The organism is Rhizomicrobium sp., from assembly GCA_037200045.1.
In the GTDB taxonomy this organism is placed as follows: domain Bacteria; phylum Pseudomonadota; class Alphaproteobacteria; order Micropepsales; family Micropepsaceae; genus Rhizomicrobium.
In genome coordinates, this window is sequence record JBBCHM010000001.1 from 2,147,831 (window position 1) to 2,203,570 (window position 55,740).

Sequence of the window (55,740 nt, forward strand, 5' to 3'; positions counted from 1 at the left end):
CGTGTACTGGAAGCGCAGCTTCTCGTTCGGCTTGACGATGTGGAACGCGGCCTGCGCCATCAGCGCCGCCTCGTGGAAGCCAGACAGGATCAGCTTGAGCTTGCCCGGGTAGGTGTTGATGTCGCCGATGGCGAAGATGCCGGGCGTCGAGCTTTCGAACTTCGCGGTGTCCACCGGAATGAGGTTCTCGTGCAGGTTCAGGCCGAATTCCGCGATCGGGCCGAGCTTGATGGTGAGGCCGAAGAACGGCAGGAACGCGTCGACGTCGTGCAGCCACTCCTTCTTGTCGGCGCCGGCGAGCGTCACGCCGGCGAGCCTGCCGTCGTCGCCGTGCAGCGACTTCACGCTGGCGACGTGGAATTTGACCTTGCCTTCCTTCTCCAGCGCCCGCATCTGGTTGACGCTGTGCTGCGCCGCGCGGAAGCCGTCGCGGTGATGCACCAGCGTCAGGCTCTTGGCGATCGGCGCCAGGTTGATCGTCCAGTCGAGCGCGCTGTCGCCGCCGCCGGCGATCAGGATGTTCTTGTCCTTGAACGTGTCCATCTTGCGCACGGCATAGTGCACGCCGACGCCGTCGCCCTTGTTCTCGAACGCCTCGATACCCGGAACCGGCGGGCGCTTGGGCACGAAGCTGCCGCCGCCGGCCGCGATCACCACGACGGGCGCGACGATCTCGGTGCCGGCATCGGTCGAGAGCTTCCACCGGCCGTCGGGCAGCTTCTCAAGCGCCGACGCCATCTCGCCGAAATGGAACTGCGCGCCGAACGGCTTGATCTGGTCGAGCAGCCGGTTGGTCAGGTCCTGCCCGGTGACGATCGGCAGGCCGGGAATGTCGTAGATCGGCTTCTCGGGATAGAGCTCCGTGCACTGACCGCCGGGCCGGTCGAGGATGTCGATCAGATGCGTCTTGAGGTCGAGCAGCCCAAGTTCGAACACCGCGAACAGGCCGATCGGGCCGGCTCCGACAATGGCGACATCGGTCTCGATAGGCGTGCTCATGGGCTATTTCACAGGCTCTCTATGTATGAACGGGAAAACTAGCGGCCCTAATATGTAAAAACGTGCCCGCCGACAACCCATTCCAAAAGGGCCGCGACTGTGCCGCAGCGCGCTCGCGGCGCCAAGGGCGTGACGGCGCCGCACTCCAAGTGTCTGCCGGAAATGAACAATCCCGTCCAGGCGGCGCGCCGTCGCGCGTTCAGGCGGCGAGATAATCCCGGATGAAGGCCTGCACCGCGTCGGCCCGCGCCTTGAGCGCCGCGATGGCGTCCGTCGCGCCTTGGCGGTCGGAGAGATCGAGCGGCTCGCAGCGCGCCGCTGCATCGCCCATCGCGAAGGCGCCGATGCCCCGCGCCGCGCCCTTCAGCGTGTGGGTGACTTCTTTCCACGATTTGGCGTCGCGCGCGTCGAGGATGCTTTGCAGCCGGGCGACCAGTTCGTTCGCCTGGCCGTCGAACAGCCGCATCACCTCGGCGTTGATCGCGCGATCGCCGCCCGTGTAGCGTGCCAGGTGCTCCAGATCGACGGCCTGGTTGCCAGCCATGCGCTCAACTCTCTTCAAGAGATCGACAAGCGATCATGGCAGAGACCGCTCAATGCTCCGTTAACGGATGGGCGGACGCGCCCCCCCGGGGCGCCGAACGGCAAAATTCTCCGGCGACCCTCGCGTAATCGGGCGTTCGATGGTTAAAGTGCGGCGCTACCTAGCGTATTCATCGAGGGACGAATGGCCACCAACGCATCGGGCAGCCAGCCCGTACTGCTCCAGACGGCCGAGCCCATCGGAGACGCCGAGGCGCGCGCCGTCCGCCGGCCCGAGCCGAAATTCGGCATGGCCGCCCTGACCTTCTCCTTCGTGCTCTCCGCCTTCTGGGCTGGCGCGGCCGCCGCTTATCTGTGGGGCTATTTCGGCCCCAGGGGCCTTGCGGGGCTCGATGTCCAGGAACTGGCGCTGTTCGTCGCCGCCACCTTCATCCCGCCGCTCCTCTTCGTCGCCGCCGCCTGGGCAATGGCGCGGGCGCAGCAGATGGCCGTCGCCTCGCAGACGCTCGCCGAGGCGACCGACCGGCTCTTCGCCGCCGACGAGACCGCGTCGCGCACCGCCGCCCGCCTCGGCCGCGCGGTGCGGCGCGAGCTCGATGCGCTGAACGCGGGCCTCGACGGCGCCTTCACCCGGCTGCGCGCCCTCGAGGCCGTGCTGGAGAACCAGATCGCCGCGCTCGATGAAGCCGGCGCGCGCGCCGAAGTGCGCGGCGAGGCCGTCGCCTCGCGCCTGACCGCCGAGCGCGAGCGCATCGAATCCGTCGCCGGGTCGTTGAGCGAATCCGCCTCGCGCGCCGCCGAGACGGTCGCCGGGCGCACCGCACAGCTCAAAGCCTCGATCGAATCCGCCGAGAGCGCGCTCAAGACCGCCGGCACGACGCTGGACGCGCAAGCCGCCAGCTTCCGCGCCGCCGCCGGCGCCGCCGCCGATGCGCCGCATGCCGCCGCCGTCGAACTTGATCGCCAGGCCAAGCGGATCGAATCCGTCGCCGACGCGGCGATGGCGCGCGCCGAATTCGTGCTCGGCCGCCAGGAGCGCCACCGCACCGGCATGAACGATCTGATGCAGCGGCTGAAAGAGGAAAGCGCGTCTTTCGAGCAGGCGCTGTCCAAGGAACGCGCCTCGATGGAGCAGGCGATCCAGGCGCTGGGCGGCGAGGCGCAGAAATTCGAGACCGTCACCGGCGATGCCGAACGCCACCTCGAGATCATCATGGCGAACGCCTCGGCGCGCGCCGCGCAGCTCACCTCCAATTTCATGCGCGAGGCCGAGAAACTGAAAGAGGCGAGCGACAGCGCGAACATGACGCTGCACAACATGATCAACGCGCTGCAGCAGGCCAATGCCGGCGCCCAGACCCTGATCGGCGAGACCGCGAACGAGGCCAAGACCAACGCCCGCGCTTTGGTCGGCGAGGCGATGGCGGAATGCGAGCGCCTGCTGCGCACCTCCGGCGAGCTCTCGGCCGAGGCCGCGGAAATCCGCACGACGCTGGCCAAGACGGTCGAGGACGTGCAGCACCACCTGCTCACCCTTCCCGGCATCGCGCAGCAGGAAGCGCGCCGCGTGCGCGACATGGTGCGCAGCGAAACCGAGGAGATTCTCGATCTTTCGGCCCGCACGCTCTCCACCATCCATGCCCGCACCGTGCCGCGCAATCTGGTGCGCAAGCCAGTCGAACCGGCGGCACAGGAGCAACCCGAAAGCGAGGGCCTGCTCGGCATGGCCAAGCGCCTGACGCAGCGCCCGCGCAAACCCAGGCCCGATGCGCCGGCCACGCCAAGCGAGCCCGGCAAGGGCTGGGAAATGCGCACCTTGCTCGCGGCGGTCGAGAAGGACGAGCAGCGCGATCTGAAGCCGGCCGGCGCCGCGGCGCTCGGCGCGTTGGAGGCGGCGCTGGCCGACATGGCGGTCGATCTCGACGGCATCACGGCCGAGGCCGCGCCCGGCGAGGACGAATGGCGCCGCTATCTGGCGGGCGACCGCTCGGTGTTCGTGCGCAAGCTTGCGGCGGCGATCGACGACGACACGGTCAACCGCATCGCCACGCTTTATCGCGAGGAGCCGCGCTTCCGCGAGGCGGCCAACGCCTATATCGGCGAATTCGAGTCGCTGCTGGCGCGCGCCAAGGAAGGCGATGGCGGCGGGCTTCTGACCTCGACCATGCTCAGCGCCGATACGGGGAAGATCTATCTCGCGGTCGCTTACGCGCTGGGAAGGCTATAGCCCCGCTGGGATTCAATCGATGCGCCGCAGACGCGCCGCGTAGAAGCCATCCATCCCGTGACAGGGCAGTGTGCGCAAATCGCCTTCGGGGCTGATCAACTCCGCGCGTCCAAACACATCGGATGGATTCACCGGCACCCGCGCGAAACGCGCGTCGCGTTCGAGAAAGTGCTGCACCTGCTCGACACCCTCTTCCGGCTCCAGCGAGCATACCGCGAAGACCAGCAATCCGCCGGGCGCGACCATCTGTGCCGCCGCATCCAGCAATTCCGTCGCGCCCTGTTCGCACAGCGAGATGTCCGAGGCGCTCTTGATCCAGGGCAGTTCGGGATGGCGCCGGATCGTGCCGGTCGCGGTGCAGGGCGCATCCAGCAGGACGAAAGGCGCCGGCGCGTCGGGACGGAAGTCGCGGACATCGGCCTGGACAAGCGTCGCGTCGAGCCTGGTCCGCGCCAGGTTCTCGCGGATGCGTTCCAGCCGCGCCGCCTCGCGCTCGACGGCGATGACGTGCGCGCCCGCCGCCGCCAATTGCATCGTCTTGCCGCCGGGCGCGGCGCAAAGATCGATCACCGTTTGGCCGCGCACATCGCCGAACAGCCGCGCGGGCAAGGTCGCCGCGGCATCCTGCACCCACCAGTTTCCGTCCGCGAAACCGGGCAGCGACTCGACCCGCCCGCTCTCCGTGAGCCGGCGGACATTGTCGAACACGGGGTCGCCGCCGGGTGCCGCGACGTCGGCGGACTTCAAGACGATATCGATCGGCGCCCGCGACAGATGCGCGTCGGCGATGGCCCGCGCCGTCGCCTCGCCATAGGCATCGCACCAGCGCTGCCACAGCCAGTCGGGCGTGTTCAACCGCGCCGCGTCCTGCGCCACAACGAGCGCCTTGCCCTCGCGCGACACGCGCCGCAACACGGCGTTGATCAGCGACTTGAAATGCACCGCCTTGGCGTCGGCCTGCGCCAGGCGGTTCGCGGCATCGACCGCGGCATGCGCCGGCACGTCGAGAAAGAGGAGTTCGCAGGCGCCGGCATACAGGATCTCGAGCGTCGGACCCGCCTTGTGCGGCTGCGGCGCCTTCGGCACGAAATGCCGGATGACGGTTTCGATCTGTCCGAGCCGCCGCAGCGTCTCGCTGGCGATGACGCGGGCAAAGCCGGCATCGCGCGATTCCATCTCCGGCAGAGATTCGAGCGCGCCGTCGAGCGGCCTTCGCTTGCGCAGGACTTCGGACAGCAGAGCCAGGGCCGCGGCGCGCGCCGGGAGCCCGTCGCTCACGCCCAGGGACCGGGTTGCGTCGCGGGCCGGCCCGCCATGGCGCGCAGCCGCGCGACACGCTCTTCGGTCGAAGGATGGCTGGAGAACAGGCCCGACAAGCCGCCGCCATGCAGCGGATTGATGATGAACATATGCGCCGTCGCCGGATGCGCCTCGGCCTCTTCGTTCGGGACCCGTTCGGCGACGCGCGCGATCTTCTGCAGCGCGGAAGCCAGCCAGAGCGGCCGGCCGGAGATTTCCGCGCCTTCGCGGTCGGCGTCGAATTCGCGGCTGCGGCTGATCGCCATCTGCACCAGCATGGCGGCGAACGGGGCGACGATCGCGACCAGCAGCACGCCGACGAAGCCGAGCCCGCCGCGCCGGTCGTTGCCGCTGCCGAAGAAGAACGCGAAATTGGCCAGCATCGAGACCGCGCCGGCGATGGTCGCGGTGATCGTCATGATCAGCGTGTCGCGATGCTTCACATGGCTGAGTTCATGCGCCAGCACGCCCGCAAGCTCTTCCTGGTCGACATTCCGCAACAGCCCGGTCGTCACGCATACCGCCGCGTGCTCGGGATTGCGCCCGGTCGCGAAGGCGTTGGGCTGGTCGTTCTCGACGATATAGACCTTGGGCATCGGCAGGCCGGCCTGCCCCGCCAATTGCTGCACCAGATGAACGAGATCGGGCGCGCTCGCCGCATCGACCGGGCGGGCGCCGTACATCGACAGCAGGACCTTGTCCGAATTCCAATAGGCGAACAGGTTGGTGCCGGCCGCGAACAGGAAGGCGATGCCCATGCCCGCCTGGCCCCCGATCAGGAAGCCGACAAGAAGGAACAGGGCGGTCAATGCCGCCATCAAAAGGCCGGTGCGCAGGACGTTCATGGCCGGACTGATGTAAGCTGACGCCGTGCAGCGTCAAGCGGAGGCGACAATGCCGTCCAAACCCAGCAAGGCGGAGATTGCCCGGCGCATCCGGGAGGCGGGCGAACGCGCCAATGCGGAGGCGGAAGCTCGCCGCAGGGTGCAAAAGCCCACGGAGCAACCGGCGGAACTGGGCGGCCGGGCCGGGCCGGAACCGACCCGCTATGGCGATTGGGAGCGGAAGGGAATCATCTCGGATTTTTAGGGTTATTGCGGCGCATCTTGATCGCGCATCCCGCAGGGTCCACATAGGCGACACGGAGCCAGACCCATGTTCATCCAGACCGAATCCACGCCGAACCCCGTCACGCTGAAATTCCTGCCCGGCCGCGAGGTCATGGGCGAGGGCCAGGTCGCCGACTTTCCGGCGGCGGAAGCGGGCGCGCGCTCGCCGCTGGCGGCCGCCCTGTTCGCCATTCCCGATGTCAGCCGGGTGTTCTTCGGCGCCGATTTCATCTCGGTCACCAAGCGCGACGGCGACTGGAAGCACCTGAAGCCCGCCATCCTCGGCGCCATCATGGAGCATTTCACCCGCGGCCTGCCGCTGATGACCGGTACGGCGGAAGAAGCCGAGACCGTCTCCTTCGGCGAGGAGGGCGATCCGGAGGTCGTGGCCCAGATCAAGGAACTGATCGACACCCGCGTCCGCCCGGCGGTGGCACAGGATGGCGGCGACATCATCTATAAGGGCTTCGACGGCGGCGCGGGCATCGTGTTCCTGCACCTGCAGGGCTCCTGCGCCGGCTGCCCGTCCTCGACCATGACGCTGAAGAATGGCATCGAGAACATGCTGCGCCACTACGTGCCGGAAGTGAACGCCGTCGAAGCGGTGTAAGCTCGCCCCGATTCCTTTGAGCACGGGCGCCATGGACCATCACGCCATCAACGACGAAGCGCTGGACACGATCTTCCGGTCGGCGCGCAGCCAGAACAAATGGACCGACAAGCCGGTCAGCACCGCGCTGCTGATGGCGGTCTACGATCTGGCGCGGCTGGGGCCGACAAGCGCCAATTGCTCGCCGGCGCGCTTCGTCTTCGTGACCACGCCCGAGGCGAAAGAGCGGCTCGCCCAATATGCCTCGCACGCCAACCAGCCGAAGATCCGCTCCGCGCCGGCGACCGCGATCATCGGCTACGATCTGGATTTCGCGCAGAAGCTGCCGCAGCTCTTTCCGCACGATCCCACGGCGAAAACCTGGTTCGCCGATCCCGCCGTCGAGCAGGCGACGGCGTTCCGCAATGCGACGCTGCAAGGCGCCTATTTCATCATCGCGGCCCGCGCCCTGGGACTCGATTGCGGGCCGATGTCGGGCTTCAACAACGCCAAGGTGGACGAGGAATTCTTCGCCGGCACGCGGATAAAATCGAACTTCATCTGCGGCGTCGGCCATGGCGATCCGTCGGGCGTCTTCCCGCGCAATCCGCGGCTGGAATTCGACGAAGCCTGCACGATCCTGTGAAGCTGCTGGCCGTCGACACCGCGCTCGGCGCCTGTTCCGTGGCCATCCTGGACGGCGACGACGTGCTGGCGCATGTTTTCGCGCCGATGGAACGCGGCCATGCCGAGGCGCTGGCGCCGATGGTCGAGGATGCGATGCGCGACGCGGCGCTCGGCTTCGCGGCGCTCGACCGGCTCGCGGTGACCACGGGACCGGGCACCTTCACCGGCCAGCGGGTCGGGCTTGCCTTCATGCGCGGCCTGCGCGTCGCGCTGCACAAGCCGTTGCTCGGCGTGACCACGCTGGCGGCGATGGGCCGGCAGGCGGAAGCCGAGACCGGCCTTGCCGCCTATGCCGCCCTGCACGACGCCCGGCGCGACGAGGTCTATCTCCAGACGACCGGCATGGACGATCCCGTGCTGCTGGGCTTCGAGGACGCGCTTCAGGCGATCCTGCGCCTCGACGGCCGCTTCGCGCTGGCCGGGACGGCCGCGCCGATGGCCGCGACCCGTCTGCCGAACGGCGTTCTCTCCACCGTCCGCCAGCCCGACGCCTTATGGGTCGCGCGCCTGGCGCGGGCGATGCCGGACAGCGATGTCCCGCCGCGCCCGCTTTATCTGCGGGCGCCTGACGCGAAGCTTCCGGCGCCACGATGAGCGTCGCGCTGCTTCCCGCCGGCGCCGACCTCGGACCGCTGGCCGCGATCCATGCGGAATGCTTCCCGGATGCGTGGAACGCGCGGGCGATGGCGGACCTGCTGGCGACGCCCGGCACCTTCGTCATCGCCGGAGCCGGCGGCTTCGTGATGGCGCGCGCCGCCGGTGGGGAGGCCGAAATCCTCACTTTGGCTGTGGCGATCGGGGCGCGGCGCCATGGCGCCGGCCTGGCGCTGGTCCAGGCCGCGGCCGAGCATGCCTTCGGCCTGGGCGCCGATGCCCTGTTTCTCGAAGTGGCGGCGAGCAATGGGGCCGCCCGCGCGCTGTATGACCGGCTCGGCTTTGCCGAAACGGGACGCCGCAAGGGCTATTACACCGCCGGCCGCGACCGGCCGGAGGATGCTCTCGTTTTGCGTCGCAATCTCCCGCTTTCGCCCCTTGGGAAAAGCCCGTCCACTGGGTAAACTGCGGCCGAAGCTCCGCAACCGGGTTAGTGCGTGACGCGCATCGAAAAACTCTGCGCCGAGAAGGGTCTTCGCATGACCGAGCAGCGCCGCATCATCGCGCGCGTGCTGTCGGAGGCGGCCGACCACCCCGATGCCGAGGAAATGTACCGCCGCGCCTCGGCGCTCGATCCGCATATCTCCATCGCCACGGTCTATCGCACCGTGAAGCTGTTCGAGGATGCCGGCATCCTGGAGCGCCACGATTTCCGCGACGGCCGCTCGCGCTATGAGGAGGCGCCGGAATCGCATCACGACCACCTGATCGACGTGCAGACCGGCAGCGTCATCGAATTCCGCAACGAGGACATCGAGAAGCTCCAGCGCCGCGTCGCCGAGGAACTCGGCTTCGAACTGGTCGACCACCGGCTCGAACTCTATGGCGTGCCGAAGGGCGCCAAGAAGCCGCGCTGATGTCGACGCTGCGCGCCTATGTCATCGTCACCGTCTTCCTGACCGTGACCCTGCTCCTGATCCCGTATCAGAGCTTCAATCTGCGCTTCGGCCGCAAGGCGGCGAAGACGTTTCCCTGGCGCTATCACCGCTTCATGGCGAAGCTGTTCGGCATCCGCATCCACACCATCGGCAAATCGGTGCTGGACGAGGGCGTGCTGGTGGTCGCCAACCACACCTCCTGGCTCGACATCATCATCTTCTCCGCCCTCGGGAAGGTGTCGTTCATCGCCAAATCGGAGGTCGCGACCTGGCCGCTGTTCTCGACCCTGGCCAGGCTGCAGCGCACCGTGTTCGTGGAGCGGGCGCGGCGCCAGGCGACAGGCGCGGCGCGAGACGAAATCCGCGACCGCCTCCTGGCCGGGGACACGCTGATCCTGTTCCCCGAAGGCACCTCCGCCGACGGCAACCAGGTCCTGCCCTTCAAGAGCGCCCTGATGGGCGCGGTCGAGGCGCGGGTCTCGGACGGCAAGGGCGGCAGCCGCGCCGCCCGGGTCCAGCCGATTTCCACCGCCTATGTCGGGCTGCACGGCATCCCGATGGGCCGCGAAAACCGCCCGCTTTTCGCCTGGTATGGCGACATGGAGCTCGTGCCGCACCTCTGGGAAGCCCTGGTGACCGGGCCGATCGACGTCATCGTCGAGTTCCATCCGCCCATCGATGTCGACGAGGCCGGCGGGCGCAAGGCCTTGGCGGCAAAGACCGAAGCGATCGTGCGGCGCGGCCAGACGCGCGCCCTGGCCGGGCTGAGCGGGCAGACGCCGGCGGAGGCGGCGCCCGTGCCGGCCGCCGCGCCCGTGCTGGCGCCGGCCGTGGCGTGACCGTATAACCGCAGCCCTCATGAAGAAGCTTTTCGTCAAGACTTATGGCTGCCAGATGAACGTCTACGACTCCGCCAGGATGGCGGCGTTGCTGGCGCCGATCGGCTATGGCCCGGCGGAGTCGGCGGAGGACGCCGACATGGTGATCCTCAACACCTGCCACATCCGCGAGAAGGCGGCGGAGAAGGTCTATTCCGAGCTCGGGCGCCTGAAGAAGATCAAGGACGAGCGCGGCCTGACCATCGCGGTCGCCGGCTGCGTCGCCCAGGCGGAAGGCGCGGAGATCGTGGCGCGGGCGCCGCAGGTCGACATCGTGGTCGGCCCGCAGGCCTATCACCGCCTGCCCGAGATGATCGCCAGGATCACGCGCGCCGGCGGCCACGCGCTGGAAACCGATTTTCCCGCCCTCGAAAAATTCGATGCGCTGTCGGCGGACGCGGCGGCGCCGGGCGTCACGGCCTTCCTCACCGTGCAGGAAGGTTGCGACAAGTTCTGCACCTTCTGCGTCGTGCCCTATACGCGCGGGTCAGAATATTCGCGGCCGGTGGCGCAAATAGTCGAAGAAGCGCGCGGGCTTGCCGCGCGGGGCGTGCGCGAGATCACGCTGCTCGGCCAGAACGTCAACGCCTTTTGCGGCGAGGGACCGGACGGCAAGGCGTGGTCGCTGGCGCGGCTGCTCGACCGGCTGTCGCGCGTCGAAGGCCTCGCGCGCCTGCGCTACACCACGAGCCATCCGCGCGACATGGGCGGGGACCTCATCGCCGCGCATGGCGACATCGAAGCCTTGATGCCTTATCTGCACCTGCCGGTGCAGTCGGGCTCCGATGCGATCCTGGCCGCGATGAACCGCCAGCACACCGCCGACGACTATCGCCGCCTGGCGGAGCGCATCCGCCACGCGCGGCCCGATATCGCGCTGTCGTCGGACTTCATCGTCGGCTTCCCGGGCGAAAGCGACAAGGATTTCGAAGCGACGCTCGATCTGGTGCGCGACGTGGGTTATGCGAGCGCCTTCTCCTTCAAATACAGCCCGCGTCCCGGCACGCCGGCCGCCGCCGCGCGCAAGCACATTCCCGACGATATCAAGGACGCGCGCCTGCAAACGCTGAATACGCTTTTGCTGGAGCAGCAGGATGCGTTCAAGCGATCCTGCCAGGGCCGCATGATGGACGTGCTGTTCGAGAAGCCCGGCCGCCAGACCGGCCAGGCGATCGGGCGCAGTCCCTATCTGCAGGCGGTGCATGTCGAGGGCGCCGCCGATCTGATCGGCGCGATCCGCCTGGTGCGCATCGATGCCGTCTATCCCAACAGCCTGAAGGGAAGCCTCTCGCGCGAAAAGGTGGCGGCGCATTGAGTGCGGCGAAGACCAAGCGCGCGGCGAAGGAGCAGGTGACGCTCGAATTTTCCGACAACGGCCTGCTCGCGGCGCTGGCCGGCGGGCATGAGCGCAATTTCGTGCGCCTGGAGCAGAAGCTCGGCGTGCGCATCGCGACGCGCGGAAATCTCGTGGCGATCGAGGGCGACGCCGACATGCGCGAGCGCGCCGCCACCGTACTGCGCGGACTCTATGCCCGCATCGAGGCGGGCGACGGCTGCACCGCCGCCGATGTCGATGCCGAGATCCGCTTCGCGGCGGAAAAGTCGGCGGGGCTCGTCGGCAATTCCTTCGGCGCGCAGGCGATCCGCACCGCCTCGGGCAAGGTCACGCGGGCGCGCACGCCGGCCCAGGCGGCCTATCTCGACCTGATGCGCACGCACCCGCTGGTGTTCGGCGTTGGACCGGCCGGCACCGGCAAGACCTATCTCGCCGCCGCCTTCGGCGCGCATCTGCTGCACGAGCGCCAGGTCGAGCGCCTGATCCTGTCGCGCCCCGCACTGGAGGCCGGCGAACGGCTCGGCTTCCTCCCCGGCGACCTCAAGGAGAAGATCGATCCTTATCTGCGCCCGCTTTACGACGCGCTGTTCGACGTGCTCGGCGAGCGCACCCAGAAGCTGATGGAGATGGGCACGATCGAAGTGGCGCCGCTCGCTTTCATGCGCGGACGCACGCTGACGCGCGCCTTCGTCATCCTGGACGAGGCGCAGAACGTGACCTCGGCCCAAATGAAGATGTTCCTGACCCGCCTCGGCGAGGATTCGCGCATGGTGGTGACCGGCGATCCGTCGCAGAGCGACCTTCCGGGCGGCCGCGCCGACGGGCTGAACGAGGCGCTGCGCATCCTGAGCGGCGTGGAAGGCGCGGCGGTGGCGCATTTCGCGGAAAAGGACGTGGTCCGCCACGCCCTCGTCACGCGGATCGTCGCCGCCTATAATCGCGCCGACGCCCAGAAGACCGGTCCGTGACGTTTTCCGTCCATCTGCAGTTCGGCGATACCCGCTGGCGCAAGGTCCGCGGCCTGTCGGCGCGGCTCGAGACCGCGGCGCTGCGCGCGCTGCGGCGGGGCGATGCGCCGCGTAAAGCCGCGCTGACGGTGCTGCTCAGCGACGACGCGCGGCTCAAGACGCTCAACCGCGATTTCCGCGGCAAGGACAAGCCGACCAACGTGCTGTCCTTCCCCGCGCCGGCCAACGCCGAAGGCTATATCGGCGATGTCGCGCTCGCCTATGAGACGACAAGAGAAGAGGCACGCGCCGCGGGCAAGCGCCTCGCCGATCACGCGACGCATCTCGTCGTCCATGGCGTGCTGCATCTTCTGGGCTTCGATCACGTCACCGAGCGCCAGGCCAAGGAAATGGAGCCGCTGGAGACCCGCATCCTGGCCGAGCTCGGCATCGCCGATCCCTATCGGACGGAGGCCGCGTGATGAGCGAGGCCGCCCATGACGGCGACGGAAGGTCGCCCTCGCTCCTGCGCCGGATCGGTGCCTTCCTGCGCGGCGACGATTCCACCACGCAGATGCGCGAGAGCATCGAGGAGGCCATCGAGGAAAGCGACCGCCACAGCACCCAGCTTTCCGCGCCCGAGCGGCGGATGCTTGCCAACCTGCTCAAATTCGGCGAATTGCGCGTCAGCGACGTGATGATCCCGCGCGCCGACATCGTCGCGATTTCCGAGGACACCTCGCTCACCGACATCGTCGCGCTGTTCCGCGACGTGCAGCATTCGCGCCTGCCGGTCTATCACGAGACGCTCGACGACCCGATCGGCCTCGTCCACATCAAGGATATTCTAGCCTTTCTCGAAGCCCAGCCCGATGGCAGCTTCCAGTGGAAGAGCGGTTCGATCGCGCAGTTCAAGCGCGATATCCTGTTCGTGCCGCCGTCGATGCCGCTGGTCGATCTTCTGCTCAAGATGCAGACGGCGCATTCCCACCTCGCCTTGGTGATCGACGAATATGGCGGCACCGACGGCCTCGTCACGATCGAGGACATCATCGAGGAAATCGTCGGCGACATCGCCGACGAGCACGATGAAGACGACTCGCAGGTGCGCAAGATCGAGGACGGCCTCTACGTCGCGGACGCGCGCGTCGATCTGGAGGATTTCCGCACCCAGACCGGCATCGCGCTGGCGCCGGAAGACGCGGACCAGGAGATCGATACGCTGGGCGGCCTCGTGGTCTCGCTGCTGGGGCGCGTGCCGCAGCGCGGCGAGATCGTGGCGCATCCCTCGGGCTATGAATTCGAGGTGCTGGAGGCCGATCCCAGGCGCGTGAAGCGCCTGCGCATCCGCGCGCCGGCGCCGCCGCCCGCCGGGCCGGCGGATGGAAAGCCTTTGTGATCGCGGCCCTGTCGCGCATCGGAAATTTCTTCCGCGCGCTGACCGGCTGGCGCGCGCTTCTCGCATCGATCGTCGCCGGCGGATTCTATGCACTCGGTTTCGCGCCGCTCGGGATCTTTCCAGCGATGCTGCTGGGTTTGGCCGCGCTTGTGCTGTTGCTGGACGGCGCTGCGCCGCGCAGGCGTCCGGTGTGGGGGGCCGCGGCGATCGGCTGGGGTTTCGGCTTCGGCCAGTTCCTCGTCGGCATGCACTGGATCTTCTATCCCTTCCTCGTCGATCCGATCGAACATGCCTGGCAGATTCCGTTCGTCGCGATCCTGTTTCCCGGTGGCCTCGCTTTGTTCGCGGCGGCGGCCTGCGCGGCGGCGATGGCGGCGTGGCGGCCGGGCCGGCCCAGAATTTTTATTCTCACCGTCTGTTACGCGGCGGCGGAATGGCTGCGCGGCCATGTGCTGACGGGGCTGCCCTGGAACCTGCCGGCCTATGGCTGGGGCGCGTCGCTCGCGATTCTGCAGAGCACGGCGTTTTTCGGCGCCTATGGTTTGTCGCTGTTGACGGTGTTTTTCGGCGCGTCGCTGGCGGAATTGTTCGAAGCGCCGCGTCCGCGTCTGGGTCTTCCCGTCGCCGCGGTCGCGCTGTTCGCCGCGCTGTGGCTCGGCGGCACGGCGCGGCTCTGGACCACGCCGACGAGCTTCGTCGCGAACGTCCATCTGCGGCTGGTGCAGCCCAACATTCCGCAGGACGAAAAATACGTACGCCACCTCGTCGCGCGCAACTGGCAGCGGCTGATGGAGTTGAGTACGCGGCCCGGTGGTGCAACACCCGGCGTCATTATTTGGCCGGAGGCGGCGCCGCCGGTTCTACTGCAGCGCAGTCCCGACGCGCTCGCGCAAATTGCCGAACTTACCGGTGGCAACCGCGTCCTGGTGACGGGCAATCAGCGCGAAGACGCCGACGCGAACGGCGAGCGCCGGTTCTTCAACAGCCTCTTTGTCTTCGGCGCCGGCGGCGCGCGCATCGCGACCTACGACAAATTCCATCTGGTGCCGTTCGGAGAATATCTGCCGCTCGAATCCTGGTTGCGCTATCTGGGGATCACCAAACTGGTCGGCTTTCCGGGAAGTTTTTCGGCCGGAGATGGTCCGCACACACTCGATATTCCCGGCGCGCCGCCGGCGAGTCCGTTGATCTGTTACGAGATTTTGTTTCCATCGGCCGTGGTGGCCGCGCCGCGGCCAATGTGGATTTTAAACGTGACCGACGATTCGTGGTTCGGTCCCTGGGCCGGTCCGGCGCAGCATCTTCTGGCGGCGCGCGTGCGCGCCATCGAGGAGGGACTGCCGCTGGCACGCGCCGCCAACACTGGAATCTCCGCCGTCGTCGATGCCCAAGGCCGGATCATCGCGCGGCTGGGACTCGACCGGACGGGTATCGTCGACGCGCTTCTACCCAAGGCTGACGGGCCGACGCCCTATGCACGCTTCGCCGATCTGGTATTTTTTCTCCTGCTGATCCTCTGCGCCGCCCTTCCCATGGCGCTTTCCCGCCGTTAGGGTTTCGAACATAAGTGTTTGAATCAATTCTTTAACCTGCCGGTGCCACCTCGGGCCGGATTGAAACGGAGCGTTGTGTAATTACCGTGCCAAAGAAACAAGCAAACCCGATAGACGGGCAGGTGGGAAATCGCGTCCGCTTGCGACGCATGCTGATCGGCATGAGTCAGGAACGGCTGGGCGAGTTGCTCGGTCTCACTTTTCAGCAAGTCCAGAAATACGAGAAAGGCGTGAACCGCATCGGCGCGGGCCGCCTGTTCGAAGTCTCGCGCATACTCGGCGTGCCGATCGACTATTTCTACGAGGGCGTGATCGGCCAGCAGGCGGGCGGCGGCTTCGCGGAAGGCGAGACATCGCCGCCGGTGATGGAGTTCGTCTCCAGCGGCGAAGGGCTTCAGCTCAGCCTTGCGTTCATGAAGATCAAGGATCCGAAGCTGCGCAAGCGCGTGCTCGATCTCGTCAAGCAGATGGCCGAGGAACCGCACGACTGACGTTCAGGGCTTCGTCGCGCGCGCGGCCTTTTCGGCGAGGCCCGATGTGCCTTCGCGCGCGGCCAGCGCGGCATACACGTCGTCCGGCGTGATGCCGCTCGCGGCCCACAGCACGAGCAGGTGATAGAGCACATCGGCCGATTCCGACGTGAGGGCCTTTTTATCCTTCGTCGCGGCCGCGATCACCGCTTCGACCGCTTCCTCGCCGAATTTCTTGGCGCATTTTGCAACGCCCTCGGTGAGAAGAGCCGCCGTATAGGACGTCGCCGGATCGCCGCCCTTGCGCGAAGCGATGGTCGCGAACAGCTTGTCGATCGGATGGCTCGCCACTAATTCGTCCTGTCTTCCAGAAGCCGCCGCGCGATGACATTGGCCTGGATCTCGGCCGCGCCCTCGAAGATGTTGAGGATGCGCGCGTCGCACAACACGCGGCTGATCGGATATTCCAGCGCGAAGCCGTTGCCGCCATGGATCTGCAACGCATTGTCGGCGCAGGCCCAGGCGACCCGCGCGCCGAGCAGCTTGGCCATGCCGGCTTCCAGATCGCAGCGCCGCCCCTCGTCCTTCTCGCGCGCGGCGTAATAGCTGAGCTGGCGCGTGATGGTGATCTCGACCGCCATCATGGCGAGCTTGTCGCGCACGCGCGGGAATTCCATGAGCGACTGGCCGAATTGCTGGCGCTCCAGCGCATAGCGCACGCCGAGGTCCATCGCGCACAGCGCCACGCCGACCGCGCGCGCCGCGGTCTGGATGCGCGCCGCCTCGAAGGTCTGCATCAATTGCTTGAAGCCCTGGCCTTCCTCGCGGCCGAGCAGATCCTTCGCCGGCACTTCGAAGCCGTCGAAGCCGATCTCGTATTCCTTCATCCCGCGATAGCCGAGCACACCGATCTCGCCACCGCTCATGCCGGGCGCGGGGAAGGTTTCCCTCTCCGTGCCGCGCGGCTTCTCGGCCAGGAACATGGAGAGGCCGCGATAGCCCGGCTTCTCGGGATTGGTCCGTACCAGGAGAGTCATCATGTCGGCGCGCGCCGCATGGGTGATCCAGGTCTTGTTGCCGTAGATCTTGTAGACCTCGCCGTCCTTCACCGCGCGCGTCTTCAACGCCGCGACATCGGAGCCGCCCGACGGTTCGGTGAACACCGCGGTCGGCAGCTTCGCGCCGCTGGCAATCAGCGGCAGCCAGTGCTTGCGCTGGTCCTTGGTGCCGCCGGTCAGGATCAGCTCGGCGGCGATCTCCGACCGGGTCGCAAGCGAGCCGACGCCGATATAGCCGCGGCTGAGCTCCTCCGACACCACGCACATCGCGGTCTTGGAAAGGCCGGCGCCGCCGAATTCCTCCGGGATCGTCAGGCCGAAGACGCCCAGATCGCTGAGCTCGGTGATCACCGAGAGCGGGATCAACTCGTCCTTCAGGTGCCATTGATGCGCGAAGGGCGCGACCTTGTCCTGCGCGAAGCGGAAGAACTGCTCGCGGATCAGGCCCATCGTGTCGTCGAGGCCCGGATCGCCGATGAACATCGCGCCGGCATGTTTCGCCATGTGCTCCGCGATGGCACCGCGGATCTCGGGCCGGCCGCCGAGCGTGGCAAGCTCGCGCACCGTCGGCGTCCAGAACTCGGCCGCGTTGGTATCGTCGAGACCGAGATCGAAGGGCCGCGCGATTTCGTTCTGGCTCATCTGGATGCCGCCGGCGATCTGGGAAAGATATTCCGCGAAACCGGCGAGCAGCAGGAGCTGTTCGATCTCGCCGAATTTCTTGTCGTGCTCGAGATGACGGCCCCAGCGCGCCATCTGGCGCAGCGCCTCGACATAGGTTGCGAGCCACGCAAGGCCGTGCGTCGCGCGCTGTTCGCGGTCGAGCGCCTCGGCCGAGATCTTCCCGTCGACCGTCACGAGCCGGCCGACCGAATCCTTGGCGGCGGCCAGCAGGCCCTCGGCGGAAAATGCCGCCTCTTCGCATTTGGCCAACAGATGGGGAACGCTGAGCGGGAACATGCAAATCGTCTTCCGAATTTCGATCGGTTGAGCTTATCGGACTCCCCGATGCGATGCATCATGGGACGCCCGATTGCGATACGTGGCAACAAATCCGGGCCGGCGCTCAGTCCTTCTGCGCGTCCAGCACGTCCTCGAAGGTGCGCAGGCCCGTGCGCTGGGCGTTCACCAGCACCGCCATGTTGCCCGGCAGGTGCTCGTTCTTCCACATCTTGGTGTGGGCGCGCGGGATATCGGCCCAGGAGAACACCTCGGACATGCACGGATCGATGCGACGCTCGACGACAAGACGGTTCGCCTGCGAGGCCTGGAGCAGGTTGGCAAAATGCGAGCCCTGGATGCGCTTCTGCCGCATCCACACATAGCGCGCGTCGAAGGTGATGTTGTAGCCGGTGGTGCCGGCGCAGAACACGACCATGCCGCCGCGCTTTACCACGAGGCACGACACCGGGAAGGTCGATTCGCCCGGATGCTCGAACACCATGTCGACATCGTTGCCCTTGCCTGTGATGTCCCAGATCGCCTTGCCGAATTTGCGCGCCTCCTTCGTCCAGGAATCGTATTCGGGCGTGTTGACCTTGGGCATCGCGCCCCAGCAGTTGAAATCCTTGCGGTTGATGACACCCTTGGCACCGAGCGACAGGACGAATTCGCGCTTGGTCTCGTCGCTGATCACGCCGATGGCGTTGGCGCCGCTGACGGCGCAGAGCTGGATGGCGAAGGAGCCCAAGCCGCCGCTGGCGCCCCACACCAGCACATTGTGGCCGGGGCGCAGGATGTGCGGACGATGGCCGAAGAACATCCGATAGGTCGTGGCGAGCGTCAGCGTGTAGCAGGCCGATTCTTCCCAGGTCAGGTGCTTGGGCCGCTCCATCAATTGGCGGTCCTGCACGCGGGCGAATTGCGCGAAGGAACCGTCCGGCGTCTCATAGCCCCAGATGCGCTGGCTGGGCGAGAACATCGGATCGCCGCCATTGCATTCCTCGTCGTCGCCGTCGTCCTGATTGCAATGCACGACGATCTCGTCGCCGACCTTCCAGCGCTTCACCTTGGAGCCGACCGCCCACACGATGCCGGACGCGTCGGAGCCGGCGATGTGATAGGGGTTCTTGTGGCCGTCGATCGGCGAGATCGGCGTGCCGAGGCCCGCCCAGACGCCGTTGTAGTTCACCCCCGCCGCCATCACGAGGATCAGCACGTCGTGGCTGTCGAGCGGCCAGGTGGGCACGACCTCGATCTGGAAGGATTTCTCGGGCTCGCCATGGCGCTCCTTGCGGATCGTCCAGGCGTACATCTTCGCCGGCACATGGCCGAGCGGCGGAATCTCGCCGATCTCGTAAAGGTCCTTGTAGACTTCAAGCTGCGGCACGGAGTGCTGCGACATGTGTTGATCCTCTTCCCCTCGGCCGTCTTGTTGCGGCTGCACAATTGGCGGGGATTAGGCCCCAATTCTCTGCTGCATTGCAACAGGGGTTGTCATAAATGCACCGTCGTTGTGGCAATTCGGCAATAAAGTTACCGAGCACCGCGCCTTAGCGCCGCGACCAGCCCTTCTTGCCCGCGGCCTTTCCCGCGATTTCCTTGAGCTTTAACGCCTGGCGCAGCGAAAGCGACGTGCCGGGGCCGCCCTTTTCCGGGTCGCGGAAGGCCCGGCCGTATTTCTCGACCCGGGTCTCGACCGATCCCAGGAACTCGCCCTCCCAGTCAGACAGTTTCACGCCCGCCGTCTCGGCCGCCTTGCGCGCCTTCTTGAGCGCCCGCAGCGCGGCGCGCTTGGCGGCAGCCCTGCGATCTTCGTGGGTGGGAGGCTTGGATTTCATCGCTTGTGCAAGGCGGGCCGGCGGTCTGGACTGGGACGAAGGCTGAAGGAACCGGGCATGGAGATCAACGGCGTCGCGCACACCGTCATCACTGCCGGCGATTTCGCCCGGGCGCGGGCGTTCTATGGTGAGCTCCTGCCGTTCCTGGGATTGGCGCCGGTTATCGACATCAACGGGTTCTTCTACTGCGTCGGCGGGCGCACCGGTTTTGGGATCCGCGCCCCGGCGCCGGAGCACGAGGGCCAGCGCTTCCAGCAGGGCAGCGTCGGATTGCATCATCATTGCTGGCGCGCCCGCGAACGCGCCGATGTCGATGAAGCGCATGGGTTTCTCGTCAAGCTCGGCGCGAGGATCGTGCACCCGCCGCGACAGGACGATTTCGCGCCGGGCTATTACTCCGTGCTGTTCGAGGACCCCGACGGCATAAGGCTGGAGATCAATCACGTCCCGGGCCGCGGCCTGTTCGAGCCCGGCACGAAGGCGCCGCGGAACATCTAGCGCTTCGGATCGGTCAGCGCGTCGTAGAGCAGGCCTTGCGATACCGTCGCCAGGGACACGTTGCCGGCGGCGCCGGTGCCGAAGCGCTGGATCATGCCGAGGAAGAACAGATCGTTCTTCGGGTCGATCCAGAACCAGGTGCCGGCCGCGCCGCCCCACCAGATCGAACCCGCGCCCAGCTTGCTGTCGATCTTCGCCGGGTCCCTGGTGATTGCGAAATCCAGGCCGAAACCGATCGCCTCCCCGCCGATGGAGCGGCCGGCGGTCGCGTCCGACGGCTGCACGCCGGGCTCGATCTGGTCGGTCTCCATCAGTGTGACCGTCTCGGGCTTCAGGATACGCACGCCATTCAGCTCACCCTTGTTCAGCATCATCTGGCAGAACAGCGCGTAGTCATCGACCGTCGACACCGATCCGCCGCCGCCCGATTCCATCGGCGGCGGCTTGGTGAAGTCCTGGACCATCGGGATCGCCGACGTCAGCTCATAGAGCTTGTCGCCGGTCAGCTGGTTCTTGGCATAGACGCCGGAGAGGCGAGCCGCCTTGTCCGGCGGCACCATGAAACCGGTGTCGGTCATGCCGAGCGGGCCCCAAATATGCTCCCGCAGGAATTGGCCGAACGTCTCGCCCGACAGTTTCTCGACGATATAGCCCTGGATATCGACGGCGGCGGAGTAGGACCATTTGGTGCCGGGCTGATACAGCAGCGGGATCTTGGCGATCCGGCCGATCATCTCCTTGAGCCCGTTCGACTCCAGCACCTTGTCGGCGCGGAATGCGTCGTCCACCGGATTGCCGGTACGCAATCCGTAGCCGAAGCCCGCCGTGTGGGTCATCAGCTCGCGCATGGTGGGCGGATGCTTCATGTCTTCCAGCGCGCCGTCGGCGCCAAGCACCTTGAGACCGGCGAATTCCGGAATGAATTTCGTCACCGGATCGTCGAGCTTCCACAGCCCCTTTTCATAGAGGATCATCATCGCCACGCCGGTCATCGGCTTGGTCTGCGAATACATGCGGAAGATCGTGTCGCGCGCGATCGGCGTCGCCGCCGCCATGCTGGCCAGGCCGTGGCCGTGCAGATCGACGATCTTGCCGTGACGCACCGCCAGTATCTCGATACCAGCGACCTGGCCGTCATCCACCGCCTTGTCCATCGCCGCGTCGAGCAGTTTCAGCCTGGCGGGATCGAAGCCGGCGCTCTCCGGCGCGGCCTGCGGCAGAGGCGTGGCCCACGCCGCCGCGAGCGAGAACCAAATGGCGGAAGCCGCCAATAATAATCTGCGCATGCTTTCCCCCAGCGGTCAGTGAACGTGATGCGGATCCTTCTCGCCCGCTTGAACGGCGGTGGCGAGCGCGTCCGTCGCGACCGGGCAGGTGAAGAAGGCCGAGCGGGCGCAATTGGGATTATAGGCGTCGTTGAAGTCGATGGTCACGCTCCTGGGCGGGAACGGCCCGAAGCCGTCGACATCGACATAGCGGCCGGCGCCATAGGTCACCTTGCCCGTCAGATCGTCCATGAAGAACGCGCTCAGCTCGGCGATCTTCGCCGGATCGTTGTCGCCGGCATAGAAGGGCAGGGTGAAGGACTTGCCGTTCAGCTTGAAGGTCGCGTCGCCCGCGTGAAAGAACTGCTTGTCGGTGCCGCGCGAGGTGCGGAAGACGCGCGGCGGCAGCTTCGGATCGGGCGCGAACGTCGCGGTGACGCGATAGGCGGGATTGTAGGGAAAATAGATCACGCCCTTGAAGCTCAGCGCGTCGGCGCGCTTCTGATTGTAGAGCATGATGCGAACGCCCATCACGCCGGCGCCGACCTGGGTCGCGAAGCCCTGAATGTCGACATCGGCGTCGATCGCCACGCCCCGGCGCAGCGCCGCGTCGTCGAGCGTCTTGCCCCCCATCACCGCGCTCATATGGCCGGCGTGGTAGGTTGCCGAAAGGATGCCGCCGGCCTTGCCCTGGACCCAGTGATACGAGTCCGGTTTGCCCTTGGTGCCGGTCAGCGTCGCGCTCTGGCCCTCGCCGAGATAGGCCGCGTCTTGGATCTTCAGAATCGCATGCGGGGTCGCGGCCCAGGCCTTGTTGGCGTCGGCGATGCCGGCCCGCCAATCGGTCTCGATTCTGTCCGGGGCCGGCGCCGCGGCCAGGAACAGCGTGGCCGCCAGCGCCGCCATGAACGTCCCTATACGCATCGCCTTCACTCCCTTTTTGCAGTGCAGCAAAATTTCGCCTAGTCTTGCCGCCACGCAATTTCTGCAACACCACCGAGACATGTCGCGCGACAAGCCCTGGATATTCCGCACCTATGCCGGCCATTCAAGCGCCAAGGCGTCGAATGCGCTTTATCGCACCAATCTGGCCAAGGGCCAGACGGGCCTGTCGGTCGCTTTCGACCTGCCGACTCAGACCGGCTATGACAGCGACGATCCCATCGCCAAGGGCGAGGTCGGCAAGGTCGGCGTGCCGGTCTCCCATATCGGCGACATGCGGGCGCTGTTCGACGGCCTGCCGCTCGCCGACATGAACACCTCCATGACGATCAACGCGCCGGCGGCGTGGATGCTGGCGCTCTATGTCGCCGTGGCCGACGAGCAGGGCGCGCCCCGCGACAGCCTTGCCGGCACGACGCAAAACGACATCGTGAAGGAGTATCTGGCGCGCGGCACCTACATCTTCCCGCCCGGGCCGGCGCTGCGCCTGACGACGGACACCATCGCCTTCACGACGGCGCAGATGCCGAAGTGGAATCCGATCAATTTCTGCTCCTATCATCTGCAGGAAGCCGGCGCCGACGCGGTGGAGGAAGCGGCCTTCGCGCTGGCCACCGCCGTCTCGGTGCTCGACGCCGCCAAGGCGCGCGGCGCCATCCCGCTTTCGGAATTCCCCAAGGCCGTCGGGCGGATGAGCTTCTTCGTCAATTCCGGCGTCAAATTCATCACCGAGATCTGCAAGCTGCGCGCGATGGCGGCGCTGTGGGACGAGATCACGCTGGAACGCTATGGCGTGACCGATCCGAAGCAGCGGCTGTTCCGCTATGGCGTGCAGGTGAACTCGCTGGGCCTGACCGAGCAGCAGCCGGAGAACAACGTCTATCGCGTGCTGTTCGGCATGCTGGGCGTGACGCTCAGCAAGAACGCGCGCGCCCGCGCGGTGCAATTGCCGGCGTGGAACGAGGCGCTCGGCCTGCCGCGGCCCTGGGACCAGCAATGGTCGCTGCGCCTGCAGCAGATCGGCGCCTTCGAGACCGACATGCTCGAATATGGCGACATCTTCGACGGCTCCAAGGTGATCGGCGAGAAGGTCGAACAGCTCAAGCTGCAGATCCGCGAGGAGATGGCGCGGATCGCGCAATTCGGCGGCACCGGCACGCAGGCGGCGCTCGAATACATGAAGGAGCGGCTGGTCGCCTCCAACGCGGCGCGGGTGGAAGCCATCGAGCGCGGCGACGAAATCCGCGTCGGCGTCAACGCCTATAAGGAGACCGAAGTCTCGCCGCTGACCGCCGGCAACGGCTCCTTCATGACGGTCGACGAATCGGCCGAGGCCGAACAGATCGCGCGGCTGAAGGCCTGGCGCGCCGGCCGCGACGCCGGCAAGGCGGCGGCGGCGCTGGCCGCGCTGGAGCGCGCCGCGCGGGAAGACACCAATCTGATGGCGGTCTCCATCGATTGCGCCAAGGCCGGCGTCACCACCGGCGAATGGGCGAGAGCGCTGCGCAAAGTGTTCGGCGAGTACCGGGCGCCGACCGGCGTGGCGGCCAGCGCCCCGGCGCGCAATGACGAGCGCATCGGCAAGCTCAAGGACGAGGTCGACGCTGCCTCGATCAAGCTCGGCCGGCGGCTGACCTTCCTGGTCGCCAAGCCCGGCCTGGACGGCCATTCCAACGGCGCCGAACAGATCGCGATCCGCGCCCGCGACGCCGGGATGGACGTGATCTACAACGGCATCCGCTATTCCCCCGACGATATCGTTGCGGAAGCCTTGGCGAAGCGGCCCCATCTGATCGGCCTGTCGGTGCTGTCGGGCAGCCATGTCAGCCTGGCCCGCGACGTGGTCGCCAAGCTGCGCGCGGCCGGACTTTCGGACATCAAGGTGGTCGCCGGCGGCATCATCCCGGAGGCGGACGAAGCGGCGCTGAAGGCCGCCGGCATTTCCGCCGTGTTTTCGCCCAAGGACTACGACCTCAACCAGATCATGCACGGCCTGGTCGAGCTGGTCCGGCAATAAAAATAAAGGTGTCATCCGCCGCGAATGCGGCGGACCCAGGTGAAATCTGCGGCGCTGGCGCAGGCGTCAACTGGGTGGCCCGCATTCGCGGGCCATGACAGTTTTGTTTTGAATGCACGGATGCCCATGCGGCAAAGAGGTCACAATCCCGCCAAAAGGTCGTACAATTGTAACCCTCTTGCGGGAGGGAGCGGTGATCCAGCGTTACGATGTCGTCATTGTCGGCGGTTCTTTCGCGGGGCTTGCCTGCGCGCGCACCGCCGCGCTCAAGGGCCTGAAGGTCGCCGTGATCGATTCCAAGCCGGAGCCGGGCGCGCGGGTACGCACCACCGGCATCGTGGTCAAGGAAGCGAGCGACGATTTCGACCTGCCGGCGCGGCTGATGCGCAAGGTTCGCGGCGTGCGGCTCTACGCGCCGAACGGCCGTTCGCTCGATCTTTCGGCACCGGGCTATTTCTTCCAGGCGACCGATACCGCCGGCGTGCTGCGCTGGATGGCCGGCGAGGCCGAACGCGCCGGCGCCGCCCTGCTCTATGGCCGCAAATTCGAGACTGCCATCGAGCACGAACGCGGCGTGGCGCTTCCCAGCCTCGGCCTGCATGCCGGTTTCCTGATCGGCGCCGACGGCGCGCGCTCCAGAGTCGCCGAGACCTTCGGCCTCAGCCGCAACACGCGGTTCGTCGCCGGCCTCGAAATAGAGTGCGATCCGCTCGCCGATCTCGACGGCCGCTTCCTGCACTGCTTCGCCGACAGCCGCATCGCGCCGGGCTATATCGCCTGGGCGGTGCCGGGCGTGGACGCGACCCAGATCGGCGTCGCGGCGCGCCGGCCCGACAAGCCGGATCTCGGCGAATTGCTGCGGCGCCTCAAAGGCGTGTGCGACATCCGCAATATCCGCGTGCGCCAGCGCCGCAGCGGATTGATCCCGACCGGCGGCACGCTTTCGCATCTGGGCACCAACCGCGTGCTGCTGGTGGGCGACGCGGCCGGCATGGTGTCGCCGACCACCGGCGGCGGCATCCATTTGGCGCTCAATTTCGGCCGCCGCGCGGCGCAGCTTGTCTCGGACTATCTCAACGATCGCGGCCCCCATCCCGTGGCGCAGCTCGCGCGCGAGGCGCCGCGCTTCCGCAAGGCGCGCTTCCTGCGCCGGGTGCTCGACGGCGCGCCGCCAAACCCGTTGATCAACGCGCTCTTGATGACGGCGCCGATGAAGGCGCTGGCGCAGCGGCTCTATTTCCACAGCCGCGGCGTGGGCGCCGGGTCCTTCGACGCATGGGCCGAGGAGTTCGAGCGCGGCGAGCTTGCCAAGGCCGCGCCGGAATTGCCGGCGCCGAAGCTGCGGCTGATCTAACGGCCGCATGGATCGCAGGACATTCCTCGCCGCGCTGATGGCAACAAGTCTTCCCTTCCCCTCCCGCGCCGACCAGTGCCGCGACAGCGCCGACAACGCGCGCGACATCGACTGGCTGACGACGCAGATCGCAGCGCGTTACGCCTATCTGGCGGATCGGCACATCGACATCGACAAGCTGCGCCGCCTCTATGTCGCCGGGGCCGGCGCGGTCTGCGAGCCGCATGCGTTCCTGAACGTGCTGGAGCGCTTCCTCGCGGAATTCCACGACCATCACATCGAAGCAAAAGTGAACAACGCGCATTCGCCGCAGCTCGTGCCGAGCGGGGACCGATCTGTGGGCGGGTATGCGGGACGGCAAGCCCGTCATCGAGCAGGTGCGACCCCGTTCCGAAGCGGCCAGGGCCGGTTTGCGGGCGGGCGACGAGATCGTCTCCATCGGCGGTGTCGCAGCGCGGACGGCGATAGCGGCGCAGGCGCCGCGCTGTCTCTCGGCGGACGATCCCGAAGCCGACGACTATACGCTGCGCGTCCTGCTGGCCGGCACGCATGACGCGCGCCGCAGCTTCGTCGCGCGGAACGGCGCGGAACGGAGCATCGACCTGCCGAGCTTCGTGCGGCCAGAAATCGACATGCCGCTGACGCAACGGACGATCGGCGCCGTCGGCTATATCCGGATCGAGAACAGCCTGGGCGATAGCGCGCTGGTGGCGGCCTTCGACGCGGCGCTGGCCGATTTGCGCGACGCCAAGGCGCTGATCCTCGATCTGCGCAACACGCCGAGCGGCGGCAACACCGCTGTCGCCGAACCGATCCTGGGGCGCTTTGTCTCCGAGCGGTCCGGCTATCAGCGCGTCTTCGATCCGGGGCCCGGCAAGGCGGCACCCGCGGGCTCCTGGGTGCGCAAGGTCGAGCCGCGCGGCATGACGGTCGCCCAGCCTCTCGCTGTGCTCGTCGACCGCTGGACCGGCAGCATGGGTGAAGGCATGGCCGTCGGCTTCGACGGCCTGAAACGCGCGACAGTGGTCGGCACGCGCATGGCGGGGCTTTGCGGCGCCACCACGGATTTCACCTTGCCCAGGAGCGGCATCGGCGTCGCCTTCCCGACCCAGCGCCTTTATCACCTTGATGGCACACCGCGCGAGGCATGGTCGCCGCCGGTTTTCGTCGACCCCGCAATGCCAGGCGACGATCCGATCCTCGATCGCGCCCTGGTCGTGCTCGCCCGATAGATCGGGTGCGATCAACGCTTGATCCCGGCCTCACCACCCGCGCATCTTGGCGCCCATGGAACAGTTCGACCGCAAAAGCGCCCTCGCCTTCATCGTCGCCTTCGGCATCGTCAGCCTGTTCGCCGACATGGCCTATGAGGGCATGCGGGGCCTGAACGGCGAGTACCTCGCCGCACTCGGCGCCAGCGGCGCGGCGGTCGGGATCATCGCCGGCGGCGGTGAGCTCGCCGGCTATGCCATCCGCCTCGTCTCCGGCCGCATCGCGCAAGCCTCCGGCGCCTATTGGCCGCTTGCCATCGGCGGCTATGGCCTGACCATGATCGCGGTGCCCGCGATGGCCTTCGCCTTCTCCTGGCAGGCCGCCGCCGTCTTCGTCGTGCTCGAGCGCACCGGCAAGGCGATCCGCAGCCCCGCCACCAACACGATGCAGGCCAAGGCCGGCGATCATATCGGCCAGGGCTGGGCGTTCGGCCTGCAGGAAGCGCTCGACCAGACCGGCGCCATCGCGGGCCCGCTGATCACCGCCTTCGTGTTGGCGCATCACGGCAGCTATCGCGCCGCCTATGCCTGGCTGGCGGTGCCGGCACTGCTAACGATGATCTCGGTCGGCATGATCGCGGTGCGCTACCGCTTTGCCGGGCGCATCGCGCCGGTGGATACGACAGCCGCCCCGCCGCGCTTCACCCGCGCGTTCTGGTTTTACGTGGCGAGCGCCTCGCTGCTCGGCTTCGGTTTTGCCGATTTCTCGCTGATGGCATTCCATTTCGGACGCAGCGGCATCATTTCCACCGCGCTTGTGCCGGTGTTCTACGCCGTCGCCATGGGAACCTCCGCGGTGAGCGCCGTGCTGTTCGGCCTCCTGTTCGACCGGCGCGGACTCATCGTGCTGGTTCCGGCGGTGCTCGCCGGCGTCTGCACCACGCCGCTGGTGTTCTTTGGCGGATTTTATGCCGCGCTCGCCGGCACGATCCTGTGGGGACTGGCGACCGGCACGCTGAACGCGCTGATGTCGGCCTCGGTCGCGAAACTCGTGCCCGAATCGATGCGCGCCCGCGCCTATGGATTGTTCTCGGCGATCTATGGCGTGTCGTGGTTCGCCGGCAGCGCGCTTCTGGGCGAGCTTTACGATATTTCGCTGCCGGCGCTGGTCGCGGCGGCCATCGCGGCGCAGCTCGCGGCGCTCGTTCCGCTGGCGCTGACGATCCGCGATTTCAATCGGAAAACGTAAGCAGCGACGGCGCCGCGCCGAACTGCGCTTTCAGCCGCTCGAACTCGGCCCGCGCCTGCGCATTGGCGCGCTGGTGCCGCTCGGCGAAGATGAACTCGTTCTTGAGCGTGTGTTCGAGGCCGACAAATTCCGTCACCCGCACCTTGTAGCCCTGCGCTTCGAGATAGAGCCCGCGCAGCACATTGGTCAGATGGGCGCCGAATTCGCGGCGCTGGATCGGGTGGCGCCAGAGCTGGCGTTCCGGCTTCTTCGAGTTTTCGAGCATCGCCGCCACTTCCGCCTGGCAGCACGGCACCAGCGCGATGAACTTCGCCTCGTGGCGCAGCGCGAACAGGATCGCCTCGTCGGTCGCCGTGTCGCAGGCATGCAGCGCCGTCACGACGTCGGCGCCGCCCGGCACCTGCGCCTCCGCGATGGTGCTTTCGACAAAGTTCATGCGGGCAAAGCCGCTCTCGGCCGCGATGCGCTTGGAGGTCTCGATCAGATCGTGCCGCGCCTCGATGGCGACGACGCTGCCGCGTCCCTGTTTGGCGAAGAACAGATCGTAGAGCACGAAGCCGAGATAGGATTTGCCGGCGCCGAGATCGGCCAGCACCGGCTCGCTCTTTTCCGCGAAGGCGCCGTCCAGCGCCGGTTTGATGAGCTGCGCCAGGTGCAGCACCTGTTTCAGCTTGCGCCGCGAATCCGCGTTCAGCGCGCCGTCGCGCGTCAGGATATGCAGCGCCTTGAGCAGCGCCACCGACTGGCCCGGCCACAGTTCCGCCACCGGGTCGGGTCGGGTTTCCTTGCGCGCCTGTTTCGCCATGCGGCCAGTCTATCGCGCGCCTCTATTGGGAAAGCCAGTATTGCAGCCCCGATTTCGGCGGGCCCGCAAAACATTGCCGGTTCAGCCTATAGGTTCGGATGACAGACGCGGCGCGCTCCGCCGCCTGCTCGTCGTCGCCGAAATCGAGCAGGGCCGCCATGCCGCTCATCACGCTCCAGCCGCCTTCGTTCTTCGCGGCCTTCGCGGCCGCCGGATCCAGGCCGATGCAGACTTCGCCATGGGCGCTTTCCTTCGGCACCAGCCCGGCGCGTTTCCAATAGAGCATGGTGGGCGCCTCGCGGGTCACGAAGCATTCCTCGTCGAAGTGGTAGAAATTCAGCACGGCGAGCGCCCGGAGCGCATCCTCGTGGCGCGGCCCGAAATTCGCCAGCCGGTGCGAGAAATCGCCGAGCCGCCAGGTGCCGTCGGTGTTGGACGCCCGCACCTGGGCCGGATTGAAGGGCGTGCAGTCCTCGCCGGAAGGCGGCTCATAGCCGGCGGGCAGGCGCGGCCCGATGCCGATGAACCCCGAATTGCCGAACCAGGAATCATCGGAAGGCTTGGTTGGAGGCGGCGGAGTCTCGACGGGCGCGGCGGCGGCAACAGCGGCCGGCGGCGGCTCGGCGACCTGCGGCGCCTCGTTCCAGGCGCCGGAAAATTCGAGCGGCGTGCTGGTCGCGTAGTTCCCGCGGCCGGAGGCGTCGGGAAAATCGGTCTGCACCTCGGCGCGCAAGGCGCGGCCGACCGAGGGACGCAGCGTCAGGCGCTTATGCGCCGTGCCGGTGTCGAACTCCGCCGCGATGCTCGCGATCTCGGTGCTGTCCGGCCCGACGGAATAGAGCCGCGCCGGATGGAGGCCCCAATCGCACGCGCGCGGCTGGCAGCGGCCATAGACATGGATGTCGAGGCGGCCGCCCGTGCCGGGCGCGATCACCAAGCGCGCCAGACCGCCCGCATCCGGCGTCGCGGCGGTCCAGACACCGAGGAAATCGGCGCTCGCGGCCGAGGCCGGTCCCGCCGCCAAGACAAGCAGCATGGCGAAGGCGAACGCCCTGAATCGCATCGATTATCTCTCCCGCCGCGGCGGCCCGTTCCGGTTCCTGCCCTATGTCATGGTAACGTTATCCGGACTCGCGGGACAGGGTGTGGACCCGGCTCGCGGGCGCGGCTATACCCCCGCCTCCCATGACCGACCTCGCGCACATCCGCAATTTCTCCATCGTCGCCCATATCGACCATGGCAAGTCGACGCTCGCCGACCGGCTGATCCAGTTCACCGGCGGGCTGACCAATCGCGAGATGAAGGACCAGGTGCTGGACTCGATGGATATCGAGCGCGAGCGCGGCATCACCATCAAGGCGCAGACCGTGCGCCTGCAATACAAGGCGAAAGACGGCGAGACCTATACGCTGAACCTGATGGACACGCCGGGCCATGTCGATTTCGGCTATGAGGTCAGCCGCTGTCTTGCCGCCTGCGAAGGCGCGCTTCTGGTGGTGGATGCGAGCCAGGGCGTGGAAGCGCAGACCCTCGCCAATGTCTACCAGGCGATGGACGCCAATCTCGAGATCGTGCCCGTCCTCAACAAGATCGACCTGCCCGCCGCCGAGCCCGAGCGCGTCCGCCAGCAGATCGAGGACGTGATCGGCATCGATGCGTCGGAAGCGGTTCCGATCTCGGCGAAGACCGGCCTCAATATCGACCAGGTGCTCGAGGCCGTCGTCACCCGCCTGCCGCCGCCCAAGGGCGACATCCATGCGCCACTGAAGGCCCTTCTGGTCGATAGCTGGTACGACGCCTATCTCGGCGTGGTCGTGCTGGTCCGCGTCATCGACGGCGAACTGCGCAAGGGCCAGAAGATCCGCATGATGAACGCCGACGCCTATTACCAGGTCGAGCAGATCGGCGTGTTCACGCCCAAGAAGGTCAATGTCGAGGTGCTCGGCCCCGGCGAGGTCGGCTTCCTCACGGCGCAGATCAAGCAGGTGGCCGACACCCAGGTCGGCGACACGATCACCGACGAGAAGCGCGGCACCGCGACGGCGCTTCCCGGCTTCAAGCCGGCGCAGCAGGTGGTGTTCTGCGGCCTGTTCCCGGTCGATGCGGCGCAGTTCGAAGATTTGCGCAGCGGCCTCGGCCGCCTGCACCTCAACGACGCCAGCTTCACCTACGAAATGGAGACCAGCGCCGCGCTGGGCTTCGGCTTCCGCTGCGGGTTCCTGGGCCTGCTGCATCTGGAGATCGTGCAGGAGCGGCTGGAGCGCGAGTTCAACCTCGACCTGATCGCGACGGCGCCGAGCGTCATCTACCAGATCCACCTGACCGACGGCACGGTGATGGAGCTGCACAATCCGGCCGACATGCCCGACGTGATGAAGATCGCCAAGATCGAGGAGCCTTGGATCAAGGCGACGATCCTGGTGCCCGACGATTATCTCGGCGCGGTGCTGAAGCTGTGCGAGGACCGCCGCGGCCGCCAGGTCGAGCTCACCTATGCCGGCAACCGCGCCATGGTGGTCTATCACCTGCCGCTCAACGAGGTGGTGTTCGATTTCTACGACCGGCTGAAATCGGTGAGCCGCGGCTATGCGTCGTTCGATTATCACATCGAAGGCTATGAGGAGGGCGACCTCGTCAAGATGTCGATCCTGGTCAATGGCGATCCGGTCGATGCGCTGTCGATGATCGTCAACAAGGGCCGCGCCGAAGGCCGCGGCCGGGCGATGTGCGAGAAGCTGAAGGAGCTGATCCCGCGCCACATGTTCGTGATTCCGATCCAGGCGGCGATCGGCGGCAAGATCATCGCGCGCGAGACGCTGAGCGCCCTGCGCAAGGACGTGACGGCGAAATGCTATGGCGGCGACATCTCCCGCAAGCGCAAGCTCCTCGACAAGCAGAAAGAGGGCAAGAAGAAGATGCGCCAGTTCGGCAAGGTCGATATCCCGCAGGAGGCGTTCATCGCCGCGCTGAAAATGGATCAGGATTGAGCTAAGGCTTGCGCCGATACCCTTCGCGTATCCACTTTGCTACGCTACCAGCAGTCCAGACCCCGTACAGAACAAGCACGATTGCAATAGGCAGGGCTATCGGCGGCAAAAGTGTGATGGCCGTCCATTCCAGTAATTGGTCATCTCTCGCTTGGTCGACGACCCGATCTGCTTCGGGTTGGACCGCGTTTTGGGCCGGCCCCATTTTTGTGAGCATGCAATCGGTCTGGCGTGGGTCTTCTTGTGCTTGTGCGGCGACAGAGGCGTCAACCCTCGAAGAATTGCAGAGCGTCTCGATTTTGAGTTTTGTGGCAATTGACTCGAAATCTGTTGCTGTAGGAACAGGGCCTCTGTTTTTTAAGCACCGTTGATAAGCACCTTCACCTGCAGCATAAACATTCGCGCTTTCCTCGGCTTGGCATTGATCGGCAACCTGCGCCGAGACATCAACCGCTTGGTGCCGGGGCAGCGGTTTCCAAAAATGCCATCCAGATAATGCGATCCAAATCAACGCAAGAACGAGCCAGAGCCGTTGATGGCCTCTGCTACGAAGTAATCCGACGATGGTGCCGTTTAGAGCAGTGAGGGTCATGCAGCTTGGCGTTTCGGCAATTTCTTAATCTCAGCGCCGACTTCCTGTTCGGCCAGCCGGAGTTCATAGAGCTTCTGCAAATTCAGCCAGAAATCTGCGCTCGTGCCGAACCAGTGGCCGAGCCGAAGCGCGGTGTCCGCCGTTATCGCGCGCTCCCCGTTCAGAATTCCCGTAATGCGGTTGGTCGGAATCCGCAATTGCCGCGCAAGCTCTGCCGCGCTCAATCCGAGTTCTTCCAGCGCCTCCTTGAGATGCTCGCCGGGGTGAATGGGTTGACGCGCCATATCCAGTAACCTCAATGATAGTCTACGATTTCGACATCGCTCGGACCGGTAGAATTGCCGTCCCAACGAAAGCAGATGCGCCACTGATCGTTGATCCGGACGCTCCATTGGCCGCTGCGATCTCCCTTGAGCTTTTCGAGCCTGTGCCCGGGGAAGTTCGCGATATCGGCCAAACTTGTCGCTGCGCCAAGCCGATCCAGCACCCGTTCCGCCCTCTGCCGAAACGGCTCGAATTGCTTGACCCTTTCGCCTCCGGCGAACCGCTCCGTGCGCGCATTCGCAAAATTCAGGATCATGCTTGACGATAGTGGGAATTATGCGTTACGTCAACCATAATGACCGAACTTGACCTTCTCGCCTTGGCGCGGTCCACGACGGCCGACGAGATTTCCTATTTCGGCCAGATGATCACCATCAATTTCGCGATGATTGTCGCGATCTATTATTTTCTCAATCAGGCACAACTAGCGATGAAGCTGTTCGCCTTCGTCGCCTATATGGTCGGCATGCTGCTGTTCTTCGGACAGATGCTGTTCGAGGCGAACGTCAAATTCGAGGTCCTGACGTCTTTGCGCGCCTTGGCGCACCCATCCGCGGTGACCGCGTATTACGTTGCGCTTTACGACACCTGGCTCGGGACCGCGACCGCCATCCTGTTCAACGGCGCGATCTGGATCCTTTGCCTGGGGATTTTCTACTTGCTGTTTTTCTGGCGCAAATCGCCGGAAGAGCGCGATGTGCGTATCCTGGGGAGCCGATCCAAAGGGCCGCCCGGCCAATAGACCTCCAATCCGCCGCAATCGGGTCTAGACTTCCCGCTATCGTGGCGAGGGGAATTCATGTCGGATCATGGTGCCGTGCCGCTACGGCCGGAATCCGAGCACGCGCTCGCGCTGACCCGGCTTGCCGCCGGCGCGGTGCAGGGTTTGGCGCTCTATCTGCTGTATCGCTGGGCGGCGGACAAGATCTGGCCGGCGACCGATCCCTATTGGCTGGCGCCGCTCGGGCTGGTGTTCCTGTTCGTGCCGCTGCTCCTCGTCCAGGCGGCGGGCACCTTGCGGATACGGACGCTCGTGCCATGGCTCGTCGGCGTGACGGCGCTTCTGGCGGGGCTTGGCTGGTACGGCGTGTGGCGCAATTGGCCGTCGGCCAGCCCGGACATCCCCGACGCCGGGATGACTTTCGCGCTGGTGGCGGCAAGCTTCGTCGGGCTGTTCATCGCCCAGTCGCTCGTTCTCGCCGGCGACGCCGAGCGCAAATTCATCGCGCCCTATCCCGCCTATTTCGATGCCGCGACCAAGCTTGCGGTGCAGTTCGCGGCGACGATCGTCTTCGTCGCGGTGTTCTGGGGCGTGCTGTGGCTCGGCGCCGTCCTGTTCAACCTGATCAAGCTCGATTTCCTCGAGACGCTGCTCGAGAAGGAGTGGTTCGCGATACCGGCAACCACGCTGGCCTCGGCCGCGGCCATCCACGTCACCGATGTGCGCGCCAAATTGTGGACCGGCATCCGGACCGTCGCGCTGACCCTGCTCTCCTGGCTTTTGCCGCTGATGACGCTGATTGCGGTCGGCTTCACCGCGAGCCTGGTTTTCACCGGCCTGGCGCCGCTTTGGGCGACCCGGTCCGCCGCCGGATTGCTGTTGAGCGCCGCCGGCGTGGTCGTCGTGCTGCTGAACACCGCGTTCCAGGACGGCGCGCCCGAGCACAGCCGGGCATGGATTTTCCGCTACGCACAATTCGCGGCCGGGCTGGTGCTCGTGCCGCTGGTGACGCTGGCGGCCTATGCCCTGTGGCTGCGGGTGGCGCAATATGGCTGGACGGTGGAGCGGATCGCGACCGCCGCGACCATCCTGATCGCGCTTTGCTATGCGTTCGGCTACGCGGCGGCGGCGCTGCTTTCGTTCTCCGGCGGCGCGTGGATGCGCCTGGTGGCGCCGGTCAATGTCGCGACGTCCTTCGTCATCCTCGCCGTGCTGCTGGCCCTGTTTACGCCGCTGGGCGATCCGGCGCGGCTTTCGGTGGCAAGCCAGATCGCGCGGCTGAAAAGCGGCACCGTTGCCGCGAAGGCGTTCGACTACGGCTATCTGCGGTCGGAAGGCGGCCGCTACGGTCACGACGCGCTGGTCGCGATCTCGAAGACCGATTTCGGCGTCGCCACCGTCGTGGTGCACGATCGAGCCAAGGCGGCATTGGCCGAAACGGTTCTGCCCGCAGCACCGATCAAGCTGGCGGGGCCGGCGGATCTGGCGGCCGATGTCGCGGTCTATCCCAAGGGCGCCAAGCTTCCGGACAGCTTTCTCAAGCAGGACTGGCATGCGGAAAATTTCATTCCGGGCACTTTCGTGCCCGACTGCCTGCGGCTGGCGGGCGCCAAATGCGACGCCATTCTCCTGGACCTGGACGGCGACGGCCGCGACGAGATTCTGATCGCGGACAATATCGAGCAAGGCGGAATCGCGGGGCTGTTTCGCGAGGGGCCGGACAGCCATTGGACGCGCGCGGGACAGGTCATCATTCCCGTTTGCGCCAAGGTCGCCGCCGCTTTGCGCGACGGACAGTTCACATTGGCCGCTCCGTTATACCGCGACATCGCGGTGGGCGGGATCGTGTTGCAGGTCGAGACGGCGCAAAGGCACGTCTGCGGCTAGTCTCACGCTCGCCTCCGCGCGGGCTTGATGCTAGGACCGGCGCCTGTTCAAGGCGCGCGTCATGTCCCCGCTTGTGGCTCTGATCGACTATGGCTCCGGCAATCTCCGCTCGGCGGAGAAGGCCTTGGCGCGCGTCGCGGCCGAGCGCGGGACGGGACAGGAGATCGTCGTGACGGCGGATGCCGCGGTGGTCGGGAGGGCCGAGCGGATCGTGCTGCCGGGCGTCGGCGCCTTCGCCGATTGCATGACCGGGCTGTCCGCCCTGCCCGGCATGGTGGCGATGCTGAACGAGCGCGTGATCGGCCGGGGCGTGCCGTTTCTCGGCATCTGTGTCGGCATGCAGCTCATGGCGAGCGTCGGTCGCGAATTCGGCGATCATCCGGGGCTTGGCTGGATCGCCGGCGAGGTCGTCCGCATGACGCCGTCCGATCCGGCGCTCAAGATCCCACAGATCGGGTGGAACGAGTTGTCGTTCGCCCGCGTCCATCCCGTCACCGACGGATTGCCGGCGCACGCCAACGCCTATTTCGTGCACTCCTACGTCTATTCCTGCGCGCGGGAGGCGGACGTGCTGGCGCGCACCGATTATGGCGGATCGGTCACCGCGGCGATCGCGCGCGACAACCTCGTCGGCGTGCAATTCCATCCCGAGAAGAGCCAGGCCGTCGGCCTCGCTCTGCTCGGCAATTTCCTCGTCTGGACGCCATGATCCTGTTTCCCGCTATCGACCTGAAGGATGGGCGCTGCGTGCGGCTGAAGCGCGGGCTCATGGACCAGGCGACGGTGTTCAACGACGACCCGGCGGCGCAAGCGCGGCAGTTCCAGGCGGCCGGCTTCCAATGGCTGCATTGCGTCGATCTCAACGGCGCCTTCGACGGCCGTTCGGTGAACGCGCAGGCGATCCGCGCCATCCGCGCGGCGATCGACCTGCCGATCCAGCTCGGCGGCGGCATCCGCGACATGGCGGCGGTGGAGGCCTGGCTGGCGGCCGGGATCACCCGGGTGATCCTGGGGACGGCGGCGCTGAAGAACCCCGCTTTCGTCCGCGAGGCGGCACGGGCCCATCCCGGACGGATCGTGGTCGGCGCCGACGCCAGGGGCGGCAAGGTCGCGACCGAGGGCTGGGCCGAGGTCTCCGATCTCACGCCGGCCGATCTTGGGCGCAAGTTCGAGGACGCCGGCGTGGCGGCGATCCTGTTCACCGACATCGATGGCGACGGGCTGCTGCAGGGCGTCAATGTCGCGGCGACGGCGGCTTTGGCGCGGGCGGTTCGGATACCGGTCATCGCGTCCGGCGGGGTGGGCAGCCTGGCGGACATCGAGCGACTGCTGGCGGCGCGGGAACCGAATATCGCGGGCGTGGTGATCGGGCGAGCGCTCTATGACGGCCGGGTCGATCCGGCGGCAGCGCTCACTCTGGCGAACGCTGTTTAGCGTTTTGCAAACATCCTTAATATCTCTGTGAATAAACCTGTTAGCGGCTTGCGCTGAGACGGCGGTTTATCTCGTCGAGCTGCTCCAGCGTCTTGTAGGCGATTCGTACCTCGCCGCCTTTGGAGCCCTTGTGCACTACTTGAACTCTCAGCCCTAAGGCATTGGAAATACGCTCTTCCAGGTCGCGGATATTCGGGTCCACAGGCGTGGGACGGCCTTTGGATGATTTCTGCGTCTTCGAACGCTGTTCGGCCTGCCGAACGTTCAACGACCCGGAGACGATCTGGAGCGCCCGTGTCTCGGCATCCGGCGCCCCGACCAGCGTACGGGCATGTCCGGCCGACAGCCTGCCGTCACGCACCATGGCCCGAACCGACTCCGGCAGGGTCAGCAGCCGCAGCGTGTTGGCGATGTGGCTGCGGCTCTTGCCGACTTCCTTGGCGACCTGGTCCTGGGTGTATTTGAACCGGTCCATCAGCTCGTGATAGGCCGCCGCCTCCTCGATGGCGTTGAGATCGGCGCGCTGGACGTTCTCGATGATGGCGATTTCGAGCGACTCGGAATCGCCCATCTCGCGGACCACGACGGGCACGTCGTGGAGCTTGGCCATCTGCGCCGCGCGCCAGCGCCGCTCGCCGGCGACGATCTCATAGGCGTTGGTCTCGCCCTTGACCGGGCGGACCAGGATCGGCTGGAGCACGCCCTTCTCCTTCACCGACTCGGCGAGGTCGTTCAGATCCTCCGGGGCGAAGCGCTTGCGCGGCTGCAGTCTGTTGGGGCGCAGGAAGGCGACCGGTAGCTTGTGGGTCGCCCGCACCTCGCCGCGCGTCGGCACCGCCTCCTCGCCGATCAAAGCCGACAACCCGCGGCCGAGGCCGCGATGACGCTCTTCCGCCGCCATCATGCCGCTGCTTTCAGCCGCTCGCGCTCGCGCGCGATGAGCTCGCCGGCGAGCTTGATATAGGCCTGGCTGCCGGGGCAGCGCAGGTCGTAGACGAGGGCCGGCAGGCCGTGGCTCGGCGCCTCGGAAATCCGCACGTTGCGGGGGATCGTGGTGCGATAGACCTTGTCGCCCATATTCTGGCGCACATCGGCCTCGACCTGCTCGGAGAGCTTGTTGCGCTTGTCGTACATGGTCAGGACGATGCCCTGGATGTCGAGCGACGGGTTCAGATTGGCCTTCACCAGGCCGATGGTCTTGAGCAGTTGCGACAGGCCTTCGAGGGCGAAGAACTCGCATTGCAGCGGCACGATCACCGCGTCCGCCGCCGCCATCGCGTTCACCGTCAACAGCGTCAGCGAGGGCGGGCAGTCGACCAGCACATAGGAAAACGGAGATGATCCGTGTGCGGAATATTCCTCCAGCGCATCCTTGAGGATGAAATTGCGGCGCTGGCGGTCGATCAGTTCGAGCTCGGCGCCGGAGAGGTCGACCGTCGACGGCACGATCGACAGGCGCGGAATGCGCGTCGGCGTCACCGCCTCGGCGATCTTCGCCTCGCCCATCAGCACGTCATAGGTCGTGAGCTTGCGCTCGGCGCGCGGGATGCCGAGCCCGGTCGAGGCATTGCCCTGGGGATCGAGGTCGATCACCAGCGTCGGCTCGCCGACCGCGGCCAGCGCGGTGCCGAGATTGATCGCCGTCGTGGTCTTGCCGACGCCGCCCTTCTGGTTGGCGACGACCAGGACCCGCGGCCTACCGCCTGGACTTGGACTGGACATGTTCGAGCTCCCGGACCTCCAGGATAACACCGGAAGGATCGGTGGCGCTCTGGTGCTGGAGGGCCTTCATCCTCCAAGATTTACGGGCTTCGGTCAATTCGGACGCTAGGGATTGACCCTTCAGGAACAGGCAAACGGTCCGTTTGCCCGCCAAATGCTGTGCATAGCCGAGCAGCTTGCCCAGCGGCGCCAGCGCCCGCGCCGTCACGACATCGAACGGCGCGGCCTGGGCGGACTCGATCCGCTCGTTGCGGACCTCGATGTCGAGGCCTATCCGGTCCGCCGCGGCCTTCAGGAATTCGGCTTTCTTGCCGGTGGATTCGAACAGGCTGACCTTGACCTTGCCGCGCAGGAGTTCGGCCAGGACCAGACCCGGAAACCCCGCACCGCTGCCGAGGTCGGCGAGCGTCTTCGCGGACGCCGGGATGTATGGGACGAGCTGCGCCGAATCCCAGATGTGCCGGCGCCAGACGTCTTCCAGCGACCGGGCCGAGACCAAGTTATGCCGCGCGTTCCAGTCGCCCAGCAGCCCGACATAGGCCTTCAGCCGCGCCAGTGTTTCACGTGAAACACCGGTCTTCGCGGCGAAGTCCTCGGGGCCGAAGGGCTCAGCCGGATCGGGCGCGAGCATGGGCAAGCACGAGGGTGAGGGCGGCGGGCGTCACGCCGTCGATGCGGGCGGCCTGTCCAAGGGTCGCCGGCCGGATGCGGCCGAGCTTGCTCGCCGCCTCGGTCGAGAGACCGCGGATGGCGGCATAGTCCAACGCCTCGGGCAGGCGCAGGGCCTCGTCCCGGCGGAAGGCCAGGATGTCAGCTTCCTGACGGTCGAGATAGCCGGCATATTGGCTGTCGATTTCGAGCTGCTCGGCGATGTCCGGTTCGAACCCGCCGATCTCGGGCCAGATCCGCGCCAGCATGGGCACGTCCACGTCCTTCAGGCTCAGCAGGTCCATCGCCGTCCGGCGCACGCCATCGAGCTTCACGGCCAGGCCGTGCTTTTGCGCTTCGTTGGGCGTGAGATTCAGCGTCCGCATGGCAGACCGGGCCGCATCGAGCCGCGCCATCTTCGCCCCGAACACCTCGCTTCGCGCCGTCCCGACGCAGCCGGCGCGCTCCCCGACCGGGGTCAGGCGCTGGTCGGCGTTGTCGGCCCGCAGCGTCAGCCGATATTCGGCCCGGCTGGTGAACATCCGATAGGGCTCGCTGACGCCCTTGGTCACCAGATCGTCGATCAGCACCCCGATATAGGCCTGCGCCCGGTCGAGCACGATGGCGTCCGAACCGCCGGTCGCGCGCGCTGCATTCAGGCCGGCCATCAAGCCCTGAGCGGCGGCCTCCTCATACCCGGTCGTCCCGTTGATCTGGCCGGCCAAATACAGGCCGTCGACCCGCTTGGTCTCCAGCGACGGCTTGAGCTCGCGCGGATCGACATAGTCATATTCGATGGCATAGCCGGGTCGCCTTACGACAGCATTTTCCAGCCCCGGGATCGTTGCCAGCATCGCAAGCTGGACGTCCTCGGGCAGGGAGGTCGAGATGCCGTTCGGATAGACGGTGTCGTCGTCCAGACCTTCCGGCTCCAGAAAGACCTGGTGGCTCTCGCGGGCCGCGAAACGGACGATCTTGTCCTCGATGGACGGGCAATAGCGCGGACCGGTCGACTCGATCTGACCGGAATACATCGGGGCGCGGTGCAGATTGGCGCGGATGATCGCGTGGGTCTGGGGCGTCGTGCGGGTGATGTGGCAGACGATCTGCGGGTTGGTGATTGAGCCGCTCAGGAACGAGAACGGCGAGGGCGGGTCGTCGCCGCGCTGGATGGCGAGCTGGTCCCAGGCGATGGTCTTGCCATCCAGCCGGGGCGGGGTGCCGGTCTTGAGCCGGCCCATGCTCAGACCCAGCCCATACAGAGTCTTCGACAGACCTATTGAAGGCGCATCCCCCACCCGGCCCGCCGGGACGGTCTTCTCGCCGATGTGGATCAGCCCGCGCAGGAAAGTACCGGTGGTCAGCACCACGGCACCACAACGTATTGTTTTCGAGTCCGCATTGATGACCCCGGCCACCCGGCCGTCTTCGATCAGAAGATCCTCGGCGGCGGCGGCCAGGACCGTCAGGTTGGGGGTCTCCGCCAACGCCTTCTGCATCGCCCGGCGATAGAGCTTGCGGTCGGCCTGGGCGCGCGGCCCACGCACGGCGGGACCCTTGCGTCGGTTGAGCACCAGGAACTGGATTCCGGCCGCATCCGCGACCCGGCCCATCACGCCGTCCATGCCGTCGATCTCGCGGACCAGATGACCCTTGCCGATCCCACCGATGGCGGGGTTGCAGGACATCTCACCGATGGTCTCGAGCTTGTGGGTCAGGAGCAGCGTCTGGGCGCCAAACCGCGCCGAGGCCGCCGCAGCCTCGCAGCCGGCATGGCCTCCGCCGATGACGATGACGTCGTACCGATCCATGGCCGCTCAATAGGGTAGGGCGGCCCCGGCCTCAAGTAATGAAGCGATAGGCCGTCCAAGAATCGGCTCAAGGCCGGAGCAATGTTTCACGTGAAACATCACTTGCCGATGCAGAAATCCCGGAACACCACGTCCAGCAGGTCCTCGACATCGACCTTCCCCGTAATCCGGCCGATCGCCCGGACGGCGAGGCGCAGATCCTCGGCAAACAGCTCGGCGTCCCTTGCCTCCAACGCTCGCCCGAGCGCCGCCGACGCGTCCTCCAGCGCCCGGCGGTGGCGGGCCCGCGTAACCACGGGCGCCTCAGTCCGCAGTCCTAGCCGCTCCGATACAGCTTTACCTAGTATTTCCAATAGGTTAGTAATTCCCAGCCCAGTCTTTAGCGAGATGTGCAACCCCTCGTGCCGGCGCGGAGCGGGCAGATCGGCCTTGTTCCAGACGACGAGATCGGCCGACTCCACCATGCCCTCCGGCAGGCCGGCCAACGGCTCGTCCTGGCTCCCATCGAGCAGCAGCAGCACCAGATCGGACTGCTCGGTCCGCTTCAGGGCGCGGCGCACGCCCTCGTTTTCGACCGCATCCCGGGTTTCGCGCAATCCGGCCGTATCGGCGACCAGGACCAGGAAACCGCCGATATTCAGGCGTACCTCAATGATATCGCGCGTGGTGCCGGCGGTCTCCGCGACGATGGCCACGTCGCGCTTAGCCAAGACATTGATCAGCGAGCTCTTGCCGGCGTTCGGGGGACCGATCACCGTTAGAAAGAGACCGTCCCGGACGATCTCACCCTGCCGACCGTCGGCCAGATGCAGTTCTATTTCACCCACTATATCAGTCACTTGCGCAATAACACGCGCGCGGACATCCGCCGGCAGCTCTTCGGTGGAGAAATCGATTTCCGCTTCGGCCCAGGCCAGGGCCCGAACCAGACGCACCCGCCAGTCCTCGTAGATCGCGCTCAGCGCGCCGCCATATTGGCCGAGCGCCTGGCGCCGCTGCGCCTCGGTCTCCGCATCGATCAGGTCGATCACCGCCTCCGCCTGGGTCAGGTCGAGCTTGCCGTTTTCGACGGCGCGGCGCGTGAACTCGCCGGGCTCGGCGGGGCGGGTGTCCGCAATCTTCGAAATCTCCGCGAACAGGCGCTCGACGATCGCGCGCCCGCCATGGACATGGAATTCCACCACGTCCTCGCCGGTAAAGCTCGCCGGCCCCGCGAACCACAGCACCAGCGCCGCGTCGATCGCCGTGCCGTCGCTCCCCATGAGCGCCCGCAGCGCCGCCCGGCGCGGCACGGGCACGATGCCACAGAGCCGCTCCGCGACGGCGCCCGCGGCCGGTCCCGACACGCGGACCACCGCCACGCCGGCGCGGCCCGGCGCCGAGGACAGCGCGTAGATCGTGCCGTTCATGCCGGGGCTATTTCGCGGATTTGTCCGCGTCTTTCTTGGGCGCCCCGCCGCCGGCGGCCCGCCGCGCGCTGTCGAACAGGAAGCGCTGGAATTGATCGAAGCCCTGGCCGCCCAGCGGCATCCAGGCCCGCATCATCGCCTCCGGATCGTTGACGTCGACCGCGGCCTTCATGCGCTTCTCGATCTCCGCCATCATGCGGTCCTGCGCCTTGGAGACGTCCGGCAGGCCGAGGAATTTGCGCGCCTCGTCGGGTGTCATGTCGAGCTGGATATTCATCTTCATCGCCTTAACCCCGTTTCGCGTGGCCCGCTTGTGAGCAGCCGCCGCCGCCGCTAGAAGCTTCCCCCGATCCCGCCTTCCATTGCAACGCCGCGACGCCCAAAGGCCCGCCGCCTTCACGGAAAAGAGCACATGAACCGCCTCGCCAACGAATCCAGCCCCTACCTGCGAGCCCACAAAGACAATCCGGTCGACTGGTATCCCTGGGGGCCCGAAGCGCTGGCGGCGGCGGCGGCGCAGAACAAGCCGATCTTCCTTTCCATCGGCTACAGCGCCTGCCTGTGGTGCACCGTGATGACCGAGGAGACCTTCAGCGATCCCGAGGTCGCCAGCCTCCTCAACGAGAACTTCATCAACATCCTGGTCGACCGCGAAGAGCGCCCCGATGTCGACCAATGCTATCAGGCGGCCGCCAATCTGATGGGCCATGGCGGCGGCTGGCCGCTCTCCGCCTTCCTGACGCCGCAGAAAATCCCGTTCATCGTCGGCACCTATTTTCCCCAGGAAGAGCGCACCGGCCAGGCGCCGCCGTTCCGCACCATCATCGACAACGTGCTGCGCGCCCGGCGCGACGAGCCCGCGCAGATCGCCACGGTCGCCGAGGCCCTGATGACCCAGCTCACCAATCTCTGGCACCGCGACATGCGCGGACCGGTCGGTCCCGACATGCTCGACAGCGCCGCGGTCCGCATCGGCCAGCGCTTCGACCTGTTCTTCGGCGGCCTCACCGCGCAGCTTCCGAAATTCCCCTCCGCTCCGCATGTCGACGTGCTGCTTCGCGCCTTCCTGCGCACCGGCATGCCGCAATTCCTGCAGCTCGGCGCCCAGACCCTCGACGCCGTCCTGCTCGGCGGCCTGTGGGACCATGTCGGCGGCGGCTTCTTCCGCTATGCCCAGGACGAGCGCTGGATCGTGCCGCAATTCGAGAAGACGCTGGTCGACAACGCGCTCCTGCTCGACCTGACGACGAGCTTCTGGCAGCACAACCGCAACAAGCTGTGCGGCGAGCGGATTCCGGAGACCGTCGAATTCCTGCTGCGCGACATGCGCAGCGGGCCGGCCTTCGTCACCTCGATCCAGGCCGATGTCGACGGCCTCAACCAGGGCAATTACTATCTGTGGACCGAGCCGGAAATCGACGCCGCGCTGATGGGCACCTTCGCCGTCAAGTTCAAGACCGCCTATGGCGTGACGCGCGACGGCAATTACAACGGCAAGACCGTGCTGCAGCGCCTGAAGTCGCCGGCGCCCTATCCGCAATCCGATGCCGACGAGGCGCTGTTCGCCAAGCAGCGCGAGCTCCTGCTCAAGGCACGCCGCCAGCGCCCGGCGCCGAGCCGCGACGAGAAGATCCTCGCCGACCAGAACGGGCTCGCCATCGCCGCCATCGCCTATGCCGGCGGCACCTTCCAGAACACCGCCTGGATCCAGGCCGCCATCGAAGCCTTCGAATACGTCGTCAAGGCGCTGGGCGACGGCGACCGGCTCTATCACAGCTGGATCGCCGGCACGCGCGGCGCCCCGGGCTTCGCCGACGACTACGCGAACATGGCGCGCGCCGCCATCGCGCTCTACGAGGTCGCGGGCGACAAGCGCTATCTGGAAATCGCCAAGCGCTGGACGCGCGTCCTGAACGAGCATTTCTGGGACAATGACCGCGGCGGCTATTGCTACACCGCCGACGACGCCGACACGATGATCGTCCGTTCACGGATGGTTTTCGACCAGCCGGCGCCCAGCGCCAACGCCACGATGCTCAAGGTGCTCACCTGCCTGATGATGGCGACGGCCGACACCGCCTATGGCGACCGGCTCAACGCCCTGGCCGGCGCCTTCGCCGGCGAGGCGCAGCGCGTCTTCGCCTCGATGCCGTCCTATTTCGCCGGCCTGGAATTCGCGATGTCGGGGCTGCAGCTCGTCGTGATCGGCCCGCCGACCTCGGCCAAGACCCATGAGCTGACCGACGCGATCCTCGGCCTCGCCTTGCCCAACCGCTTCCTCACCGTGATGGCGCCGGGCGAAGCCTTCCCGTCGAACCATTCGATGTTCGGCCGCCAGATGCAGAACGGGCTGCCCACCGCCTATATCTGCCAGCGCGGCCAGGTTTCCTCGCCGGTGATCAACGCGGTGACGTTGACGCAGATGCTGCAACTGCCGGTGCAGCGCCAGCAGCCGGGCGCCCGACCGCAATAGCCGCACCCCGCTGGCGGCGATTGTCCTGGGGGCCCCGATCCCGTTAACCTCTCCGGCAAAATCCGGGGAGACGGTCATGGCCGGCCAGGACATCAGGATCAAGAGCAGCCCCGACGGCGAGTTCGCCGCCTATCTCGCCGCGCCCGCCTCGGGCCGCGGCCCGGGCGTCGTCGTCATCCAGGAGATTTTCGGCGTCAACAAGGTGATGCGCACCATCGCCGACGAATTCGCGGCGCGCGGCTATTTCGCGCTCTGCCCCGATCTGTTCTGGCGGCTCGAGCCGGGCGTGCAGCTCACCGACCGGACCGACGCGGAATGGCAGCGCGCCTTCGACCTGATGAACCGCTTCGATCAGGATGCCGGCATCAAGGACATCCAGGCCAGCATCGGCTATCTGCGCCATTCGGTGACCGGCTGCACCGGCAAGATCGGCGCCGTCGGCTATTGCCTGGGCGGGCTGCTCGCCTATCTCACGGCCGCGCGAACGGATGCCGATGCCTCGGTCGGCTATTACGGCGTGAGCATCCAGGACAAGCTCGGCGAAGCCGCCAAGATCAAGAAGCCGCTGATGCTGCACATCGCGGCGAAGGACGAATACACCCCGCCGCCGGCGCAGAAACAGATCGTGGACGGCCTCAAGGGCAATCCGCTCGTCACCGTCCATACCTATGCCGAGATGAACCACGCTTTCGCGCGGCCGGGCGGAGCGCATTACGACAAGGCCTGCGCCGACCTCGCCAATGGGCGCACATCGACGTTCTTCCGGCAGCATCTGAGCTAAGGACGGGTTCCGGACGGACCTAGACCGCCAAAGCGTGGATGTGCGCGGCGAATTCCTGCGGCGCGCTCAGGAAGGGCGAGTGGTCGGTGTCCATCACGATCACCGGATCGCAGGGCAGCGCCGCGCACATCGCGGCCTGGGCGTCGATCGGCACGGCGTTGTCGAACCTGGTCTGAATGAAGGCCCGTTTCACGCGTCCATAGCGCTCCGGTGTGATCCGCACCGGCTGGGTCATCGGCGGGATAGGCTCGGCGCAGAGCTTCTCGATGGCGAGCGCCGCGTCTTCGTCGGAACTCGTATTGTAGAAGCGGCGCCGGATCAGGCCGTCCTCGGTCTTGACCGCGCTGGCGCCGTCCACCGCGAGCGCCGGATCCATCGGCGACTTGGTCACGAAGGCGGAGAAGATCGACTCGCCGTCCGGCAGGAGCATCGCCGCGACATAGACCAGCCGCGACACGCGCTCGGGCATGCGCTCGGCGATCTCGCTCAGCACCGTTCCGCCGGCCGAATGGCCGACCAGCACGACCGGCTCGTCCTGCGCCCGCACCACGCGTTCGGCCGCATCGACGAATTGCTGGAGCGAGGTGGCGCCGTGCGCCGTTTTGTCCGCGCCGCGCGCCGGCAGGTCGAACGCGACCACCTTGTGGCCCTTGGCTTCGAGCAGGGGCACGATCTTTTCCCAGCACCACGCACCGTGCATATGCCCATGGACAAGGACGATGGTCGCCATACTCTTCCCCCGAAGGAATGCGTGGTCGCGCAACCTAAGGCGCAAGTCTTGACGAAGGCTGAACTCATCCCGAAGTGAAGGTTCCCGGCGCGGTCCGGCAGGTGCGACGATATCCGGAGATCAGACGATGAAAGCGATCCGTTTCGAGAAGACCGGCGGCCCCGAAGTCCTCCACTATGTCGATATCGACCTGCCGCCGCCCGGCCCGGGCGAGGCGCAGGTGAAGCACACCGTCATCGGCGTGAACTTCATCGACACCTATCAGCGCTCCGGCCACTACAAGCTGCCTCTGCCATCCGGCCTCGGCAGCGAGGCGGCCGGCATGGTGGAAAGCGTCGGCGCCGGCGTCACCACGCTCAAGCCGGGCGACCGCGTCGCCTATGCCGGCGCGCCGGGCGCCTATGCCGAGGCGAACAACATCCCCGCCGACCGGCTGGTGAAGCTCCCGGACGGCATCGGCGACGAGATCGCCGCCGCCGCGATGCTCAAGGGCATGACGGTGCAATACCTGCTGAAGCGCACCCATAAGGTGAAGCGGGGCGACACCATCGTGTTCCATTCGGCGGCGGGCGGCGTCGGACTGATCGCCGGCCAATGGGCCAGGCATCTGGGCGCCACCGTGATCGGCACCGTCGGCCACGCCGACAAGACCGCCCTGGCGCTGCAAAACGGTTACGCGCATGTCCTGGATTCGCATGACCCCGACTGGCCCAGGAAGGTGCGCGGGCTGACCGGCGGGGCCGGCGTACCCGTGGTCTATGACTCGATCGGCAAGGATACATTCGCCGGCTCGCTGGACAGTCTCGCGGTGCGCGGAATCCTGGTGTCCTTCGGCAATTCCTCCGGCGCGGTGCCGCCCTTCGAGCCCGGGATCCTGGCCGCCAAGGGTTCGCTCTATCTGACGCGGCCTTCGCTCGCGCATTACATCCGCACCGCCCAGGAGCTTCAGGAGACGGCCGACGATCTCTTCGCCGTCATCGCCTCGGGCGCGGTGAAGATCGCGGTGAACCAGCGCTTCAAGCTCGCCGACGCGGCCAAGGCGCATGAAGCGCTGCATTCGCGCCACACGACCGGCGCGACGGTGCTCATCCCGTAGCGGCACGCGCGCGATCTGTTCTTTGCCGCACTGATTATACCAACGGCCTTAGTTTCTGACTCGTGAGGATTCAACGGGGTCGCTGTCTGTGATTCGCTTTGCGAGGTGATTCGCGAAGGGGATCGGCGATGGCGATCAAGATTATGCGTCCGGAACACAGTGCTTCGGATTTGCGGCGGGAGGCGGCCAAGACGCGGCACGCCGATCAAGCTCGCCGGCTGTTGGCGCTGGCACTGGTGCTGGAAGGCACGTCTCGCACGGACGCGGCAACGGCGTGCGGCATGGATCGCCAGACGCTGCGCGACTGGGTGCATCGCTATAATGCGTCAGGCGTCGATGGTCTTGTCGACCGCAAGGCTCCAGGCCCAACGCCCCGGCTGACGGAGCAGCAGGAGGCTGAACTTGCCCAGATTGTGGAGCAAGGTCCCGATCTTGCGAACGACGGTATCGTGCGCTGGCGCCGCGTCGATCTTCGCGACGTGATCGCCGCGCGCTTTGGCGTTGCGCTTCACGAGCGCACCGTGGGCAAGGTGCTGGACCGGCTTGGCTTCAGTCATATGTCGGTTCGCCCGCGCCATCCCAAAGCAGACGCCGATGCCCAAGAGGCGTTCAAAAAAACTTCGCGTAGCTTGTCGATCGCGCCTTGCCGGATGCCGCCAAAACCAAGCCGATCGAGATCTGGTTCCAGGATGAAGCCCGGATCGGCCAGAAGGGAAGCTTGACCAGAATGTGGGCGCGGCGCGGGACACGCCCCACCGCGCCGCGCGATCAGCGCTACAAGTGGGCCTACCTCTTCGGCGCGGTCTGTCCCGAGCGCGCCTGTGCCGCCGGTCTGGTTCTTCCTTGCGCCAATACCAGGGCGATGACGGCACACATCAAGGAGATCAGCCGGGCCGTCACGCCAGGCGCCCACGCTGTCCTGGTCATGGATGGCGCTGGCTATCACGAGAAAGCCATCACCCACCTGCCGTCCAACATCTCGCTGCTGACGTTGCCGGCCTACGCCCCCGAACTCAACCCGGTCGAGAATGTCTGGCAGTTCCTGCGCCAGAACCATCTCGCAAACCGCGTCTTCAAGGACTACGACGCCATCCTCGATGCTTGTTGCAACGCTTGGCGAAGCTTGCTCAGCCACCCAGACAATATCGCCTCGATAACCCAAAGATCATGGGCCAAATGTGTCAACCACTGAGGCCGTTGGTATTACTCTGCCGCCGCCTGCTGCTCCGGCCGCAGGTAGATCGTGTTCCGGGGCCGCGCCATCACGCGCTGCACCATCGGCTCGAAAGCCTCCAGCGGCATCGCGTCATAGGCGGGATCGAAGGCGTTCTGGTCGTGCCGGGCGCAGAACCGCGCGGTGTACTCGAAATGGGGGTGGCCGCGGAACTGGTCGCGCATGTCGCGGTCGAGCCCCAGATAGTGGAAGAAATAGTAGCCCTGGAAGATGCCGTGATGCGCCATCATCCAGAAATTCGCCTCCGACACATACGGCTTCATGATGGTGGCGCCGAGATCGGCATGGCTGGCCGAGCACAGGATGTCGCCGATGTCGTGAACCAGGGCGCAGACCACGTATTCCTCGTCCATGCCGTCGCGATGGGCGAGCGTCGCCGATTGCAGCGAATGTTCCAGCCGGTCGACCGGGAACCCGCCGCAATCGCCGGCCAGCATCTTCAGATGCGCCAGCACGCGATCCGCCACGCCGCGATTGAAGTCCGCGGTCGCGGCGACGATCTTCATCCAGTCGTCCCGAGTTCCATCGACCATCGCCTTGAACTGGGCACGGTCGGAAGCATCGTCGGTCATCGCCAAACCCCTATTTTCCACACTTTATTCAGTTTCCGCCCGCGCCGCCGCCTCGTCAACCGTTCCAAAAAAACACGCGCCGCGCACCTACTAACGCCGTGCATTGTCGAGTTTACTCTGGCCAGCGAATCACCGCGAAAATTGGGGGACGAAATGGCCGGCAAGAGTTTCGAAGAGCTTTTCGAGCAGTCCTTGTTCCGCAGCCGCTGGCTGATGGCGCCGTTCTATGTCGGCCTCGTCATCGCGCTCATCGTGCTGCTGATCACCTTCGGCAAGGAAGTGGCCGAGGAGACGTCCAAGGTCCTCACCCTCGATCTGGAAGAGAACACGGTCGTCCTGTGGCTCCTGACCCTGATCGACATGTCGCTGGCCGGCAACCTGACCTTGATGGTCGTGTTCGCGGGCTACGAGAACTTCGTCTCCAAGCTCGACCTCGAAGGCAATCCCGACAAGCCGGTCTGGATGGGCAAGGTCGACTTCTCCAACATGAAGCTGAAGCTGATCGCGTCGATCATCGCGATCTCGGTCATCCATCTGCTGCGCGCCTTCATGTCGATCGAGACGGTCGACAAAGGCAATCTGCTGTGGCTGATGGAGCTGCACGGCATCTTCCTGGTCTCGGGCGTCGTCCTCGCCGCCATGGACTATCTGGGCGAAAAGGGCGCGGAGAACCAGGAGATCGAGGAAGGCGCCGAAGGCCAAGCCGCAGAGCCCCACCACCACTGACCTTCCGGCCGACCAGTTCACGGCACGGCGCCGGCCCCAGCGGTCGGCGCCGTTTGCTTTTCTAAAGGCCGGCGGCCAGGCGTTCGATCTGCCCGGCGACCGCATCCGCATGGGTAAGGATCGCAAGATGGCTCAAGGCGAGCCGCGCGACCGGCCAGCCTTCCGCCTCGGCCGCGTCGGCGTCCTCCTTGTACGCACCGCTCAATTGCAGATAGGCGCTGGGCGTCGTCAGCCCAATCGCCGGCGCGACCTCTTCGAGAAAAGCGAGCGGCACCTCGCCCTGTTCGGCGATGAAGCCCGCGCCCTGCTTGCGATCCGGCAGCAGCGCCTCCATGGCGCCTTTCGGCCACCACGCATGCCAGGGCGGCAGCCTGCCGTCCTTGGCGAGCCCGCGCAGCTTTGCACCGAGCGGCTCGGGCACGCCGGCGAACCAGCTCGTATCGGGATGGGGCAGCAACGCATCGACGAAGATCGCCCCGCGCAAAGGCGCCAGCGCCGCGACGGCCGGCACCAGCGCGCCGGCGCCGCTATGGGCGACGAGAACGGGAGTGTCCGACGCCGCAGCGGCCACGGCCTCCGCCAGCGCCGGATAGTAGGGTCCATCGCCCGCCATCAGCGGCGTCAGGTCGGGCACCGCGACAGCATGGCCACGCGACCGCAGCAGCGGCGCCAAGCTCGCCCAGCTCGCCGGACCGACGAGCGGACTGTGAAGCAGGACGAGCCGCACCTTCAATTACCTTCTAACCTGAAACCTGCGTCTCAACGCTATTAGAAAGACCGACACGCAGGCGATCAGCACGACGACCTGCGACATACCGATGCAAAACACCAGTATATCATAGGCATTGTTCGCGCATTTCAACCAACCATCTGGGTCTCCCCGATTTGCGGTTTCGAACAATGTCGGGACGAATTTCTCGCCGGCTCCAACAATGATCGCCGATTGACTTGGGACATCCGCGGCCTTGCATGCCGCATTTCGCAGCAGATAACTGTAGAACGCGATTGCAACAGCCCAAAAGACCAAAATCACAGCCAAGGGGCGAGCCATCGACTGCCCGTAGTCCGACAAGATGCCATAAAGAAGGGACACAAGACGATCGAGAGAACGGGCGTTGGTGCGCGCCCTATGGCAACGCAATTCCAAGGCATGAAACATGCCTTCCGCTTGAATGTCTCCAATCTCCGAACTAAGCCGGCGCAAATGCCGGAACGAATTCTCGTAACGCACAGTCGCACGATCTCGATCGGCCCGAATCTTCCGCATCGGTGTCCATCGCATCACCAGCAATGGCGGTATCCACCTCAGAATGTACAAAGCACGCCAGAATATTATCTGAGTCCGATAGAAGAGAATATCGAACCGGTCATGCCCGCTGAACCTCATAGGGTCTTCGAGCCTGGCCTCGATGATCGTATAAGGCCACCAATCTCGAGAAGGCGCTTCTCCTGCTCGGAACGACATTCCACTGAAGTCCGTATCCGAATGAAGGATGACCTGATTGAATTTGGCGACACCATCGAACGAGGCGCCCGAAAAGTCCGTGCTGTCCTGAAAAACGCAGTTCGTGAAGTCGACGGCATCACAGAACCGCGTTCGCGAAAAACTCGTCGTCCGCCGGAACGGCGCGGCACCATGAAAGGACGCGCGCGCTGAAAAGGCAGTGCCCCCGAACTGGACATCGCCCAGGAAATTCGCCGAATCGAATATCGCGTCCGCACAAAACGTAGCATCGGTAAACAGAGCTTCGACTGGAAACTCCGCCCCTCTGAATGCAACCCTGCCAGCGAATGTCGCGAATCGAAATCTCGATAGGACTTTTCCGTAGTAGGAGAAATCGCCGCAAAAGATAGCCGAGCCGAGGTTCGCGAGAAGCTCGGTCCCCGAATAAGCGAATGCCTCGGGAAACACCACACCGCGAAGATCAGCAAAGCTCGCCACGTCCTCCAAAGACCAACGCTGTCGCAGATCATCGTCCGGACGCATGGCGGCATCCAGCCGCTGGCGGAGTTCATCGATCGTCGATGCACCCTTGGCTTGATCCCATACATCTGACTGACATAGGAAAGGTGGAAAGCGATCTCGTACCAGTCTCTCGCGGGACGCGCGCAACTCGGGATAGAATAGAGGTGGAAGATGAAAGCGCGTCCACCGGCGACCCGCAAAATCGATCAGCCGGCCCTCCTCCTGCCGCCAGACGTCTTGCAACGTGCCCGCAGCCCCCACCGGGTCTAATCCCAGCGCTGCACGATTTGGTTTGCTCGCCAGACCGTCCCAGGACCAATCCTGCCACCACCAGCGCCTGAAAGAACCACGAAAATTTTGGTCCTTCCAAACCTCTCTCCAATCCATGACCGCAAGCCCCGCCCAGGCTCAACCATCACGTGCATTGGAGCACTGCCCAATCGCAAAACCAAGCTTGAAAAAAGCGTCGGCTCGTCAGGTGTTCATGCTGTCGAAGAAATCGGCGTTGTTCTTGGCGGCGCGCAGCTTGTCGAGCAGGAACTCGATCGCGTCGATCGTGCCCATCGGGGCCAGGATGCGGCGCAGGACATAGGTCTTGGCGAGGGTGTTCTTGTCGAGCAGCAGCTCGTCCTTGCGGGTGCCGGATTTGAGGATGTCGATCGCCGGGAAGATGCGCTTGTCGGCCACCTTGCGGTCCAGGATGATTTCCGAATTGCCGGTGCCCTTGAACTCTTCGAAGATGACCTCGTCCATGCGGCTGCCGGTATCGATCAGCGCGGTGGCGATGATGGTCAGGGAGCCGCCTTCCTCGATATTGCGCGCCGCGCCGAAGAAGCGCTTGGGGCGCTGCAGCGCATTGGCGTCGACGCCGCCGGTCAGCACCTTGCCCGATGACGGCACGACGGTGTTGTAGGCGCGGCCGAGGCGGGTGATCGAATCCAGCAGGATCACGACGTCGCGCTTGTGCTCGACCAGGCGCTTGGCCTTCTCGATCACCATCTCGGCGACCTGGACGTGGCGCGTCGCCGGCTCGTCGAAGGTCGAGGAGATCACTTCGCCCTTCACAGAACGCTGCATGTCGGTCACTTCCTCGGGCCGCTCGTCGATCAGAAGGACGATGAGGTAGCACTCGGGATGGTTGGCGGTGATCGCCTTGGCGATGTTCTGCAGGATGACCGTCTTGCCGGTGCGCGGCTGGGCGGTGATCAAGGCGCGCTGACCCATGCCCTGCGGCGCCACGATGTCGATGACCCGGCCGGTCTTGTCCTTGATGGTCGGGTCCTTCAATTCCATGTTCAGCCACCGCGTCGGATAGAGCGGCGTCAGATTGTCGAAATGGACCTTGTGCTTGATCTTCTCCGGATCCTCGAAATTGATCGTGGTTACCTTGAGCAGCGCGAAATAGCGCTCGCCGTCCTTCGGCGAACGGATCGGGCCTTCGACCGTGTCGCCGGTGCGCAGGCCGAAGCGGCGGATCTGCGACGGGCTGACATAGATGTCGTCCGGCCCCGCGAGGTAATTGGATTCCGGAGAACGCAGGAAGCCGAAGCCATCCTGCAGCGTCTCGACCACGCCCTGGCCCATGATCTCGACATTGCGCTCGGCGAGTTCCTTCAGGATCGCGAACAGCATGTCCTGCTTGCGCATGGACGAGGCGTTCTCGATCTCGAGCTCCTCCGCGAAGGCGAGAAGATCGGTGGGGGATTTGGATTTGAGATCCTGCAGCTTCATGGTCTGCAGGCCTTCTTGGACCGTCATTGTGAATTGCTACCTAGGGAAACATGGGAGGGAGGGGTGTCCGGCTGGCCTGACGAGCGGGACTGCACCGGTCGTCAGCGTATGATCGGAGTTTGTCGGCCCGCGCCCGGCTTCGTGCCGGTTCCGGCGCCGCGCCGTTTCAGGCGAGGGTGCCGATGCGTGCCAAGGGGAACAAAGCTCTTATAGCCTGATTTGGGGACGTTGCAAACGCCCGTCAAGCCTCGGTCCATTAAAACTTCAAGCGAACGGCTTAACCACCGCCAGGATCACGATGAAGATCACCAGCACGAACGGCACCTCGTTGATGATCCGGTAGAACCGGGTGGACCGCATGTTGGCGTCACGCGCGAAGGTTTTCACCGTCGCGGCGAAAAATCCGTGCAGGCCGCTCAGCGCCAGCACCAGGACGAATTTGATCTGCAGCCAGGTGTCCTCATAGGCGCCGGTGACATAGGCCAGGGTCAGGCCGAGGATCCACACCGCGATCATCGCCGGGTTCACGATGCGGCGCAGCAGGAGCCGCTCATGCGTCTTCAGCATCTCCGATTGCGGCGAGCCGGCGGGAACCTCCGAATGGTAGACGAACAGTCGCGGCAGATAGAGCATGCCCGCCATCCACGCGATGACCGCGATGACGTGCAGCGCCTTGATCCAGTCGATGTGATTGGACAGCCACATCATCACGTCATGTCCCCCCAACGCGGACAGGCCTTGGCTTCGCCCGCGCATCCGCCCGCTGCGCCGATGGTACCGCGCGCCTTCGCGGCTTGCATCACCAGATCGGCGAGTGCGGCGATGAAGTCGGGATGCATTCCGACCGTCGGCACGCGCAGATAGTCCGCCACACCGCTCGCCGCCGCCAGATGCGCGTATTCGATATCGAGCTCGACCAAGGTTTCGGAATGTTCCGACACGAAAGCGATCGGCGCGATCACCAGACCCTTGCCCTTGGCGCCGGCGCGGCGGATCTCCGCATCGGTCGCCGGACCGATCCACTCCAACGGCCCAACACGGCTCTGATAACAGACCGACCAGTCGAGATTTTCCATCCCCAACCCATCCACAATCACCTTGGCCGTACGCTCGACTTGGCTCTGATAGGGATCGCCCTTCGCGATGGTGCGCTTGGGCAAGCCATGCGCGGACAGCAGCAACCGATAATTCACGCCGGACTTCGCTTTCGCGAAGGCCGCCCGGATAAGTTCTACCTCTGCCGAGACAAATCCTTGCGCTTCCGGGTAACAGCAGATTCGCGTGGTCGGCGCCGCGATACTGGCCTTCACCGACGCCCGCTGCCAGTCCAGGAAGGACGAGCCTGTCGTCGTCGTCGAGAATTGCGGATATAGCGGCAGCAGAACGATCCGATCCGCGCCCCACGCCTTGACCTGCGCCGCGGTCTCGTCGCTGAACGGATGCCAGCACCGCATCGCGATGAAGGCCTTCGCTTCGACGCCTCGTGCCATCAACACTTTATCCAAAGCATCGGCCTGTGCCCGTGTCTCCACGAGAATCGGCGAAGCCCCGCCGATCTTGGCGTAGATATCTTGCGCAACCAGCGCCCGCCGTCGCGCGATGAACCATGCCAATGGCCTGCGCAGAAACGCCGGAAGCGTTATGATCGCGGGGTCGCTGAAGAGATTGCGCAGGAACGGCTCGACGGCTTCCGGCGAATCCGGACCGCCCAGGTTGAACAGGACGATTGCGAGCTTCACGCTTTATCCCGCACCTTCATCTTCTACTTCAAAATAGAATCTTAGATTCTAAGATTCTGAAGATGGTGTAAGGCCTGTGATTTGTGGAAGAGTCGGTGAGTGGAAACTGCTCTAGGCCGGAAAGGCCTGGGACTCAAGTGTCGGAGCACAGACAGATGGCGGACGCGCCCTCGTGCTTCTGGTGACGGAAGCGGTATGCTTCGAGAGATACCCACGACGGTCGTCGCAGGTCCGCCAAACCGGCGTCCGTCAACAAGCTGGGTGGACGAAAAAGGAATGGTTTTGTGAATCCGCAGTTCCACGTGCATCTGGTGTCGGACGCGACCGGCGAGACGCTGAACGCCATCGCCCGCGCCGCCTTGGCGCAGTTCGAGGGCGTGGTGGTGAACGAGCATTTCTATGCCCTCGT

Annotated in this window: 57 protein-coding genes and 1 pseudogene (2 of these 58 only partly in view); 30 read left to right on the forward strand and 28 right to left on the reverse strand. The window is 65.8% G+C overall.

The features are described 5' to 3' along the window. Together WDM86_10270 and WDM86_10275 are read right to left on the reverse strand one after the other, a co-directional pair. On the reverse strand, positions 1-999 hold the 5' portion of the coding sequence (locus tag WDM86_10270; GenBank protein MEI9990414.1) for an NAD(P)/FAD-dependent oxidoreductase. It extends 45 nt beyond the left edge of the window; the window shows 999 of its 1,044 coding nt (coding positions 1-999); the start codon lies at positions 997-999; its stop codon lies beyond the left edge, outside the window. Positions 1,000-1,198: 199 nt separating this feature from the next. Next, positions 1,199-1,543, reverse strand: coding sequence for an Hpt domain-containing protein (locus WDM86_10275; protein ID MEI9990415.1), 345 nt, complete (start codon positions 1,541-1,543; stop codon positions 1,199-1,201). A gap of 183 nt (positions 1,544-1,726) precedes the next feature. Between WDM86_10275 and WDM86_10280 the strand changes: the two genes are divergently transcribed. Then, positions 1,727-3,769 carry a hypothetical protein gene (locus WDM86_10280; protein MEI9990416.1) on the forward strand — a complete coding sequence of 681 codons (2,043 nt, stop codon included), beginning with the start codon at positions 1,727-1,729 and terminating at the stop codon, positions 3,767-3,769. 12 nt (positions 3,770-3,781) lie between these two features. On the opposite strand, the gene WDM86_10285 is transcribed toward WDM86_10280, so the two are convergent. Together WDM86_10285 and htpX are read right to left on the reverse strand one after the other, a co-directional pair. Next, the gene (locus WDM86_10285) at positions 3,782-5,047 is read right to left on the reverse strand and encodes a transcription antitermination factor NusB (GenBank protein MEI9990417.1); all 1,266 of its coding nucleotides are present in this window, start codon (positions 5,045-5,047) and stop codon (positions 3,782-3,784) included. Continuing rightward, positions 5,044-5,913: a zinc metalloprotease HtpX gene (gene htpX / locus WDM86_10290; GenBank protein ID MEI9990418.1), complete on the reverse strand. Its 870-nt coding sequence runs from the start codon at positions 5,911-5,913 to the stop codon at positions 5,044-5,046. The genes WDM86_10285 and htpX overlap by 4 nt, the downstream gene beginning before the upstream one ends. Before the next feature lie 49 nt (positions 5,914-5,962). Between htpX and WDM86_10295 the strand changes: the two genes are divergently transcribed. The 13 genes from WDM86_10295 to WDM86_10355 all read left to right on the forward strand — a co-directional run bounded on the left by WDM86_10295 (position 5,963) and on the right by WDM86_10355 (position 15,589). Then, positions 5,963-6,157, forward strand: a complete 195-nt coding sequence (locus WDM86_10295) for a DUF1674 domain-containing protein (protein ID MEI9990419.1) — start codon at positions 5,963-5,965, stop codon at positions 6,155-6,157. A 66-nt stretch (positions 6,158-6,223) separates the two neighbouring features. After that, complete coding sequence (locus WDM86_10300; GenBank protein ID MEI9990420.1) at positions 6,224-6,787, forward strand: NifU family protein; 564 nt, start codon at positions 6,224-6,226, stop codon at positions 6,785-6,787. Positions 6,788-6,818: 31 nt separating this feature from the next. Continuing rightward, positions 6,819-7,412, forward strand: coding sequence for a malonic semialdehyde reductase (locus WDM86_10305; protein ID MEI9990421.1), 594 nt, complete (start codon positions 6,819-6,821; stop codon positions 7,410-7,412). Continuing rightward, entirely contained in the window at positions 7,409-8,047 is a 639-nt protein-coding gene (tsaB, locus tag WDM86_10310; protein MEI9990422.1) for a tRNA (adenosine(37)-N6)-threonylcarbamoyltransferase complex dimerization subunit type 1 TsaB, read from the forward strand. Before WDM86_10305 ends, tsaB begins: the two co-directional genes overlap by 4 nt. Further along, positions 8,044-8,511 carry a GNAT family N-acetyltransferase gene (locus WDM86_10315; GenBank protein ID MEI9990423.1) on the forward strand — a complete coding sequence of 156 codons (468 nt, stop codon included), beginning with the start codon at positions 8,044-8,046 and terminating at the stop codon, positions 8,509-8,511. The genes tsaB and WDM86_10315 overlap by 4 nt, the downstream gene beginning before the upstream one ends. Positions 8,512-8,544: 33 nt before the next feature. After that, the gene (locus WDM86_10320; GenBank protein MEI9990424.1) at positions 8,545-8,964 is read left to right on the forward strand and encodes a Fur family transcriptional regulator; all 420 of its coding nucleotides are present in this window, start codon (positions 8,545-8,547) and stop codon (positions 8,962-8,964) included. Then, a complete protein-coding gene (locus WDM86_10325) occupies positions 8,964-9,824 on the forward strand; it encodes a lysophospholipid acyltransferase family protein (protein MEI9990425.1) in 861 nt (286 codons plus the stop codon). The genes WDM86_10320 and WDM86_10325 overlap by 1 nt, the downstream gene beginning before the upstream one ends. Positions 9,825-9,843: 19 nt before the next feature. Further along, positions 9,844-11,178, forward strand: coding sequence for a tRNA (N6-isopentenyl adenosine(37)-C2)-methylthiotransferase MiaB (gene miaB / locus WDM86_10330; GenBank protein MEI9990426.1), 1,335 nt, complete (start codon positions 9,844-9,846; stop codon positions 11,176-11,178). Next, complete coding sequence (locus WDM86_10335; protein ID MEI9990427.1) at positions 11,175-12,167, forward strand: PhoH family protein; 993 nt, start codon at positions 11,175-11,177, stop codon at positions 12,165-12,167. Before miaB ends, WDM86_10335 begins: the two co-directional genes overlap by 4 nt. Beyond that, on the forward strand, positions 12,164-12,628 hold the full coding sequence (gene ybeY / locus WDM86_10340; protein MEI9990428.1) for an rRNA maturation RNase YbeY: 465 nt from the start codon (positions 12,164-12,166) through the stop codon (positions 12,626-12,628). Before WDM86_10335 ends, ybeY begins: the two co-directional genes overlap by 4 nt. Then, complete coding sequence (locus tag WDM86_10345) at positions 12,628-13,545, forward strand: hemolysin family protein (GenBank protein MEI9990429.1); 918 nt, start codon at positions 12,628-12,630, stop codon at positions 13,543-13,545. Before ybeY ends, WDM86_10345 begins: the two co-directional genes overlap by 1 nt. Further along, positions 13,542-15,098 (forward strand): apolipoprotein N-acyltransferase, encoded by a 1,557-nt coding sequence (gene lnt / locus WDM86_10350; protein MEI9990430.1) that lies wholly within the window; start codon positions 13,542-13,544, stop codon positions 15,096-15,098. Before WDM86_10345 ends, lnt begins: the two co-directional genes overlap by 4 nt. Before the next feature lie 149 nt (positions 15,099-15,247). Then, positions 15,248-15,589: a helix-turn-helix transcriptional regulator gene (locus tag WDM86_10355; protein MEI9990431.1), complete on the forward strand. Its 342-nt coding sequence runs from the start codon at positions 15,248-15,250 to the stop codon at positions 15,587-15,589. 3 nt (positions 15,590-15,592) lie between these two features. Here WDM86_10355 and WDM86_10360 read toward each other — a convergent pair whose 3' ends face one another. From WDM86_10360 to WDM86_10375, 4 genes are all read right to left on the reverse strand, one after another. Continuing rightward, positions 15,593-15,919, reverse strand: coding sequence for a phosphoribosyl-ATP diphosphatase (locus tag WDM86_10360; protein ID MEI9990432.1), 327 nt, complete (start codon positions 15,917-15,919; stop codon positions 15,593-15,595). Beyond that, entirely contained in the window at positions 15,919-17,586 is a 1,668-nt protein-coding gene (locus WDM86_10365; GenBank protein ID MEI9990433.1) for an acyl-CoA dehydrogenase family protein, read from the reverse strand. The genes WDM86_10360 and WDM86_10365 overlap by 1 nt, the downstream gene beginning before the upstream one ends. Positions 17,587-17,692: 106 nt before the next feature. Then, a complete protein-coding gene (gene ccrA, locus WDM86_10370; GenBank protein ID MEI9990434.1) occupies positions 17,693-18,970 on the reverse strand; it encodes a crotonyl-CoA carboxylase/reductase in 1,278 nt (425 codons plus the stop codon). Positions 18,971-19,118: 148 nt separating this feature from the next. Further along, positions 19,119-19,487, reverse strand: coding sequence for a hypothetical protein (locus tag WDM86_10375; protein MEI9990435.1), 369 nt, complete (start codon positions 19,485-19,487; stop codon positions 19,119-19,121). Between WDM86_10375 and WDM86_10380 the strand changes: the two genes are divergently transcribed. Further along, positions 19,464-19,904: a VOC family protein gene (locus tag WDM86_10380; GenBank protein ID MEI9990436.1), complete on the forward strand. Its 441-nt coding sequence runs from the start codon at positions 19,464-19,466 to the stop codon at positions 19,902-19,904. The two genes, WDM86_10375 and WDM86_10380, sit on opposite strands and share 24 nt — an antisense overlap. Here the strand turns inward: WDM86_10380 and WDM86_10385 are convergent. Beyond that, positions 19,901-21,190, reverse strand: a complete 1,290-nt coding sequence (locus WDM86_10385) for a serine hydrolase domain-containing protein (protein ID MEI9990437.1) — start codon at positions 21,188-21,190, stop codon at positions 19,901-19,903. The two genes, WDM86_10380 and WDM86_10385, sit on opposite strands and share 4 nt — an antisense overlap. 15 nt (positions 21,191-21,205) lie before the next feature. Then, positions 21,206-22,093 (reverse strand): DUF1684 domain-containing protein, encoded by an 888-nt coding sequence (locus WDM86_10390; GenBank protein ID MEI9990438.1) that lies wholly within the window; start codon positions 22,091-22,093, stop codon positions 21,206-21,208. A gap of 79 nt (positions 22,094-22,172) precedes the next feature. On the opposite strand from WDM86_10390, the gene WDM86_10395 reads away from it, so the two are divergent. From WDM86_10395 to WDM86_10410, 4 genes are all read left to right on the forward strand, one after another. Further along, positions 22,173-24,128, forward strand: a complete 1,956-nt coding sequence (locus tag WDM86_10395; protein ID MEI9990439.1) for a protein meaA — start codon at positions 22,173-22,175, stop codon at positions 24,126-24,128. Between the two features lie 193 nt (positions 24,129-24,321). After that, positions 24,322-25,482, forward strand: a complete 1,161-nt coding sequence (locus WDM86_10400; GenBank protein MEI9990440.1) for an NAD(P)/FAD-dependent oxidoreductase — start codon at positions 24,322-24,324, stop codon at positions 25,480-25,482. A 410-nt stretch (positions 25,483-25,892) separates the two neighbouring features. Then, positions 25,893-26,714, forward strand: coding sequence for a S41 family peptidase (locus tag WDM86_10405; GenBank protein MEI9990441.1), 822 nt, complete (start codon positions 25,893-25,895; stop codon positions 26,712-26,714). Between the two features lie 55 nt (positions 26,715-26,769). After that, positions 26,770-27,942, forward strand: a complete 1,173-nt coding sequence (locus tag WDM86_10410) for an MFS transporter (GenBank protein ID MEI9990442.1) — start codon at positions 26,770-26,772, stop codon at positions 27,940-27,942. Here the strand turns inward: WDM86_10410 and WDM86_10415 are convergent. Together WDM86_10415 and WDM86_10420 are read right to left on the reverse strand one after the other, a co-directional pair. Beyond that, complete coding sequence (locus WDM86_10415; protein ID MEI9990443.1) at positions 27,926-28,747, reverse strand: SAM-dependent methyltransferase; 822 nt, start codon at positions 28,745-28,747, stop codon at positions 27,926-27,928. The two genes, WDM86_10410 and WDM86_10415, sit on opposite strands and share 17 nt — an antisense overlap. A gap of 22 nt (positions 28,748-28,769) precedes the next feature. Continuing rightward, positions 28,770-29,810 carry a hypothetical protein gene (locus tag WDM86_10420; protein ID MEI9990444.1) on the reverse strand — a complete coding sequence of 347 codons (1,041 nt, stop codon included), beginning with the start codon at positions 29,808-29,810 and terminating at the stop codon, positions 28,770-28,772. Between the two features lie 122 nt (positions 29,811-29,932). Here WDM86_10420 and lepA point away from each other — a divergent pair, with 122 nt between their 5' ends. Beyond that, positions 29,933-31,735 carry a translation elongation factor 4 gene (gene lepA, locus WDM86_10425; GenBank protein ID MEI9990445.1) on the forward strand — a complete coding sequence of 601 codons (1,803 nt, stop codon included), beginning with the start codon at positions 29,933-29,935 and terminating at the stop codon, positions 31,733-31,735. Between the two features lies 1 nt (position 31,736). Here the strand turns inward: lepA and WDM86_10430 are convergent, their stop codons facing one another. Genes WDM86_10430 through WDM86_10440 form a run of 3 tightly spaced genes read right to left on the reverse strand, consistent with a single transcriptional unit; the run spans position 31,737 to position 32,907 of the window. Beyond that, positions 31,737-32,327, reverse strand: coding sequence for a hypothetical protein (locus WDM86_10430; GenBank protein ID MEI9990446.1), 591 nt, complete (start codon positions 32,325-32,327; stop codon positions 31,737-31,739). Then, positions 32,324-32,611: a HigA family addiction module antitoxin gene (locus WDM86_10435; GenBank protein MEI9990447.1), complete on the reverse strand. Its 288-nt coding sequence runs from the start codon at positions 32,609-32,611 to the stop codon at positions 32,324-32,326. Before WDM86_10435 ends, WDM86_10430 begins: the two co-directional genes overlap by 4 nt. Before the next feature lie 11 nt (positions 32,612-32,622). Then, a complete protein-coding gene (locus WDM86_10440) occupies positions 32,623-32,907 on the reverse strand; it encodes a type II toxin-antitoxin system RelE/ParE family toxin (GenBank protein ID MEI9990448.1) in 285 nt (94 codons plus the stop codon). Positions 32,908-32,946: 39 nt separating this feature from the next. Between WDM86_10440 and WDM86_10445 the strand changes: the two genes are divergently transcribed. From WDM86_10445 to hisA, 4 genes are all read left to right on the forward strand, one after another. Continuing rightward, positions 32,947-33,393, forward strand: coding sequence for a hypothetical protein (locus WDM86_10445; GenBank protein MEI9990449.1), 447 nt, complete (start codon positions 32,947-32,949; stop codon positions 33,391-33,393). A gap of 57 nt (positions 33,394-33,450) precedes the next feature. Continuing rightward, entirely contained in the window at positions 33,451-35,259 is a 1,809-nt protein-coding gene (locus tag WDM86_10450; protein MEI9990450.1) for a hypothetical protein, read from the forward strand. Between the two features lie 61 nt (positions 35,260-35,320). After that, positions 35,321-35,968 (forward strand): imidazole glycerol phosphate synthase subunit HisH, encoded by a 648-nt coding sequence (gene hisH / locus WDM86_10455; protein ID MEI9990451.1) that lies wholly within the window; start codon positions 35,321-35,323, stop codon positions 35,966-35,968. Beyond that, entirely contained in the window at positions 35,965-36,693 is a 729-nt protein-coding gene (gene hisA, locus WDM86_10460; GenBank protein MEI9990452.1) for a 1-(5-phosphoribosyl)-5-[(5-phosphoribosylamino)methylideneamino]imidazole-4-carboxamide isomerase, read from the forward strand. Before hisH ends, hisA begins: the two co-directional genes overlap by 4 nt. A gap of 40 nt (positions 36,694-36,733) precedes the next feature. On the opposite strand, the gene WDM86_10465 is transcribed toward hisA, so the two are convergent. The 6 genes from WDM86_10465 to WDM86_10490 all read right to left on the reverse strand — a co-directional run bounded on the left by WDM86_10465 (position 36,734) and on the right by WDM86_10490 (position 42,566). Beyond that, positions 36,734-37,597: a ParB/RepB/Spo0J family partition protein gene (locus WDM86_10465; protein ID MEI9990453.1), complete on the reverse strand. Its 864-nt coding sequence runs from the start codon at positions 37,595-37,597 to the stop codon at positions 36,734-36,736. Then, positions 37,594-38,415, reverse strand: coding sequence for a ParA family protein (locus tag WDM86_10470; protein ID MEI9990454.1), 822 nt, complete (start codon positions 38,413-38,415; stop codon positions 37,594-37,596). Before WDM86_10470 ends, WDM86_10465 begins: the two co-directional genes overlap by 4 nt. Beyond that, entirely contained in the window at positions 38,390-39,046 is a 657-nt protein-coding gene (gene rsmG / locus WDM86_10475) for a 16S rRNA (guanine(527)-N(7))-methyltransferase RsmG (GenBank protein MEI9990455.1), read from the reverse strand. Before rsmG ends, WDM86_10470 begins: the two co-directional genes overlap by 26 nt. After that, entirely contained in the window at positions 39,024-40,874 is a 1,851-nt protein-coding gene (gene mnmG / locus WDM86_10480; GenBank protein MEI9990456.1) for a tRNA uridine-5-carboxymethylaminomethyl(34) synthesis enzyme MnmG, read from the reverse strand. The genes rsmG and mnmG overlap by 23 nt, the downstream gene beginning before the upstream one ends. 98 nt (positions 40,875-40,972) lie before the next feature. After that, the gene (gene mnmE / locus WDM86_10485) at positions 40,973-42,283 is read right to left on the reverse strand and encodes a tRNA uridine-5-carboxymethylaminomethyl(34) synthesis GTPase MnmE (GenBank protein ID MEI9990457.1); all 1,311 of its coding nucleotides are present in this window, start codon (positions 42,281-42,283) and stop codon (positions 40,973-40,975) included. Positions 42,284-42,290: 7 nt separating this feature from the next. Further along, on the reverse strand, positions 42,291-42,566 hold the full coding sequence (locus tag WDM86_10490) for a DUF6489 family protein (protein ID MEI9990458.1): 276 nt from the start codon (positions 42,564-42,566) through the stop codon (positions 42,291-42,293). A 129-nt stretch (positions 42,567-42,695) separates the two neighbouring features. On the opposite strand from WDM86_10490, the gene WDM86_10495 reads away from it, so the two are divergent. Further along, positions 42,696-44,756: a thioredoxin domain-containing protein gene (locus WDM86_10495; protein ID MEI9990459.1), complete on the forward strand. Its 2,061-nt coding sequence runs from the start codon at positions 42,696-42,698 to the stop codon at positions 44,754-44,756. Positions 44,757-44,832: 76 nt separating this feature from the next. Further along, on the forward strand, positions 44,833-45,537 hold the full coding sequence (locus tag WDM86_10500) for a dienelactone hydrolase family protein (GenBank protein MEI9990460.1): 705 nt from the start codon (positions 44,833-44,835) through the stop codon (positions 45,535-45,537). 19 nt (positions 45,538-45,556) lie between these two features. Here the strand turns inward: WDM86_10500 and WDM86_10505 are convergent, their stop codons facing one another. Then, positions 45,557-46,267, reverse strand: a complete 711-nt coding sequence (locus WDM86_10505; protein ID MEI9990461.1) for an alpha/beta fold hydrolase — start codon at positions 46,265-46,267, stop codon at positions 45,557-45,559. Between the two features lie 127 nt (positions 46,268-46,394). Here WDM86_10505 and WDM86_10510 point away from each other — a divergent pair, with 127 nt between their 5' ends. After that, positions 46,395-47,363, forward strand: a complete 969-nt coding sequence (locus WDM86_10510; protein ID MEI9990462.1) for a quinone oxidoreductase — start codon at positions 46,395-46,397, stop codon at positions 47,361-47,363. Between the two features lie 128 nt (positions 47,364-47,491). Beyond that, a pseudogene (locus tag WDM86_10515) lies at positions 47,492-48,555 on the forward strand (IS630 family transposase). A gap of 11 nt (positions 48,556-48,566) precedes the next feature. Here WDM86_10515 and WDM86_10520 read toward each other — a convergent pair. After that, entirely contained in the window at positions 48,567-49,169 is a 603-nt protein-coding gene (locus WDM86_10520; protein ID MEI9990463.1) for an HD domain-containing protein, read from the reverse strand. 153 nt (positions 49,170-49,322) lie between these two features. Here WDM86_10520 and WDM86_10525 point away from each other — a divergent pair, with 153 nt between their 5' ends. After that, on the forward strand, positions 49,323-49,895 hold the full coding sequence (locus WDM86_10525; GenBank protein MEI9990464.1) for a TIGR00645 family protein: 573 nt from the start codon (positions 49,323-49,325) through the stop codon (positions 49,893-49,895). Between the two features lie 61 nt (positions 49,896-49,956). Here the strand turns inward: WDM86_10525 and WDM86_10530 are convergent, their stop codons facing one another. The 5 genes from WDM86_10530 to hemH form a co-directional block, all read right to left on the reverse strand. Further along, the gene (locus WDM86_10530) at positions 49,957-50,622 is read right to left on the reverse strand and encodes a hypothetical protein (protein MEI9990465.1); all 666 of its coding nucleotides are present in this window, start codon (positions 50,620-50,622) and stop codon (positions 49,957-49,959) included. 6 nt (positions 50,623-50,628) lie between these two features. Beyond that, a complete protein-coding gene (locus WDM86_10535; protein MEI9990466.1) occupies positions 50,629-52,248 on the reverse strand; it encodes a pentapeptide repeat-containing protein in 1,620 nt (539 codons plus the stop codon). Positions 52,249-52,335: 87 nt separating this feature from the next. Next, entirely contained in the window at positions 52,336-53,592 is a 1,257-nt protein-coding gene (gene rho, locus WDM86_10540; protein MEI9990467.1) for a transcription termination factor Rho, read from the reverse strand. A gap of 264 nt (positions 53,593-53,856) precedes the next feature. Continuing rightward, positions 53,857-54,300, reverse strand: coding sequence for a protoporphyrinogen oxidase HemJ (hemJ, locus tag WDM86_10545; protein ID MEI9990468.1), 444 nt, complete (start codon positions 54,298-54,300; stop codon positions 53,857-53,859). Then, positions 54,300-55,331, reverse strand: coding sequence for a ferrochelatase (hemH, locus tag WDM86_10550; GenBank protein MEI9990469.1), 1,032 nt, complete (start codon positions 55,329-55,331; stop codon positions 54,300-54,302). The genes hemJ and hemH overlap by 1 nt, the downstream gene beginning before the upstream one ends. 284 nt (positions 55,332-55,615) lie before the next feature. Here hemH and WDM86_10555 point away from each other — a divergent pair, with 284 nt between their 5' ends. Continuing rightward, positions 55,616-55,740, forward strand: the start of a protein-coding gene (locus tag WDM86_10555; protein MEI9990470.1) for a pyruvate, water dikinase regulatory protein. It continues 697 nt past the right edge of the window; only the first 125 of its 822 coding nucleotides appear in the window; it begins with the start codon at positions 55,616-55,618; its stop codon lies off the right edge, out of view.

Excerpts from the sequence above, each read along its gene's own strand:
- WDM86_10520 (MEI9990463.1), bottom strand. The coding sequence starts at position 49,169 with ATGACCGACGATGCTTCCGACCGTGCCCAGTTCAAGGCGATGGTCGAT.
- WDM86_10525 (MEI9990464.1), top strand. The coding sequence starts at position 49,323 with ATGGCCGGCAAGAGTTTCGAAGAGCTTTTCGAGCAGTCCTTGTTCCGC.
- WDM86_10490 (MEI9990458.1), bottom strand. The coding sequence starts at position 42,566 with ATGAAGATGAATATCCAGCTCGACATGACACCCGACGAGGCGCGCAAA.
- WDM86_10430 (MEI9990446.1), bottom strand. The coding sequence starts at position 32,327 with ATGACCCTCACTGCTCTAAACGGCACCATCGTCGGATTACTTCGTAGC.
- rsmG (MEI9990455.1), bottom strand. The coding sequence starts at position 39,046 with ATGCTCGCGCCCGATCCGGCTGAGCCCTTCGGCCCCGAGGACTTCGCC.
- WDM86_10280 (MEI9990416.1), top strand. The coding sequence starts at position 1,727 with ATGGCCACCAACGCATCGGGCAGCCAGCCCGTACTGCTCCAGACGGCC.
- mnmG (MEI9990456.1), bottom strand. The coding sequence starts at position 40,874 with ATGGATCGGTACGACGTCATCGTCATCGGCGGAGGCCATGCCGGCTGC.
- ccrA (MEI9990434.1), bottom strand. The coding sequence starts at position 18,970 with ATGTCGCAGCACTCCGTGCCGCAGCTTGAAGTCTACAAGGACCTTTAC.
- WDM86_10390 (MEI9990438.1), bottom strand. The coding sequence starts at position 22,093 with ATGCGTATAGGGACGTTCATGGCGGCGCTGGCGGCCACGCTGTTCCTG.
- WDM86_10445 (MEI9990449.1), top strand. The coding sequence starts at position 32,947 with ATGACCGAACTTGACCTTCTCGCCTTGGCGCGGTCCACGACGGCCGAC.
- rho (MEI9990467.1), bottom strand. The coding sequence starts at position 53,592 with ATGAAGCTGCAGGATCTCAAATCCAAATCCCCCACCGATCTTCTCGCC.
- WDM86_10435 (MEI9990447.1), bottom strand. The coding sequence starts at position 32,611 with ATGGCGCGTCAACCCATTCACCCCGGCGAGCATCTCAAGGAGGCGCTG.
- htpX (MEI9990418.1), bottom strand. The coding sequence starts at position 5,913 with ATGAACGTCCTGCGCACCGGCCTTTTGATGGCGGCATTGACCGCCCTG.
- WDM86_10395 (MEI9990439.1), top strand. The coding sequence starts at position 22,173 with ATGTCGCGCGACAAGCCCTGGATATTCCGCACCTATGCCGGCCATTCA.
- hemJ (MEI9990468.1), bottom strand. The coding sequence starts at position 54,300 with ATGATGTGGCTGTCCAATCACATCGACTGGATCAAGGCGCTGCACGTC.
- WDM86_10300 (MEI9990420.1), top strand. The coding sequence starts at position 6,224 with ATGTTCATCCAGACCGAATCCACGCCGAACCCCGTCACGCTGAAATTC.
- WDM86_10505 (MEI9990461.1), bottom strand. The coding sequence starts at position 46,267 with ATGGCGACCATCGTCCTTGTCCATGGGCATATGCACGGTGCGTGGTGC.
- WDM86_10535 (MEI9990466.1), bottom strand. The coding sequence starts at position 52,248 with ATGGATTGGAGAGAGGTTTGGAAGGACCAAAATTTTCGTGGTTCTTTC.
- WDM86_10380 (MEI9990436.1), top strand. The coding sequence starts at position 19,464 with ATGGAGATCAACGGCGTCGCGCACACCGTCATCACTGCCGGCGATTTC.
- WDM86_10410 (MEI9990442.1), top strand. The coding sequence starts at position 26,770 with ATGGAACAGTTCGACCGCAAAAGCGCCCTCGCCTTCATCGTCGCCTTC.
- WDM86_10295 (MEI9990419.1), top strand. The coding sequence starts at position 5,963 with ATGCCGTCCAAACCCAGCAAGGCGGAGATTGCCCGGCGCATCCGGGAG.
- WDM86_10315 (MEI9990423.1), top strand. The coding sequence starts at position 8,044 with ATGAGCGTCGCGCTGCTTCCCGCCGGCGCCGACCTCGGACCGCTGGCC.
- WDM86_10355 (MEI9990431.1), top strand. The coding sequence starts at position 15,248 with ATGCTGATCGGCATGAGTCAGGAACGGCTGGGCGAGTTGCTCGGTCTC.
- miaB (MEI9990426.1), top strand. The coding sequence starts at position 9,844 with ATGAAGAAGCTTTTCGTCAAGACTTATGGCTGCCAGATGAACGTCTAC.
- WDM86_10470 (MEI9990454.1), bottom strand. The coding sequence starts at position 38,415 with ATGTCCAGTCCAAGTCCAGGCGGTAGGCCGCGGGTCCTGGTCGTCGCC.
- WDM86_10440 (MEI9990448.1), bottom strand. The coding sequence starts at position 32,907 with ATGATCCTGAATTTTGCGAATGCGCGCACGGAGCGGTTCGCCGGAGGC.
- mnmE (MEI9990457.1), bottom strand. The coding sequence starts at position 42,283 with ATGAACGGCACGATCTACGCGCTGTCCTCGGCGCCGGGCCGCGCCGGC.
- WDM86_10500 (MEI9990460.1), top strand. The coding sequence starts at position 44,833 with ATGGCCGGCCAGGACATCAGGATCAAGAGCAGCCCCGACGGCGAGTTC.
- WDM86_10325 (MEI9990425.1), top strand. The coding sequence starts at position 8,964 with ATGTCGACGCTGCGCGCCTATGTCATCGTCACCGTCTTCCTGACCGTG.
- WDM86_10420 (MEI9990444.1), bottom strand. The coding sequence starts at position 29,810 with ATGCGATTCAGGGCGTTCGCCTTCGCCATGCTGCTTGTCTTGGCGGCG.
- WDM86_10415 (MEI9990443.1), bottom strand. The coding sequence starts at position 28,747 with ATGGCGAAACAGGCGCGCAAGGAAACCCGACCCGACCCGGTGGCGGAA.
- WDM86_10510 (MEI9990462.1), top strand. The coding sequence starts at position 46,395 with ATGAAAGCGATCCGTTTCGAGAAGACCGGCGGCCCCGAAGTCCTCCAC.
- WDM86_10365 (MEI9990433.1), bottom strand. The coding sequence starts at position 17,586 with ATGTTCCCGCTCAGCGTTCCCCATCTGTTGGCCAAATGCGAAGAGGCG.
- hisH (MEI9990451.1), top strand. The coding sequence starts at position 35,321 with ATGTCCCCGCTTGTGGCTCTGATCGACTATGGCTCCGGCAATCTCCGC.
- lepA (MEI9990445.1), top strand. The coding sequence starts at position 29,933 with ATGACCGACCTCGCGCACATCCGCAATTTCTCCATCGTCGCCCATATC.
- WDM86_10385 (MEI9990437.1), bottom strand. The coding sequence starts at position 21,190 with ATGCGCAGATTATTATTGGCGGCTTCCGCCATTTGGTTCTCGCTCGCG.
- WDM86_10305 (MEI9990421.1), top strand. The coding sequence starts at position 6,819 with ATGGACCATCACGCCATCAACGACGAAGCGCTGGACACGATCTTCCGG.
- WDM86_10275 (MEI9990415.1), bottom strand. The coding sequence starts at position 1,543 with ATGGCTGGCAACCAGGCCGTCGATCTGGAGCACCTGGCACGCTACACG.
- WDM86_10450 (MEI9990450.1), top strand. The coding sequence starts at position 33,451 with ATGTCGGATCATGGTGCCGTGCCGCTACGGCCGGAATCCGAGCACGCG.
- WDM86_10345 (MEI9990429.1), top strand. The coding sequence starts at position 12,628 with ATGAGCGAGGCCGCCCATGACGGCGACGGAAGGTCGCCCTCGCTCCTG.
- WDM86_10465 (MEI9990453.1), bottom strand. The coding sequence starts at position 37,597 with ATGATGGCGGCGGAAGAGCGTCATCGCGGCCTCGGCCGCGGGTTGTCG.
- WDM86_10495 (MEI9990459.1), top strand. The coding sequence starts at position 42,696 with ATGAACCGCCTCGCCAACGAATCCAGCCCCTACCTGCGAGCCCACAAA.
- hisA (MEI9990452.1), top strand. The coding sequence starts at position 35,965 with ATGATCCTGTTTCCCGCTATCGACCTGAAGGATGGGCGCTGCGTGCGG.